This is a genomic window from Limnohabitans sp. (genome assembly GCF_036804465.1).
Taxonomy (GTDB): Bacteria; Pseudomonadota; Gammaproteobacteria; order Burkholderiales; family Burkholderiaceae_C; genus Limnohabitans.
On sequence record NZ_DAIRSK010000007.1, the window covers coordinates 1 to 51307 of the forward strand.

A 51307-nucleotide genomic window follows, 5' to 3' on the forward strand; every position below is an offset into this window, starting at 1 on the left:
ATTCGCGAAGGCGGTAAGACCGTTGGCGCGGGTGTGGTTGCCAAGATCATTGCCTAATCGAGGAATTTAAATGTCCTCTAAGCAAAAGATCCGCATCCGCCTGAAGGCGTTTGACTACAAATTGATCGACCAGTCTGCGGCTGAGATCGTTGACACTGCCAAGCGCACCGGCGCGATTGTCAAGGGCCCTGTGCCTTTGCCGACACGCATGAAGCGTTTTGACATCTTGCGTTCACCGCACGTCAACAAGACCAGCCGTGACCAGCTCGAAATCCGTACCCACCAGCGTTTGATGGACATCGTGGACCCTACTGACAAAACAGTGGATGCCTTGATGAAACTTGACCTGCCAGCGGGCGTGGACGTCGAAATCAAGTTGCAATAAATCAAACTTTAGTGTGACTTGCGAGTAGGTTCATAGCCTATTCAACCCCCGCGCCAAAGAGTAGTTGCTCTTGGCGCGGTTTTCCGCGGTATACTTGCGGGCTCTGTGCAAATTGCATGGGGATTTATCAACCGTCTTTCACGCAAAAACGTAACTGCCAATTGAAGTGGTTGCGGTGAGAGTTTTGGAGAAAACAATGAGTCAAAGCATCCGTTTGGGATTGCTGGGACGCAAGGTGGGCATGATGCGTCTGTTCACTGATGATGGGGATTCGATCCCTGTCACGGTGGTAGATGTGTCTAACAACCGTGTGACCCAAGTCAAAACCCAGGAAAACGACGGCTATGTGGCCTTGCAGGTCACATTCGGCGCACGCAAGGCATCTCGCGTGACCAAGCCAATGGCTGGACACCTTGCGAAAGCAGGCGTCGAAGCCGGTGAAATCATCAAAGAATTCCACGTGACTGCAGAAATCGCAGCAAAGTACGCCGCAGGCGCTACTGTGCCAGTGACTGATGTGTTTGCTGTGGGCCAAAAGGTGGACGTGCAAGGCACAACCATTGGTAAAGGCTTTGCTGGCACCATCAAGCGTCACCACTTCAAGTCACAGCGCGCGTCGCACGGTAACAGCCGTTCGCACAATGTGCCTGGCTCTATCGGTATGGCACAAGACCCAGGTCGCGTGTTCCCCGGTAAGCGCATGTCCGGCCATTTGGGCGCAGACATTGTGACCACACAAAACCTCGACGTGATTCGCATCGACGAAGCTCGCCAACTGTTGTTGATCCGTGGCGCTGTGCCTGGCTCAGCTGGTGGCTTCGTGACTGTGCATCCCGCCGTCAAAGCGAAGGGAGCGATCTGATGCAAGTCGAACTCCTAAACGACCAAGGCCAGGCTGCGTCGAAGTACGACGCGCCAGAAACCGTTTTCGGTCGCGAATACAACGAAGATCTGGTTCACCAGATCGTGGTGGCTTACCAAGCTAACGCACGTCAGGGCACCCGTGCCCAAAAAGACCGTGAGCAAGTCAAGCACTCCACCAAGAAGCCGTTCAAGCAAAAAGGCACTGGCCGCGCTCGCGCGGGTATGACGTCTTCGCCTTTGTGGCGTGGCGGTGGTCGCATTTTCCCGAACATGCCCAACGAGAACTTCACACAAAAGATCAACAAAAAGATGTACCGCGCAGGTATGGCTTCGATCTTGTCCCAGTTGGCCCGCGAAGGTCGTCTGGCTGTGGTCGAGTCTCTCAAAGTTGATGCTCCTAAAACCAAGCTGTTGGCAGCTAAATTCAAGGCCATGAACCTTGAGTCGGTGTTGGTGATTTCCGAAGAAGTTGATGACAACTTGTACTTGGCTTCACGCAACTTGCCCAACGTGTTGGTGGTTGAGCCTCGCTATGCAGATCCATTGTCATTGGTGCACTACCGCAAAGTCCTCGTGACCAAGGGTGCCATGGACCAACTCAAGGAGATGTTCGCATGAGCCACGGACACAAGCAAACCAAATTCGACGAAGGTCGTTTGATGCAATTGTTGGTCTCTCCTGTCGTGTCTGAAAAAGCCACGATGGTTGCAGAAAAGCAAAACGTCGTCACCTTCAAAGTGCTGCAAAACGCTGCTAAGCCTGAGATCAAAGCCGCTGTGGAATTGATGTTCAAGGTTGAAGTGCAAAGCGTGAACGTGGTCAACACAAAAGGCAAGTCCAAGCGCTTTGGTAAGTCCATGGGCCGACGCGACAACGTTCGCAAGGCTTATGTCACCCTCAAGCCTGGTCAAGAGCTCAACATCTCTGGGGAGGCCGCTTAATCATGGCAGTCATCAAGATGAAACCGACGTCGCCCGGACAGCGTGGCGTCGTCAAAGTTACCCGTGATCACCTTCACAAAGGTGAACCTTACGCGCCGTTGTTGGAACCCCAACACCAAAAATCGGGTCGTAACAACAACGGTCACATCACCACCCGTCACAAGGGTGGTGGTCACAAGCATCACTACCGCGTGGTGGATTTCAAGCGTAACAAAGACGCAATCCCTGCAAAAGTGGAACGCATTGAATACGATCCAAACCGTACGGCACACATCGCTTTGGTGTGTTACGCAGACGGCGAGCGTCGCTACATCATTGCACCACGTGGTTTGGAAATTGGCGCATCGTTGCTCAGCGGTTCGGAAGCTCCGATTCGTGCGGGTAACACCTTGCCAATTCGCAACATTCCGGTGGGTTCGACCATTCACTGTATCGAACTCAAGCCAGGTGCTGGTGCGCAAATCGCGCGTTCAGCGGGCACATCAGCGACGCTGTTGGCTCGTGAAGGCACTTACGCTCAAGTGCGTATGCGCTCTGGTGAAGTTCGCAAGATCCATATTGAATGCCGCGCCACCATTGGTGAAGTTGCAAACGAAGAACACAGCTTGCGTCAACTGGGCAAAGCCGGTGTCAAGCGCTGGATGGGCATTCGCCCAACCGTGCGTGGCGTCGCGATGAACCCAGTAGACCACCCTCACGGTGGTGGCGAAGGCCGCACCGGTGAAGGCCGTCATGCAGTTGACCCATGGGGTAACCTGACCAAAGGCTACCGTACCCGTAACAACAAACGCACACAAGTCATGATTGTGTCGCGTCGTAAAAAGTAAGGGGTAACAAATGACTCGCTCTCTCAAAAAGGGTCCGTTTGTTGACCATCATTTGGTTGCCAAGGTCGACAAGGCCATTGCAACCAAAGATAAAAAGCCAGTGAAAACTTGGTCACGTCGTTCCATGATCTTGCCCGATTTCATCGGCTTGACCATCGCTGTGCACAACGGCAAGCAACACGTGCCCGTGTATATCACTGACCAAATGGTGGGTCACAAGTTGGGCGAATTCGCTTTGACGCGTACCTTCAAAGGTCACCCCGCGGACAAAAAAGTCCAGAAGAAATAAGGAAAGACCATGGAAACACGTGCAGTCCTTAGGGGCGTCCGTTTGTCGGTCGACAAAGGCCGTTTGGTCGCGGACATGATCCGCGGCAAAAAAGTTGACCAGGCTCTGAATATCCTGACATTCACGCAGAAAAAAGCTGCGGGTATTGTCAAGAAAGTTTTGGAATCTGCGATTGCCAACGCTGAACACAACGACGGTGCAGACATCGACGAGTTGAAGGTGAAAACCATCTACGTTGAAAAAGGTGCCACGCTCAAGCGTTTCACTGCCCGCGCCAAAGGCCGCGGTAACAGTATCAGCAAGCCTACCTGCCACGTTTACGTGACAGTCGGCAACTGAAAGGTATAGGAAGATATGGGACAAAAAATCCACCCCACTGGTTTTCGCCTTGCAGTCAGCCGCAACTGGGCTAGCCGTTGGTACGCCAGCAACAAAGACTTCGCTGGCATGCTGGCTGAAGACATCAAAGTTCGCGAGTACTTGAAGGCCAAGCTGAAAAACGCTTCCGTCTCTCGTGTGCTCATCGAGCGTCCCGCTAAAAGCGCACGCATCACCATTTTCTCGGCTCGTCCTGGAGTGGTAATCGGCAAAAAAGGCGAAGACATCGAGAACTTGAAGAAAGAACTCGCAGCGCGTTTGGGCGTGCCCGTCGCAGTCAATATCGAAGAAGTGCGCAAGCCTGAAATCGATGCGCAATTGATCGCTGACAGCATCACCCAACAGCTCGAAAAACGCATCATGTTCCGTCGCGCGATGAAACGCGCGATGCAAAACGCCATGCGTCTGGGTGCCCAAGGCATCAAGATCATGTCGGCAGGTCGTTTGAACGGCATCGAGATCGCACGTACCGAGTGGTACCGTGAAGGTCGTGTGCCACTTCACACTCTGCGTGCAGACATCGATTACGCAACATCTGAAGCTAAAACCACTTACGGCATCATTGGTGTCAAAGTGTGGGTTTACAAAGGCGACACCTTAGGTCGTAATGACCTACCGGCAGCTGCTGAGCCCCGTACTGAAGATGAGCGTCGTCCTCGCGGTCCTCGTCGAGATGCTCGCCCCACAGGCGATCGTCCCGCACGGCCAGGCGCTCGTCGCCCAGCTGGGACCAATGCCGCACCAACAGATGGCAGCGATAAACCCGCTGAAGCTGCTGGTGCCCCTACAACTGCCGTCAAGCGCGTCCGCAAGGTTGTCGCGCCCGCATCCACTGGCACGGCTGCGGACGGAACAGGAGAATAAGCATGCTGCAACCAGCACGCCGTAAATACCGCAAAGAACAAAAAGGTCGCAACACCGGCATCGCAACACGTGGCAACACGGTTGCATTCGGTGACTTCGGCCTGAAATCCACTGACCGCGGCCGTCTGACGGCCCGCCAGATCGAAGCCGCACGACGTGCGATTTCCCGTCACGTCAAACGTGGCGGTCGTATCTGGATTCGTGTGTTCCCTGACAAGCCGATCTCCCAAAAGCCTGCTGAAGTGCGTATGGGTAACGGCAAAGGTAACCCCGAGTACTACGTGGCAGAGATCCAACCCGGTAAGGTACTCTACGAAATCGTAGGCGTGCCCGAAGAGTTGGCCCGTGAAGCATTCCGTCTGGCTGCTGCAAAGCTGCCCTTGCGCACCACGTTTGTGGCTCGCATGATCGGCCAGTAATTCAGGAGAAATAAGAAATGAAAGCTGCTGAACTGCGCCAAAAAGACGTTGCCGGCTTGGAAGTGGAAGTCAAAGAGTTGCAAAAAGCTCACTTTGGCTTGCGCATGCAAAAAGGTACGCAACAACTCAACAACACGTCACAGCTGCGTTCAACACGTCGCAGCATTGCACGTGCGAAAACCATTCTTGCTGAAAAGCAAGCCGCTGCAACCCCGAAAGCTTAAGGAGCAAACATGACGGAAGCTAAAAAATCCCTCAAGCGCACCTTGGTTGGCAAGGTCGTGAGCGACAAGCGCGCTAAAACAGTGACAGTGCTCGTGGAGCGTCGTGTGAAACACGCGCTTTACGGCAAAATTGTTGCGAAGTCGAGCAAGTATCACGCACATGACGAAACAGGTGAATACCACTTGGGCGACATGATCGAGATCACTGAAAGCAAGCCAATTTCGAAAACCAAAAACTGGGTTGCGACCCGTTTGGTCGAGAAAGCTGCTGAGGTTTAAAACCCAAAGGGCTTCGGCTCTGCAAGGCTAAGGAAAACGACCCACAATGTGGGTCGTTTTTGTTTTTTTAACGTCATTTTTTTGGAGACATCATGATCAAAGTTGGAGACACCTTGCCGCACACCACCCTGATGGAATATTCAGAAGTTGAAGGTGAAGGTTGCAGCATTGGGCCAAATGCCGTTGATGTGGCCAAAGCTACTGCAGGTAAAACAATCGCGTTGTTTGCGCTCCCTGGCGCTTTCACACCCACTTGCTCTGCCAAGCATGTGCCTGGCTATGTGGAGAATTACGAACATTTCAAAGCCGCTGGCGTCGATGAAATTTGGTGTCTGAGTGTGAACGACGCCTTTGTCATGGGCGCTTGGGCTCGCGAGCAACACACGCACGGTAAGGTGCGGATGTTGGGTGACGGCAGCGGCGATTTTGCGCAAGCCACAGGTTTGACACTCGATCTCACGGCCCGTGGCATGGGTTTGCGTAGCAACCGCTACTCCATGCTCGTCAAAGACGGCAAAGTGGTTCATCTGAACGTAGAAGGCCTTGGCAAATTCGAAGTCAGCGATGCGGCCACATTGCTGGGTCAACTCAAGTCTTAATTCAAGACCAATTCACCAGCCTGAAGACCACATAAGCACAGCCCAGCCAAACGCCTAATGCACAAATGCGTGAGGTGAGGCTGTCGCGCGATGGGGGGGTGTGGATTGGTAAGTCCTTGTCGCCATTGAGCATCGGCGTCAGCAAATCCTCATGTTTCACAAACTTGTAGTACAAAACTGCAAGTAAATGCAAAATCAGCAAAGAAATCAAAGCAGGTTTTCCAATCTCGGTGTGAAAGTTGGTCGCAAACCCTACCCACTCAGACGAAACCAAACTAGACCACGGGCCCGCATTGGCTATTTCATCATCACTCATCAAACCACTGAAGACTTGAAGCAATAAAGCCAACAACATCGCGAACACGGAAAGTGCACCCAGCGGGTTGTGACCAATGATTTGCTTGTGACGGCGATGTCGTAAATCACGCAAGTGGTTGAGGATATTGGAGGGTGTTGGAAAAAAGTTGACAAATCGCGACCAACGCCCCCCAACAACACCCCAAACCAAACGAAATAAGATCAAAGACAACACACCATACCCAAACCAAAAGTGGTAACGCATGAGGTCACCACCCAATTGACCCGTGATGATCAAGCCTGAGACAGCGGCGATGAGCATGATGTGAAAAACGCGAGTGGGTAGATCCCAGACCCGTATGGGACTTCGTTGTGAATTTGATGTCATGGCAGACTGTTCAATGGGTTGCAATAATCGCGACCAGAGATCGTAAACTCATTACCACCAATGTGGAATTTTTAACTTCAAAAAGGGAAAACGGATGATGAAAAAAATCATGCTTGCTGTGTTGGCTATCAGCGCCACAACCATCAGCTTGAGTGCTTCGGCGCAATTCGCCAAGCCAGAAGATGCGATCAAATACCGCAAAGCGGCATTCACCGTAGGAGGTGCGCATTTTGGACGTTTGGGTGCGATGGCCCAAGGGCGAGTTCCATTTGACAGCAAAGTTGCGACAGACAATGCGGAAATTGTGGCGACGATGGCCAAACTCCCTTGGGCAGCGTTTGGAGAAGGGACTGACACAGGGGATACGCGGGCCAAGAGTGAAATTTGGACACAAAACGCGAAGTTCAGAGAAAACTCTGAAAAGTTTCAAGCCGAATCTGCCAAACTGGTGGCCGCAGCCAAGGGAGGCAGAGAGGACGCATTCAAGTCCGCCTTCAACGCAACAGCGGCCACTTGCAAGACTTGCCACGATGACTTCCGTGGCAAGTAACTAAATCTTGAAGATTAATTCATGGGGCACCGCACAGTGTGTGGTGCCCCTTTTCATGTGAGCGCATACTTTGACCTTGTCTCGATTGACGCAATTATTTAAATACGGGATGTGCCTGGTCGGTGTGTCCTGCTTGCTTGGATGCACGCCTACTTTGAATTGGCGTCAGGTGCAGTCAAGCCAGAACCATGTCCAAGTGTTAATGCCTTGTAAACCCGAACAGGCCACACGTTCCGTGACACTGCGCGTCAATTCAAAAGACGTCTCGACACAGTTGCATATGCAGGCGTGCGAAGCGGGCAAGATGAATTTTGCTCTGGCGGAGTTGGCTGTGCCGCCCACAGCCTCAACCAAAGAGTTGCGCGATGCATGGCGATTGGCCAGCTTGGCTTCTATCCAAGCCGATGAATCACAAGTGGTCGCTGGGGCAGGCCAGATCCAAGGTGCGCGAGCCGCTGCCACGTTGGTAACCCGTGTGATCAACAACACGCATCAAGCCCAATTCGTCTGGTTCATCACCGATCAAACGATTTACCAAGCAGCGGTGTATGCCAAACCAAATGACAAAGCCTTTGCAGAAGCGGCCGAAACATACATGTCAGGAATCCAATGGCCTTGAACCCAGACATCTTGCCCAAGCGAACCGCAGTGTGGGTATTTGCGGCCTTTGCGGTGGCCTATTTTTTGTCTACTTTGCTGCGAGCCATCACAGCCACACTCTCACCGATATTGACCGATGAGTTTGGTTTGCAGGCCAGAGATTTGGGACTGTTGGCGGGTGCCTACTTTCTAGGCTTTTCCATCACACAACTCCCAATGGGGCATTGGCTGGATCGACATGGCCCAAAGCGGGTGGTGCTGAGCTTTTTATGCGTGGCAGTGCTTGGTTGTTTTGCCTTTGCATGGGCCCATGACTTCACAGGTTTGTTGTTGGCACGTGTGTTGATAGGCGTCGGTGTCAGCGCTTGTTTGATGGCGCCACTCACAGGCTATCGCCGTTGGTTGGTCTTGGAGCAGCAGCAGCGTGCCAACTCTTGGATGTTGATGACTGGCGCTTTGGGCATGTTGATGTCAACTTTGCCCGTGCAATGGTTGTTGCCATGGGCGGGGTGGCGCTGGATATTCGTGGCGCTGGCCTTGCTCGTGGCCTTGGCCATGGGTGTGATTTATTGGAAAGTACCCGGATGGCGTTTACAAGAGGAGCTGCCGAGGGAGAAAACAAGCGTATCCCCAGCCCCAGGAATCCTGGCCAGTTACAAACAGGTGTGGACGAACCCATATTTTCGACGGCTGGCACCCATCGGGTTTTTTAACTACGGCGGCATGATTGCCATGCAAACTTTGTGGGCCGGACCGTGGATGGTCAAGGTGGCGGGATACACCCCGCTAGAGGCCGCTACAGGACTCTTTTGGCTGAATGTGTGCATGTTGTTGACCTTTTGGCTTTGGGGGCTAGTGACGCCAAGCCTGACGGCGCGCGGTTATGACGCCAATCAATTACTCACTTACGGCGTACCCTTGAGTTTGTGCGCGCAAGTGGCCATCGTTTTTGGCGGACAAGAGGCGGGGGCGCTGCATTGGGTGTTGTTTTGCGTCTTCAGCTCATTCGTCTCTTTGGCGCAACCCGCGGTTGGGATGGCATTTCCATCAGCATTGGCTGGGCGCGCATTGTCAGCATACAACTTGGTGTTGTTCTTGGGCGTCTTTGTGGTGCAGTGGGGCATGGGCTTGATGATTGACGCATTTAAAGCGATGGCATGGGCCGAGGCGCACGCTTTTCAAGGCGCAATGGCAGTGTTTTTAGTTTGCTGCATCGTCTCGTACAGCTACTTTTTGAAGCACAAGCCACAAGGCTGATAATTCACAAAACACACTTTCCTTTTTATGAGCAATCGCATCCTGATCATTGCCCACGCGCCATTGGCCCAAGCTTTGCGCGATTGCGCCATGCATGTCTATGGCGAGTGTTCGGCTGATGTCATCGCCCTTGACGTCTGTGCAGACGCAGATCCCGAGGACACCCTCGCGCAAGCCATTCACGCTGCTGGCACAGCCTTGCACGAAGGCCTGCTTGTTTTGACCGATATCTTTGGCGCGACACCTGCTAATGTGGCGCAAAAATTAGTGGCTGGCAGCAGTGCCAAACTCATTGCAGGCGTCAATTTGCCAATGCTGTATCGCAGCGTGTGTTATCGCCATGAGCCCCTAGAAGCCTTGGTGGCGCGAGCCCTCACAGGCGGCACACAAGGTGTGATGCAAGTCGCCTTCACTGCACCTCAAGCTCAACATAATCCAATCCATGATCAAAAGTACCACGACCATCAGCAATAAATTAGGTTTGCACGCACGCGCATCGGCCAAACTCACCAAGCTCGCAGGAAGCTTTCCCTGTGAGGTTTGGATCAGCAAAGGCGATCGCCGCGTGAACGCCAAAAGCATCATGGGTGTGATGATGCTGGCCGCAGGCATCGGCAGCCAAGTCGAAGTTGAAACTGACGGCCCTCAAGAACAAGAAGCCATGGATGCCTTGATGGCTTTGATGGCTGACAAATTTGGCGAAGGGGAGTAAGCGCGCATGACCTTTTCTATTCACGGTCTTGCAGTTGCTCGCGGCATCGCCATTGGACGTGCGGTGTTGGTGGCGTCAAGTCGCGTGGATGTGGCGCATTACTTCGTTGAACCGGAGCAGGTTGACGCAGAGCTCATGCGATTGGTGACAGCGCGCGAGGCAGTGATCGTTGAATTGCAAGCCTTGCATGACCATCTTCCCAAAGATTCGCCCCCAGAGCTGTCTGCTATTTTGGAGGTCCATCTGATGTTGTTACAAGACACCATGCTAGCGGATGGCGTGAGTGCTTGGATCAAAGAACGTTTCTACAACGCAGAGTGGGCGCTGACCTCGCAGCTCGATGTGGTGGCAAGACAGTTTGACGACATGGACGATGCCTATTTGCGTGAGCGCAAAGGTGACTTAGAGCAAGTCGTTGAGCGCATGTTGCGTCACATGAAGGGAGTGGCTCATGTGATGCCGCATCCGTCGGCCAAGCGCAGCAACCCACCCCGTCAGCAAGACCTGCAACTCGACGACGAGATGGACGTGCCCTTGGTGTTGGTGGCGCACGATTTGTCACCTGCAGACATGTTGCAGTTCAAGCAAAGTGTGTTCACCGGCTTTGTCACCGATGTGGGGGGCAAAACATCACACACCGCCATCGTGGCGCGTAGCTTGGATATACCTGCGGTCGTGGGCGCCCGCACCGCAAGTCAATTGGTGCGACAAGACGACTGGATCATCATTGATGGGGATGCTGGCGTGGTCATTGTCAACCCGTCGCCTATTATTTTGGCCGAGTACGGCTTCAAACAGCGCCAAGCCGATTTAGAGCGTGAGCGCCTTTTGCGTTTGCGACACACCCCCTCGGTCACCCTGGATGGCCAACGAGTTGAGTTGTTAGCCAACATTGAAATGCCTGAGGACGCACCCGCTGCGATGGAGGTGAGTGCGGTGGGCGTGGGCTTGTTTCGCAGTGAGTTTTTGTTCATGGGACGCGCCGGATCTCTGCCCGATGAACAAGAGCAATACCTCGCCTACAAGCGTGCAGTTGACGGCATGAAGGGTTTGCCTGTCACCATCCGCACGGTGGACATTGGCGCAGATAAACCCCTAGACCGCACAGTGAAAGATGAAACGCACCTCAACCCCGCTTTGGGTTTGCGTGCCATCCGTTGGAGTTTGGCCGATCCGGCCATGTTCTTAACGCAGTTGCGGGCCATCTTGCGTGCTGCTGCACATGGACAAGTGCACTTGCTCATCCCCATGCTGGCCCATGCGCGTGAAATCACACAAACATTAGCCTTGCTCGACAAAGCACGCAAGCAACTCGATGCGCGTGGTGATGTATTTGGTCCCGTCAAAGTAGGCGCCATGATTGAGGTGCCTGCGGCCGCGCTGAGTGTGAAGATGTTCTTGCGCCACTTTGACTACCTGTCGATTGGCACCAACGACTTGATTCAATACACCTTGGCCATCGATCGCGCCGATGAGTTGGTGGCGCATTTGTACGACCCCTTGCACCCCGCCGTGTTGCGATTGTTGGCAGACACCATCTCTGAATGCCGAATCCAAGGCAAGGGCGTGAGTGTGTGCGGCGAAATGGCGGGCGACCCCGCCATGACCCGTTTGCTGCTGGGCTTAGGCTTGCGAAGTTTTTCGATGCACCCTACGCAAATCTTGGCGGTCAAGCAAGAGGTGATTCGTGCTGACACTTCCCGCCTCGAGGCTTGGGCACAAGAGGTGCTGGCCAGCGATGATCCAGCCGAATGGATGGCAACTAAGCGGTAGAAGCTTGTGATGCCGCGTGGGCCTGCTGGTCGGCGTGGTAGCTGCTTCGCACCATCGCGCCGACCGCTGCATGGATAAAGCCCATCTCGTAGGCTTTCTCCTCAAACATCTTAAAAGTGTCCGGATGCACATAGCGGCGAACCGGAAGATGGCTGGTGCTTGGCGCCAAATATTGGCCAATCGTGAGCATGTCGATGCCGTGATCGCGCATGTCTTGCATGACTTGCAAAATTTCTTCGTCAGTTTCGCCCAAGCCCACCATCAAGCCACTTTTGGTCGGCACATTGGGGTGGAGTGCTTTGAACTTCTTGAGCAGATTCAAACTGAACGCATAGTCGCTGCCGGGCCTTGCTTCTTTGTAGAGACGCGGCACTGTTTCCATGTTGTGGTTCAGCACGTCGGGGGGGGCGGCTTTGAGGATTTCCAAAGCGCGGTCATCGCGGCCGCGGAAGTCAGGCACCAAAATTTCAATTTGCGTTTGAGGTGACAGCGCGCGCGTGCGAAGAATACAGTCCACAAAATGTTGGCTGCCACCGTCGCGCAAATCGTCTCGGTCCACGCTGGTGATCACCACGTACTTGAGCTTCAACTCGGCAATGGTCTTGGCCAAGTTGTCTGGCTCGTTCACATCGAGTGGGTCAGGACGGCCATGGCCCACGTCACAAAATGGGCAGCGGCGGGTGCACTTGTCACCCATGATCATGAAGGTGGCCGTCCCTTTGCCAAAGCATTCGCCAATGTTGGGGCAGCTTGCCTCTTCACACACAGTTACCAATTGATTGGCGCGCAAGATATCTTTGATTTCATAAAAACGCGTGGACGGCGAGCCAGCTTTGACGCGAATCCAATCGGGCTTTTTGAGTACTTCAGCTTGTTCCACTTTGATGGGAATGCGGGACAGCTTGGCAGCCGCTTTTTGTTTGGCCGAAGCGTTGTAGTTCTCGACGGTTTGCGCTTCGCGCACCACTAAATTGTCTGGGGAGGACATAGCAATCAAGCCTGTGTTGGACGCCTTGGGGTCAGGGCGCTAAATAGGTAACGAGCTTTTGACTCAAAACATCAGCGGCTTCATGCCAACTGACCGATACGCCGATTGTAGAAAGGTCAACTGTTTGCAAACCTGGATAACCACAAGGGTTAATGCGTTGGTAGGGACTTAAGTCCATGGCGACATTCAGCGCCACGCCGTGATAAGTGCAGTGACGGCTCACTTTGATGCCGAGTGCCGCGATTTTTCCGAGGCCTGTAAATTCGGGTGTTTTGCTGGCGTCTTTTTGTGGGCGCTGTGCCAATATGGCATGGCTATGCGGATCGTCTAGGCGAACATAAATGCCGGGAGCGCCAGAGACGCGATGGCCCGTCACGCCAAAGTGGTCGAGTGTGCGAATCACCGCTTCTTCAATACGGTACACATACTCTTTGACGAAATAGCCCAAGCGTTTGAGGTCTATCAGAGGGTAGGCCAAGACTTGGCCAGGTCCATGAAAGGTGACTTGTCCTCCGCGGTTGGTGCGCACCACAGGGATGTCGCCAGGGGCTAGCAAGTGGTCTTCATGGCCAGCAAGGCCTTGTGTGAAAACAGGGGGGTGCTCGCAGATCCAAATCGCATCAGGTGTATCGGGCGTGCGAATCGCCGTGAAATCCTGCATCGCCTGATAAGTCGGCAGGTACGGCACAAGGCCGAGGTGCTGGATCACAGCACCACTTTCACCATTGGATGAGAGGTGAGGGTGCGATACAGTCCGTCGAGCTGCTCGCGGCTGGTTGCAGTCACGGTGATGGTGACACCCAAATACTTGCCGCCTGAACTTTCACGCAGCTCTATGGTGGTTGCATCAAATGTAGGGTCGAATTGTTCGGCAATGGATGTCACGGCGTGCACCATGCCATCAACCTTTAGCCCCATCACCTTGATTGGAAAAAGGCTCGGATACTCGATCAGCGAATCTGTGCGAGGATTTTCTGGGAGGGGGCTTGTGCTGGTCATGCCTGAAATTATCCTCTTGTTGGTTCGGGAAATTAAATACATATGGGTTATCACGTACAATACTGGGCTGTATACAGAACTAGCGGATGTAACCTGGGCGTAAACAAACATGACCAGAATACAGCCGCAAGATCAAGATAACGAACAAGAGGCGTTTGAGCCACTCACTGCCCAACAGGCAGCCGAATTGCGCAAACGTCAGCCCCTTCTGTCGGTGTGGCGGGTGGTGGGAGTCCAGGCGTTGCTAGGGCTTTTGGTGGCTTGGCTGGTCTGGTTGGTGTCAGGGCGCATGTCAGCTGTTTATTCTGCGGGATACGGCGCTTTGGCGGTGATTATTCCCGCGGCGTTGTTTGCACGAGGCTTAACCAGTCGGGTTGCCTCTGAAAATGTTGGCGCTGCAGTGTTTGGCTTTTTCCTCTGGGAGATGGTCAAGATAGGCCTGACGGTGGCCATGCTGCTTGCGGCGCCACGTTTGGTAATCGATTTGAGCTGGCCTGCCATGTTGGTAGGTCTGATTGTGACAATGAAGGTGTATTGGGTAGCGCTAGGCTTTCGCAAGGTGTTTTACCCGGTTAATCCAACTTAAAAAAGAGCGAACGAATGTCTGTTGAACATGGTCCGACCTCTGGTGAATATATCGTTCACCATCTGACGCATCTGCAAAACAAGCCGATGGCTGGCGTCATTGACTTCTCCGTTTACAACCTCGATTCCATTTTCTGGTCAGTGTTGTTGGGTGTGGTTGCTAGCTACTTTTTGTGGCGCGCTGCCCGTGGTGCAACTGCCCACGCGCCAGGCCGGTTCCAAGCTGCTGTGGAAATCTTGGTTGAAATGGTAGACAACCAAGCCAAGGGCATTATTCACAGCGCTGAAAGCCGCAAGTTGGTGGCGCCATTGGCTTTGACGGTGTTTGTCTGGATCTTCTTGATGAACGCCATGGACTTGTTCCCTGTTGATTTGTTTCCCAAAATTTGGGAATTGATCTACAGCGCCAATGGTGGTGATCCGCACCACGCCTACATGCGTGTGGTGCCCTCGGCTGACTTGTCGACCACCTTGGGCTTATCTACTTCTGTTTTGTTGATCTGTGTGTTCTACAACATCAAGATCAAAGGCGTCGGCGGTTGGGTGCATGAGTTGTTCTGCGCACCATTCGGTGCTCATCCCCTCTTGTGGCCAGTTAACTTCGTCATGCAAATGATTGAATTCGCGGCCAAGACAGTGTCACATGGCATGCGACTGTTCGGCAACATGTACGCTGGCGAACTGGTGTTCATGCTGATTGCCTTGATGGGTGGCGCTGCGGCTGCCACATTGCCAGGTGTCTTGCTGCCCATCGGTCACGTGATTGCTGGTTCTATTTGGGCTATTTTCCACATCATGATCATCACATTGCAAGCCTTCATCTTCATGATGTTGACGCTGGTGTATGTGGGTCAAGCACATGACGCCCATTAAGGCGCACTGATTTCGGTTTTTCTTAACTTTTCTTTCTCATCCATTCTTTAGGAGCAACAAATGGAACACGTCCTCGGTTATGTAGCACTCGCAGCTGGCCTCATCATTGGCTTGGGTGCTATCGGTGCTTGTATCGGTATCGGCATCATGGGTAGCAAGTACCTCGAAGCAGCTGCACGTCAGCCTGAGTTGATGAACGAGCTGCAAACAAAAATGTTCTTGTTGGCTGGTTTGATCGATGCTGCGTTCTTGATCGGCGTTGGTATCGCCATGATGTTCGCTTTCGCGAACCCCTTCGTCCTGAAGTAATTCTCGCAACTACCAAAAGAAAGGTGTTGCCGTGAGTATCAATGCAACCCTGTTCGTCCAGATGATCGTTTTTGCGGTCTTGGTGTGGTTCACGATGAAATTCGTGTGGCCACCCATCGCAAGCGCACTCGATGAACGTTCAGAAAAAATTGCCCATGGTTTGGCTGCTGCCGAACATGCCAAGATTGAACTGTCCAACGCGCACAAAGAAGTGGAATTGAAGCTGGCTGAAACCCGCAACGAATCTACCGCTTTGTTGGCTGATGCCGAACGCCGCGCCCAGCACTTGATCGACGAAGCCAAGGCGCACGCCTCGGATGAAGCGAAAAAGATTGTGGCCGCTGCTCACGCTGAAGCTGCGCAAGAAGTCGTGAAAGCACGTGAAGCCCTGCGCGAGCAAGTGGCTGCATTGGCTGTCAAAGGCGCAGAGCAGATTCTCCGCAAGGAAGTCAACGCCAGCGTTCACGCCGACTTGTTGGGTCGTCTGAAGACTGAGCTGTAAGAGGACAATATGGCCGAACTCGCCACCATTGCCCGCCCTTACGCAGAAGCTTTGTTCAAGGCTTCGGCCGCAGACCTAAGTGGTACCGCTGCATGGCTCGATGAGCTTGCAGCGATCGCTGGGAACGCCCAATTGCTGCAATTTGCAGAAGGCCCCAAAGTCACATCAAACCAAGTGTTTGATTTGATCGTGGGTGTTGCCAAATCCAAATTGTCAACTGCTGCGCAAAACTTTTTGCGAGCCGTGATTGACAACGGTCGCTTGAGTGCTTTGCCTGAAGTGGCATCGCAATTCCGCGCACACGTCAACGCGCAAAGCGGTACGGCAGATGCTGTGGTGTACAGCGCTTTTGACATCGACGCAGCAGCTTTGGCTGATGTGAAAGGTGCACTTGAAAAGCGTTTTGGCCGCAAACTCAATGTCTCTGTGGCCGTACAGCCCGAGCTGATTGGCGGTATTCGCGTGGTGGTGGGTGACGAAGTGTTAGACACTTCTGTCAAAGCCCGTTTAGATCAAATGAAAGTTGCGCTGACGGCTTAATGCCTGTCAGCCCTAACAAGAAAGAAGGAAAGAGTCATGCAACTCAATCCAGCAGAAATCTCTGAGCTGATCAAGAGCCGTATCGAAGGTTTGGGCACTGATGCCAACGTTCGTAATCAAGGCACCGTTTTGTCGGTGACCGACGGTATCGTTCGCGTGCACGGTCTGTCAGACGCGATGCAAGGCGAAATGTTGGAATTCCCCAACAACACATTCGGTCTGGCCCTGAACCTCGAGCGCGACTCGGTAGGCGCCGTGATCTTGGGTGAGTACGAGCACATCTCTGAAGGCGACATTGTCAAATGTACCGGTCGCATTTTGGAAGTGCCAGTTGGCCCAGAACTGATTGGTCGCGTGGTAAACGCTTTGGGTCAGCCGATTGACGGTAAAGGCCCCATCAACGCCAAGATGACTGACGTGATCGAAAAGGTCGCGCCTGGCGTGATCGCTCGCGAATCTGTGAGCCAACCCATGCAAACCGGTCTCAAGTCGGTTGACTCGATGGTGCCAGTCGGCCGTGGTCAACGTGAATTGATCATTGGTGACCGCCAAACGGGTAAGACGGCTGTCGCGATCGACGCCATCATTAACCAAAAGGGTCAGCACATGACCTGCGTTTACGTCGCGATTGGCCAAAAAGCCTCGTCGATCAAAAACGTGGTGCGCGCTTTGGAGCAAGCTGGCGCGATGGAATACACCATCGTTGTGGCAGCTTCTGCTTCTGAGTCTGCGGCGATGCAATACGTGTCAGCCTATTCAGGTTGCACCATGGGCGAATACTTCCGCGACCGTGGCGAAGACGCCTTGATCGTGTACGACGATTTGTCTAAGCAAGCTGTGGCTTATCGTCAAGTGTCTTTGCTGCTGCGTCGCCCACCAGGTCGCGAAGCCTACCCTGGCGACGTGTTCTATCTCCACAGCCGTTTGCTCGAGCGCGCTGCCCGCGTGAATGCCGACTACGTCGAGCACTTCACCAAAGGCGCCGTCAAAGGCAAAACTGGTTCATTGACGGCATTGCCCATCATTGAAACCCAAGCGGGTGACGTGTCCGCCTTCGTGCCAACCAACGTGATTTCAATCACGGACGGTCAAATCTTCTTGGAAACCTCGTTGTTCAACGCCGGCATCCGTCCTGCGATCAACGCGGGTATCTCAGTGTCTCGTGTGGGTGGTGCAGCGCAAACCAAGTTGATCAAGAACTTGTCCGGTGGTATCCGTACCGACTTGGCTCAGTACCGTGAATTGGCAGCGTTTGCTCAGTTCGCTTCTGATCTCGACGAAGCCACACGCAAGCAACTCGACCGCGGTGCTCGCGTGACAGAATTGCTCAAGCAAGCTCAGTACAGCCCTCAGTCCATCAGCATCATGGCTTCAACCTTGTTTGCGGTGAACAAAGGCTTTATGGATGACATCGAAGTCAAACAAGTCCTGCACTTTGAAAATGAAATGCACGCTTACCTCAAAGCTAAGCACGCTGCCTTGTTGGCCAAACTCGAAGCCGACAAAGCCATGGACAAAGACGCAGAGGCCGAAATGACCGCAGCACTGACTGCGTTCAAGAAAACCTTCGCTTAATCCGTACCTGACACAAGGAGCCTCACATGGCAGCAGGTAAGGAAATTCGCGGCAAGATCAAATCGGTGGAAAACACCAAGAAGATCACCAAAGCCATGGAAATGGTCGCTGCGTCAAAGATGCGTAAGGCGCAAGAGCGCATGCGTGCGGCTCGCCCTTACAGCGAGAAGATTCGTCACGTCGCGGCCAACCTCGGCAAGGCCAACCCTGAATATGTTCACCCCTTCATGGTGTTGAACGGTGCCAAGGATGTTGGTTTTATCGTGGTGACCACAGACAAAGGTTTGTGTGGCGGCCTCAACACCAACGTGTTGCGCATGTTGTCTGTCAAACTGCGTGACTTGCAAGCCCAGGGCCATAAAGCGCAAGCAGTGGCCATCGGCAACAAGGGTCTGGGTTTCTTGGGTCGTTCGGGCGTCAAAATTGTGTCGCATGCGACGCAGCTGGGTGACACCCCTCACCTCGACAAACTCATTGGCCCTGTCAAAGTGTTGTTGGATGCGTATGTGGCGGGCGAGATCCATTCGGTCCAGCTGTGTTACACAAGATTCATCAACACGATGAAGCAAGAGTCTGTGGTTGAGCAACTTCTGCCTTTGTCGGCAGATGCGCTGAAAACTCACGAAGGTCACGGCACTTGGGACTACATCTACGAACCGGATGCACAAACCGTCATCGACGAGTTGTTGCTTCGCTACGTAGAGGCGATGGTGTATCAAGCTGTGGCTGAAAGTATGGCATCCGAGCAATCGGCCCGTATGGTTGCGATGAAGTCTGCAACCGACAACGCTGGGAACGTGATCAACGAACTCAAACTGGTTTACAACAAGACGCGTCAAGCAGCGATCACGAAAGAACTTTCGGAAATCGTTGCTGGTGCGGCTGCTGTCTGATTTTAATTTTTGGAGCAAAAGTAATATGGCTCAAGAGCACACCCAAGTGAACGCAGGCGTTCAGGGCAAGATTGTTCAATGTATTGGCGCGGTGGTGGACGTCGAGTTTCCTCGCGACCAAATGCCCAAGGTCTACGACGCGCTCAAGCTCGAAGGCACTGCACTGACTCTGGAGGTTCAGCAACAGCTTGGTGATGGCATCGTCCGCACCATTGCGCTGGGTACTTCCGATGGTCTGCGTCGTGGTCTGATGCTGACAAACACGGGGGCTGGCATCACAGTACCCGTGGGCAAAGCCACACTGGGCCGCATCATGGACGTATTGGGTAACCCCATCGACGAACGTGGTCCTGTTGACCAAGCACAAACTGCAACGATTCACCGCAAGGCACCCGCCTATGACGAACTCAGCCCTTCGCAAGAATTGCTCGAGACCGGCATCAAGGTGATCGACTTGGTCTGTCCGTTCGCCAAAGGCGGTAAGGTCGGCTTGTTTGGTGGCGCCGGAGTTGGCAAGACCGTGAACATGATGGAACTCATCAACAACATCGCCAAAGCACACAGCGGCTTGTCCGTGTTTGCTGGTGTGGGTGAGCGTACCCGTGAAGGTAACGACTTCTATCACGAGATGGCCGACTCAGGCGTGGTGAACTTGAAAGACTTGAACGAGTCTAAAGTGGCCATGGTCTACGGTCAGATGAACGAGCCCCCAGGCAACCGTTTGCGCGTGGCGTTGACAGGTTTGACCATTGCTGAATCATTCCGTGACGAAGGCAAAGACGTGTTGTTCTTCGTGGATAACATTTATCGCTACACCTTGGCTGGTACCGAAGTGTCCGCCTTGTTGGGTCGTATGCCTTCTGCGGTGGGTTACCAACCTACGTTGGCCGAAGAAATGGGCCGTTTACAAGAGCGTATTACCTCTACCAAAGTGGGTTCTATCACTTCCATCCAAGCCGTTTACGTGCCTGCCGATGACTTGACCGACCCATCACCCGCAACCACCTTTGCTCACTTGGACTCCACTGTTGTGTTGTCTCGTGACATCGCTTCATTGGGTATCTACCCAGCGGTAGATCCACTCGACTCCACCAGCCGTCAGTTGGACCCGTTGGTGGTGGGCGAAGAGCACTACTCCACTGCGCGCGCTGTGCAGGGCACATTGCAACGCTACAAAGAATTGCGTGACATCATCGCGATTTTGGGCATGGACGAATTGGCGCCTGACGACAAGCTGGCTGTGGCCCGCGCTCGTAAGATCCAACGTTTCTTGTCTCAGCCTTTCCACGTCGCTGAAGTGTTCACGGGTTCACCCGGTAAATACGTGACCTTGGCTGAAACCATCCGTGGTTTCAAGATGATTGTGAACGGCGAGTGTGACCACCTGCCAGAACAAGCCTTCTACATGGTCGGCACCATTGACGAAGCATTCGAAAAAGCTAAGAAGATCTGAGAGATCCTATGAGTACCATCCACGTAGATGTTGTCAGCGCTGAAGAGTTGATCTTCTCAGGCGAAGCCACTTTTGTGGCTTTGCCAGGCGAGGCAGGCGAGCTCGGTATCTACCCGCGCCACACGCCGCTGATTTCACGCATCCGTCCCGGTTCGGTGCGCATTCACACAGCTGATGGTGGGGAAGAGTTTGTCTTTGTCGCAGGTGGCATTCTTGAAGTGCAACCAAACTGCGTCACGGTCATGTCGGATACCGCTGTGCGCGGCAAAGACATGGACGAAGAAAAAGCAAACGCGGCCAAACTCGCAGCAGAAGAAGCCGTGAAGAACGCGAAAACAGAAGTCGATTTGGCGCGTGCTCGTTCAGAGCTGCACATTTTGGCGGCTGAATTGTCGGCCTTGCGCCGCTACCGTGCCCACAAGTAATTGCTGTGCAAGTTGGCGTATTAAAAGCCCCCACCTCGCGGTCGGGGCTTTTTTATTGCGCTAAAAAAGTAGAAAATTTGCCTCATGCCTAAAGCCAAACTTCAAGCAGCCACCGTAGGCGGTTCTGCCGACATCATTGAAGCCCAGTTTTACGAAGCACTACAAACGGGGGACATCGAAAAACTCATGGGATGTTGGGCCGACGAAGACGACATCGTGTGCGTGCACCCCGGTGGCCCACGCCTGGTCGGAAGCGCGAGCATCCGAGCGGCGTTTGAGGCCATGTTCACCAACGGCGTCATCGCCGCACGGCCGGAACACATTTGCAAAGTCGAATCTCTCACCAGCGCGATGCACAATGTGATCGAGCGCGTTGCCTTGGTCACCACGGACGGAAAACAAGAAGCTGTGGTTGTTGCCACCAACGTCTATCAAAGAACAGCACAAGGTTGGCGCATGGTGGCGCACCATGCGAGCCCCGGCACTGCCCCAACGCATGCCCAAGCGCATCAAGCCCCACAGGTCTTGCATTGATTTGGAATTACCAAGCGCCCTGGTGGTTGCCAGGGGGAAATCTCCAAACGATTTATGCAGCAAAGCTGGCCCAGCGTTACTCTGGACCTGTGCCCAAATGGACGCGACAACGATTGAACACGCCAGATGGCGACTTTATTGATGTCGATTGGCGCAAAGACGAAATTGACTTGTCGCCAGAGCGGCCTTTGGTGATTTTGTTTCATGGCTTAGAAGGGTCGTCAAGCAGCCATTACGCACAAGCATTTGCTCATGAAACACACCAACGCGGGTGGCACATGGCGGTTCCCCACTTTCGTGGCTGTAGCGGTGAAATCAATTGGGCTCCGCGTGCCTACCATTCCGGCGATTTTGAAGAGGTCGGCTGGATACTCAGCCGCATTCGTGAACAGCACCGTGGCCCCTTGTACGCGGTAGGCATCTCCTTAGGCGGCAATGCTTTGATGCGCTGGGCAGGTGAAATGGGACAAACTGCCACAAAGTATGTTGACGCTATTGCCTCGGTATGTTCACCCATCGACTTAACGGCAAGCGGCAAAGCCATTGATGCAGGAATCAACAAATGGTTGTATGCACGCATGTTTTTAGGCACCATGAAGCCTCGTGCCATGGAAAAACTCAAGCAGTTCCCAGGATTGTTCAACCCTCACACATTGATGGCTGCGAAGTCTCTCTATGAATTTGACCAAGTATTCACCGCGCCCCTGCACGGTTTTAAAAACACCGATGACTACTGGGCACGTGCCAGTGCCAAACCTGGCTTATCTCGGGTGCAAGTCAGCGCACTGGTACTCAATGCCTGTAATGACCCATTTATCCCTGCAAGCAGTTTGCCCGCGCTGAATCAGGTGAGCGCTTGGGTCAAGTTGTGTCAACCTGAAGCAGGGGGACACGTGGGTTTTGCTTCAGGAACTTTCCCTGGAGACTTGCAAGAAATGCCTTGGGCAGTCACAGATTGGATGTCGCAACATGGATGACCTCGTTTTACAAGCCATGGCCAAGTGGCCCAATGTGCCTGACTGCTATGGTTGGCTAGGATTGGACGCGCGCGGCGATTGGTATATGCGGGATGAGCAAACGCAGCAACGGGGCAACTTTTCGCAAAGCAAAGGTTCGCGCTTGCTCCATGAGAAGCTGATCGACTTCATTGGCCGCAACTATGCCAGCGACAAACAAGGCAGGTGGTTTTTTCAAAACGGACCGCAGCGGGTATATGTTGAGCTAGAGGCCACGCCATGGGTTTGGCGCTTGCAACCGGATGGTTCCATTCAGTCTCATACGGGATCAGCCGCTCGTATGCAGCGCTGTATCGTGGATGAGCATGGTCGTTTGTATCTGGATACAGAGCAAGGCTTTGGCCTGCTTCATACACAAGATGTGTTGCACGCAGCCGACTTCATAGAAACAGGTTTGTGGGTGCCTCAAGCGGTAGCAAAGCGCGAACTGGCAAAAGTTTTTGGCTATGTACGAAGCCCACAACACACACAGACAAAAGAACAGATATAAAAAAACCGGCCGAGGCCGGTTTTCTGGCGAAACGAAGTATTACTTGGCCTCAGGCTTTTTAGGCTCGGCAAACTTTGCGCCAGCAGCGTTGGCCATGTAGACAACAGCGCGACCAATTTCAAAATCTTCAAAATCGCCCCCACCCTGAGCACCCATGGCACCCTTGCCTTTGAGGGCCGATGTCATCAGCGTGTCATAGCCTTTGGCCACACGTGCAGACCAAGCCCCAACATCACCAAACTTAGGGGCACCCGCAGCACCCGCGACGTGGCAAGCAGCACATTGAGCTTTATAAACGTCCTCACCAGTTCGAGCGGCGCGGTTGGCATCTTTGATTTCAACCGATCCAACTTTTTGGATACGCGCGGCAATCGCCTCTGGCTCGGTAGATGAACCTGCTTGTGGCTTGTTGGCAGAAGTGACATAGGCCACCAAACCAATGATGATGAAGACGGGCAAAACAAAAGAATACAAAACAGCAATCAAGAGCTGCTTAGGTGTTTTGATAGGGCCTGTGTGGGCTTCCTCGTGGTGCTGGTCACTCATTTTTATAAATCCTGATGGGTAGCTTTAGAACTCTTTCAATTATAGCGGTGGCCTACAATGCAAAAGCGATAGAAGTGCGGCTGTAGCTCAGTGGATAGAGTATTGGCCTCCGAAGCCAAGGGTCGTGGGTTCGATCCCCGCCAGCCGCACCAAGTTTGTCAGGCAGAGGCTTGTTTCAGCTCTAATGCGCGGTCGTACAGTGCATTTTTAGCTTCACCGCTGATTTCTGCAGCCACTTTGACTGCAGTTTTCAGAGGCAATTCTTGCATCAAGATTTTCAGCAGGCGGTCGGTGTCCGAGCCTTCAGTGCGCGCTTGAGGCTGCGCGTGCACCACCAACACAAACTCACCCCGTGTTCGTTGGGCATGACCACAAAGCCATGCGCATAAATCTTTGGCGGCCAGGGTGGCTATTTCTTCAAATTGCTTGGTCAACTCGCGACCCACAGTGACCGAGCGCTCACCCAAAACCTCCAACGCACTCGCGAGCGCTTCGATGCGATGAGGCGCTTCTAACAGCACCTGAGTGCGGGGTTCGTGGCGCATTTCCTCAATCGCATGGCCACGCTCGGTGGCCTTGGCCGGCAAGAAGCCCACAAACACAAAACCCGACGAGTCATGGGCAGGCGTGCCACAAGCACTCAAAAGTGCCGTCACGCTGCTCGCGCCAGGCAAGGGCATCACGCGCAAGCCTGCACTTTGCACCTGCCATACCAAGCGAGCGCCTGGGTCGCTCACAGCGGGCGTACCTGCATCGCTGACATAGGCGACGCGTTCGCCAGCTTGCAAACGGCGAATCACTTCGACAGCAGCTTCAGCCTCATTGTGTTGATGCACGGCTAACCAATGAGAATTTGATTTGTCGATGCCGTAGGCACGCAGCAAAGTTTGTGAGTGACGCGTGTCCTCACAAGCCAGTGTGTCGCAAACACTCAGCACATGCAGCGCACGCAAACTGATGTCGGCCAAATTGCCAATAGGTGTGGCCACCACATACAGCGTGCCAGCTGGATGCATTTGGTTGGCTGCGGCAGCGTGCGCGGCCGTCAAAGCGGAATCAAAGTTGACGTTCATCTGGGAGATGCTGTGAACAAACCTGAGAGTCAATTGCAAGTGCACTTGCCATCCACCACCAAGCAAAAAGGAGATGCGGCTGAAGACCGCGCGTTGCATCATTTAAAAGCACAGGGCTTGAAGCTGCTGCAGCGCAATTATCGGACGCCAGGCAGGGGCGGGGGCGAAATAGATTTGATCATGCGCGACAACGATGGCACGCTGGTATTTATCGAAGTGCGAAACCGAGCAAATACAAAGCATGGCGGGGCCATCGCTAGCGTGACGCTTGTCAAGCAACGGCGTATTGTGTTTGCGGCCCAGCATTACTTGTTAAAACTCAGACACATGCCCCCGTGCCGGTTTGATGTGGTCGCTGTTGAAGGTGACGCTATGCAGTGGTTCAAAGCCGCATTTGATGCTTAAAGGTATCATTGGCGGCATGCTTGAGCAAAGAATTGAACAACACTTCATCGACTCTGCGGACCTGAAATATCAGGCCGCGCAAGTCCTGTCTAAACCGATCGCCGCCGCCGTGTCTGCTGTGCTGGCCAGTGTCACCAGTGGTGGCAAAGTGCTGGCATGCGGCAATGGTGGCTCGGCCGCAGATGCACAGCACTTTGCGGCCGAATTTGTGGGCCGCTTTGAGCGTGAGCGACCCGAGCTAGGGGCCATTGCGCTGACCACCGACACCTCTATCATCACGGCCATCGCCAACGACTACAGCTTTGAGCAAATTTTCGCCAAACAGGTTCGTGCCTTAGGGCAGTCGGGCGACGTACTTCTGGCCATCACCACCAGTGGTAACTCGGCCAATGTGCTGGCAGCCATCGAGGCGGCTCATGAGCGCGACATGACTGTGGTCGCTCTAAGCGGCAAAGGCGGCGGCAAAATGAATCAAGCTCTGCGCGAAACGGATGTGCATATTTGTGTGCCGCACGACCGTACGGCCCGAATTCAAGAAGTGCATTTATTGGCTATTCACTGCATTTGCGACGGCGTAGACACGCAGTTGCTTGGCGAAACAGAAGGTAAAGAATGAAAATTTACGGCAAATCAACAGCCTCGATGCTGTCCACCTTGGTCATGTGCTTGGGGCTTGCCTCATGTGCTGCACCCCTGATGTTTGGAGGCGTCATTGGCGGTGCGATGGTGGCCAGTGACCGTCGTACAGCGGGCATTCAGCTCGAAGATGAAAGCATTGAGCAACGCAGTGGCACGGCCATGCGCGAAAACTTTGGTAGTAAAGAACACATCAACATTACCAGCTACAACCGCCAAGTGTTGCTCACGGGCGAGGTGTCCAACGACACTGTACGTCGACAAGTGGAGTCTTTGGTCAGCCGTGTCGAAAATGTGCGGGCGGTGGTCAACGAGCTGGCCATTGGCCCAGCGTCCAGCACCAGCGAACGAGCAAGCGATGTGTTGCTGGTGGCCAAAGTCAAGGCATCGATGGTGGACACCGAGGACGTGTTTGCCAACGTCTTCAAAGTGGTGAGCGAGCGTGGCACCGTCTACCTCATGGGTCGCGTCACGCAGCTCGAAGCCAAGCGAGCCACCGATGTGGTTCGAGGCATGAGTGGTGTCAAACGTGTGGTGCGGGTGTTTGAATACATCACCGACGACGAGCTGCGCGCCATGCAACCCAAGCGCAGCAATGCTGAATCGGTCAACCTCAACCCGCCCCCTGCCGTCAAGCCACCCCAGCCCGTGGTGACACCCATCAAGTAAAAGCACATCTCATCCCCAACCAACACAAAGCCCCGTCAGCTCTCGCTGCGGGGCTTTTGCGTAGGCGCTTTGGGTTTAACGCAAACGCTTGATCAGGCTAGACGTGTCCCAGCGGTTACCGCCCATTGTTTGCACATCGGCATAAAACTGGTCAACCTGCTGCGTCACAGGCAACACCGCACCGTTGCGCTTGGCTTCGTCAAACACCAGACCCAAGTCTTTGCGCATCCAGTCAACAGCAAAGCCGAAATCAAACTTGTCGGCCACCATGGTCTTGCCACGGTTGTCCATTTGCCAGCTTTGAGCCGCCCCTTTGCCAATCACGTCGAGCACCAGGTTCATGTCGAGGCCCGCTTTTTGACCAAAGGCGATGGCTTCGCTCAAGCCTTGCACCAAGCCAGCAATACAAATTTGGTTCACCATTTTGGTCAGCTGGCCCGCGCCAGGCTCACCCATCAGCGTGAACGCGCGTGAAAAAGCCATGGCCACAGGCTTGACTTGCTCAAACACCGCCGCATCGCCACCGCACATCACAGTCAGCAAACCGTTTTGAGCGCCACCTTGGCCGCCAGACACAGGTGCGTCGATGAAGTGAATGCCCAGGTTCTTGGCCGCAGCGTAAATCTCGCGTGCCACGTCAGCCGAGGCGGTGGTGTGGTCCACCAACACCGTCCCTGGCGCCATGCCTGCCAACATGCCGTCAGCGCCAAACACCACCGAGCGCAAATCGGCGTCATTGCCCACGCAGCAAAACACAATGCTCGCGCCTTTGGCGGCTTCGCGTGGGGTGGGTGCGCTTTGGGGGGCTTTGCTGTTGGCAAATTCTGTCACCCAAGCTTGCGCCTTGGCGGGTGAGCGGTTGTAAACCGTCACCGCGTGGCCTGCGCTGGCCAAGTGGCCGGCCATGGGATAACCCATCACGCCCATGCCAATGAAGGCAACGTGGGCAGAAGCGGCGGATTCGTAGGTTTTGGCGTTGATGCTGGACATGGTGTTTCTATAGAGGGTTGATTCGTATCAAATCATAGGGGCAGCGCAGCCACTCCGTATGTCGCACAGGTAACCCTATCAATGCCTTGTTAAAGTAGCCCCACATGAGCACCTTTGAACACGCCTCAACCCTCCTGCGCGACAAGCTGCACGCTTTGCAAGTGCGCATCCATGCAGCCTGTCTCGCCAGTGGCAGACCCGCTGGCAGCGTGCAGTTGTTGGCCGTGTCCAAAACTTTCAGCGCCGACGATGTGCGCCAAGTGGCAGCCTGTGGTCAACGCGACTTTGGTGAGAACTACATCCAAGAAGGCGTAGACAAAATCATCGCCTTGCAAGACAGCCAGCCTGCGCTGGTGTGGCATTGCATTGGCCCCATGCAGAGCAACAAAACCAAACTTGTTGCCGAGCATTTTGATTGGGCGCACACGGTGGACCGCCTCAAAATTGCGCAGCGCCTGAGTGACCAGCGCCCCGCGCACCTGGCGCCACTCAACGTATGTTTGCAAGTCAACATTGACGGCGGCGCAACCAAATCTGGCCTCGCCCCCGACGAGGTGCTGGCGCTGGCCACCGAAGTGGCCAAGCTGCCCCGCTTGGCGTTACGCGGCCTCATGACCATCCCCGACCCTGTGGATGGCTTTGAGGCTCAAGTGGCGGTGCATGCCAAAGCACGCGCGTTGTTTGATATGGTCAAAGCCGCCTTGAACCTGCCCCACTTCGACACCCTGTCCATGGGCATGACGGGCGATCTAGACGCCGCTGTGCAGGCGGGCAGCACGATGGTGCGGGTCGGGACGGCGATATTTGGTGGGCGCGCTTACGCCGCTTAAGTAACTATTTGACATTAGTCATGTGTCGCGTTATTATCTGGGCATGGCGATCAAGTCTTTCAAATGCTCGGATACACAAAAGCTGTTTGAGGGCAAACCTGTGGCGCGTTGGGTCAACATCGAACGCTCCGCTTTACGCAAGTTAGAGCAGCTGGATTGGTCAATTGTGTTGGATGACTTGCGAGCGCCGCCTGGAAATAGATTAGAAGCCCTCAAGGGCAAACGAAAAGGCCAATACAGCATTCGCATCAGCGACCAATGGCGCGTCTGTTTTAAATGGGGCCCAGAAGGCGCATTTGATGTGGAAATCGTGGACTACCACTGAGGTGAAATGACATGAGAAAAGTTGCTCCCGTTACCCCCGGCGAAATGCTGGAAGAAGAATTCCTCAAACCCTTAGGTTTGAGTAAATACCGACTCGCCAAAGAAATTGGCGTGCCCGCACAGCGTATTGGCGAAATCGTGGCGGGCAAACGGTCTATCACTGCCGACACCGATTTACGTTTATGTCGTTACTTTGGTTTGAGTGATGGTTGGTGGTTGCGCGGGCAAACCAACTACGACATGGCCATTGCACGTGAGTCGATGGGTGAAGCACTGGCAAAGATTCAGCGTTGCACGTTGTTGGCGGCTTGATTCCAGGAAATGTGATGTTTGATGACCTTGTCAAACAACAAATCAAGTCAAGTGTGCTTTGTTGGCTAGCGACCGTGGATGTGTTTGTACAGAAAGGTTTCAAGATACAAGGTTCAGCTCAGATAGTGAAATCCAATCACGTGGACTATTCAAAGTGGGCTGAGAGCAAAACCAAATTGAAGCAGCGATGAAGCGCTATGGTGTCAAGCCTCTTGATTGAGGCTCAGCTCAAAACCGCGGCAAATCCGGATGCTTGATCTGCCCGGCGCGCACCAACATCTTGCCGTACTCGGCACAGCGGTGCAGGGTGGGGATGACCTTGCCGGGGTTAAGTAGGCCCTTGGGGTCAAAGGCGCGCTTGACGCCAAACATCTGTTCGTTTTCTTCGCCACTGAACTGCACGCACATGCTGTTGACCTTCTCGATGCCCACACCGTGCTCGCCCGTCACCGTGCCGCCCATGGCGACACTGGTTTCCAAAATGTCTGCGCCAAATTGTTCGCAGCGGTGCATCTGGTCGGGGTCGTTGGCATCAAACAAAATCAGTGGATGCAGGTTGCCATCGCCCGCATGGAACACATTCAAGCAGCGCAGCTGGTATTTCTTTTCCATCTCTTGAATGGCTTCCAAGATGTCGGCCAAACGCTTGCGTGGGATGGTGCTGTCCATGCACATGTAGTCGGTGCTGATGCGGCCCGAGGCGGGGAACGCATTTTTGCGTCCGCTCCAAAACTTCAGGCGTTGTGCTTCGTCGCGGCTGACCGTGATGGCGGTGGCCCCGCAGTTGCGCAGCACGTCGCTCATGCGGCCAATTTCTTCTTCCACCTCTTCGGGCGTGCCGTCGCTCTCGCACAGCAAAATCGCGGCGGCGCTCAGGTCGTAGTCGGCATGCACAAAGTCTTCTACGGCGGCGGTCATGGGGCCATCCATCATCTCTAAACCTGCGGGAATGATGCCTGCGGCAATCACCGCGGCTACCGCATCGCCCGCTTTGCGCACATCGTCAAAGCTGGCCATGATGCAGCGCGCCAACTGGGGCTTGGGCACGAGCTTGACAGTCACCTCGGTGGTGACGGCCAACATGCCTTCGCTGCCCACGACCACGGGCAACAAATCGAAACCCGGTGTGTCAAGCGCATCGCTGCCAAACTCAATTGGATCGCCCTCGATGGTGAAACCCTTCACCTTCAGTACGTTGTGCACGGTCAGGCCGTATTTCAAACAATGCACGCCGCCCGAGTTTTCGGCCACGTTTCCGCCGATGGTGCAAGCAATTTGGCTGGACGGGTCGGGCGCGTAATACAGCCCGTATTGCGACACCGCTTCGCTGATGGCGAGGTTGCGCACGCCACATTGCACCAAGGCAGTGCGAGCGAAAGGGTCGATGTTGAGAATTTGGTTGAACTTGGCCAGCGACAGCGTCACACCCATGGTGTGCGGCATCGCACCACCCGACAGGCCCGTGCCAGCACCGCGTGCGACCACGGGCACATCCAAGGCATGACAAATTTTGAGCACGGCTTGGACTTGGTCTACTGTCTCGGGCAAGGCCACGCACATGGGGCGGGCGCGATAGGCGGTGAGGCCGTCGCATTCGTAAGGCACTGTGTCCTCAAGGGTGTAGAGCAGGGCGTGCTGTGGCAGCACTTTCAGCAGGGCTTGCACCACTTGTGACTGGCGCTCGGCGCGGGCAAGGGTGGTGTGCTGATCGGAGGTGAGGGGTGCGTTCATGCATTGCACTTTACGGCAAAACTGGGGTTTGGCGTGTGAAGAAAGTTACAGCTCGCGTTGAAATGGTTTTGTTGCCTCACTTCGGTCGCGTCAAGTAGACAGTGGAGCACGCCCTGCGGCTTACATCGCTTCGCGACGAATGGCGCCGCATGACGTACCCCACTGCCCACTTGACGGTTGCTTGGATTCGCAAGGTCGGCATAAAAGGGTATTTCGTGACGTTTCTTCGGGTGTCGTGAATGGGAGGGGCCGGTACCGTCATACGGCGCCATTCGTCGCGCAGCGATGTAAGCCGTGTGGCGGTACTGGCCACTCCCGTTCACAGCGAACGAAATTGCAACGACAGACAAAGACTTAAGGAACAGCCTTCTTCAACCAATCCGCAAACGCCGCACATTCCCATCGCTCCATCGCGCCCGTGCGCCAACACAAGTAATGCCCATGGGGGCTAGGCGCTTGGCGCGGGAAGATGCGCACCAATGTGCCGTTTTCTAGCCAAGGCGCACCTAGCTTCAAGCGCACCAAGCCAATACCCAAGCCCTGGGCAGCCGCGTCGCACATCAGACCAATGTCGTTAAAGCTTGACCCATCCATCGGTTCGGGCCAGTCCAAGTCGTGCGCGGCAAACCAAGTGCGCCAAGGCTCTAGCGGGCTGCGCAGCAAGGTGGCGGTTTCTAGATCTTGTGGCGTTTCAAACGGACCATGTTCGCGGATGTAGGCAGGTGAGGCCAAGGGCGTCACGTCGTCTTTCATGAGGCAGATGTGCTCCACGTCGGCGTAGCGTCCTGTGCCAAAGCGGATGGTGAGGTCAGCGTCTTCAGCCACCACATCCAAGAGCGGAATGCTCACTTGCAGGGTGATGTCAATCTCGGGGTACGCGTCTGCAAACTGGCGCAAGCGCGGCATCAGGATGGAGCGGGCAAACGTCGGTGTGACGGCCAAGCGCAATTTGCGTTTGCCGGTTGTGGCGTTGCCGTCTTTGCCAGGAAAGCGTTCCAAAATGGCCAAGCCCTCGCGCACATGCGCCAGGTATTCGCTTCCTTCGGTGGTGAGCGAGAAGTCAGCACGGCCAAACAGTTTGACGCCCAGCAACTGCTCGAGTTGCTTGACGCGGTGGCTGACTGCGCTTGGCGTGACGCATTGTTCTTCTGCCGCTTGTGTGACTGAGCGCAAACGCGCCAACGCTTCAAAAGTGAGCAAACACTGAATGGGCGGAATGCGGCTGGCGCTCATTTAAAAATAACGGTCTTGTGGCCATTGAGCAGCACACGGTGCTCGCTATGCCACTTCACAGCACGAGCCAGGACTTGGCTCTCGGTATCACGGCCTTGGGCGGTGAAGTCTTCCACGGTTTTGCTGTGGTCCACGCGGGCCACGTCTTGCTCAATGATGGGGCCTTCGTCCAAGTCGGCGGTCACGTAGTGGGCGGTGGCACCAATGAGCTTGACGCCACGGTCGTGCGCTTGGTAGTAGGGCTTGGCACCTTTGAAGCTGGGCAAGAAGCTGTGGTGAATGTTGATGGCCCGGCCCGACAATTTTTGGCACAGATCGTCGCTCAAAATTTGCATGTAGCGGGCCAGCACCACCAGCTCTGCAGCTTCGGCTTCAATCACCTCAAAGGCTTTGGCCTCGGCCTGAGCTTTGGTGGCAGACGTCACGGGAATGTGGTGAAACGGCACGTTGTAGCTGGCCGCCAGTTGGTAAAACTCGCGGTGGTTGCTGACGATGGCGCGAATGTCCAAAGGCAGCAGGCCGCTTTTGACGCGGAACAACAAGTCGTTCAAGCAGTGGCCTTCTTTGCTGACCATCAACACCGTGCGCATGGGTTGCGTGGTGTCGTGCAGGGTCCACTTCATGCCGAAGGTGTCAGCAAAGCTGGCGAGTTGCGCACGCAAGTCGTCTGGCACCACGGCATCGCAGGCAAATTGCACGCGCATGAAAAACAGGCCCGTGTCGGGGTCGTTGTATTGGGCGGCTTCTTCGATGTTGCCTTTGCGCTCCAGCAAAAAACCAGACACGGCGTGCACGATGCCCTGACGATCGGGGCAAGACAAATTAAGGATGTAGGCAGTCATGGGTGCAATTGTAGGGAGGACTGGGTAAGAAAAAGGGCGCCGAGGCGCCCTGGACGTCTTGCGCAAAGCAGGCTCAGTGCACCACCACCGGGTTTTGGGCCAGCTCGGCATAGCCGGCCAAGGTGTCTTCCACTTCTTCTTGGCTGGGGGCGTTTTCTTGCCAAGCGCGCAAATGGGCTTGGAACTGCTCGGCCCACGAGCCCTCTAGATAAATCTCTTTGCCCGAGCGCTTGTCCACAATTTCAAAGCCGTGGCGTGCCAAAGCCGGCACATCGGGGCGCACAGGCACACACGCATCATCCACCTGCAGATGCATGACCGAATACGTGTCGGAGTTGTAGAGCATGTCCATGGGAAACTTTCGGCGAAAAACGAATTGCATCTAAGCATATCGGATTCAAACGGCCAAATTCAAGGGCTGGGCTTTTCAGCCCTGCTCAACAGTTGGTCTACAAAATCGCCGTTGGCGTTGGTGATGCGCAAACGCACGGGCAAGTAGCCCAAGGTGGGGGCAAACCAGAGTTCAATTTGTTGGTCAAATTCGCGGCGCGGCTTGCGGTTGACTTTAATGGCGTTGATCTCCCCAAAAGGCAGATCTTGCAGCTCTTCCTTTTCCACCAAAAAATGCCACACCTCGGCCTCGCGCTGCGACACGGTTTGGAAAGACAACATCGTGCCGGCAGGAAAGCGGGTGGGGTCGGCCGCCAGCAGGCTGCTGATCTGAAGCACCACACTCAGCCGGTCTTGTGCGCCTTTGAGCAGCGGCGCATCGGGCGAGTTGGCACTGAAGCTGATGATGCCTTTGTCGCGCTGAAAGTGAGCCGCCAGCTCACTGCGGCTTTTGTCGCCAAAGCGGGTTGGCATGAGCCCTTCTGCGCCTAAAGTGCCTTTGCTGACTTGCACCCGAGAGCCGAGTAAAAACGCGCTCACCTCAAGGCGCGCCTCGTAATTCTGGCCGTCTTGCTGCCAATTGAGTTCAGCGCCGGCCCAGTAATTCAAGCCCTTCGCTTGGCCTTGAACCTTGTATTTCAGCAGGGCCGATTCAGGTGCAATGAAGCGGGTGGCTTCGGTCAGGCCTTCGGTGCCTGCGCGTTTGAAGGGCGGCAAGTCCACCGCTTCTGCGCTGCGCACCGGCAGAGCCAACGGCGTGGCCAGGTCATGGCCGAATTCGTCAAACTTCAAAGGTTTGACGCTTTCGCTGGCCATGGCGGGAGCGTCGGTCGTCTGTGTGGGGAGGGCTTGCGCAATTGGCGGCGCCTTCGGGGCGGGCAATTGCGGGGCGCGTGGCGAAGCCACTTTAATTTGTCTCGTCACCATGGCCTGCGGGCGCAGTGGCTCGCCCGGTGCGGAATTGACCCACAGAGGCGTGCCTGCAAGTAGCCACAGATGAAGCACCAGCACGACACCCACCAAGAGCACCGCCTGTTTGGGCTGCAAATGCGGCGCACGCATGGGGCGAGAAGGCAGGGCACGGGCGTGCATGGCGGGCGAGTGTTCTTTCATAGAATCGTGGCATGAAATTAGCCACATACAAAGACGGGACGCGCGACGGCCAACTGCTGGTCGTGTCGCGTGACCTCAGCACCGCGCATTATGCGACGGGCATTGCCAGCCGCATGCAGCAAGCGCTTGATGACTGGGGGTTCATCGCCCCGCAGCTGCAAGACCTCTATGAAACCCTGAACAACGGCAAAGCGCGCCATGCCTTTGCGTTCAACCCCGCCATGTGCATGGCCCCATTGCCTCGCGCCTACCAGCGTCTGACGGGCACGGCCTACGCCAGCCACGCCGCCTGGTTGGGTGAGGGCGGTGGCGACTTGGTGGTGCACCAAGCAGCAAGCGACGTGTTGCTGGGCGCACACGACCCCGTGCTGTGCGCCGATCAAAACTCAGGTGCAGACTTCTCGGCAGAAATCGCGGTCATCACAGGCGATGTGTCCCCTGGCCTATCGCCTGACGATGCGCTTGAATGCATCCGCTTGGTGATGCTGTCAAACTGCACCACCTTGCGTCACGTGGCCGACCGCCTGCAAAGCCAACCCGCAGCATCATTCAGCCCCGTTGCAGTCACGCTCGATGAATTGGGCGACGCGTGGGACAACGGCGGCGTGCACCTGACCATGCAAGTGGCGTGGAACGGCCGCAAAGTTGGCATGTGCGATGCAGGCACTGACATGACGTATCACTTTGGCCAGATCGTGGCGCATGCCAGCAAGACCCGCGCTCTGCGAGCGGGGACGGTGGTCAGCAGCGGCACAGTCAGCCATGCAGGCTTCGAGCAAAACGGCAAAACCGAATGGCCCAAGGGCTACAGCTGCATCGCCGACAAACGCGCCATGGAAACCGCGCTCGATGGCAAAGCCACCACCGACTTCATGCAGTTTGCCGACACCGTGCGCATCGAAGCCAAGGGCAAAGACGGCCAAAGCGTGTTTGGCGCCATTGAGCAAGAGCTGGCGCCGCTGAGCCTTATTTAACGAGCGCGGGGTCAGCGCCCATGCTGTCAAACTTCATAAAGTAATGACGGGCCATCGCCACCACTTGTGCATCGGTGGGGTGATCACTGGGCACGCTGTCCACCACGTGCACATGGGCGTGGTGTTGTTTGCACCAATCGCGAAACTCGTCGCGAGCCATGCCTGGACCGGTGACCAACACTTCGTGCGTGCCTTCAAGCGCTTTGGCAATGTCGGCATACAGGTGTGCAACTTCATTGGGCTTGCCTTGGTGTTTGTGGTGGCTGCGTGATTTGACGCGTTGGCTCTCCACATGCTCGCGGTCAAACATCAACACATGGGCTTCTTGGTGGTCCATCCAAACCACGGCGTGAAAAGTAGTCATCTGTTTTTCTTTCTTAGTGAGGGTGGCGTTCGGCTTTTTCTTGGCAGCCAATGCAGCGGGCGGCTTCGGGCGCTGCGCTCAGACGGGCGTCGGGAATCGTGGCATCGCAGTCAGTGCATTGCCCATAAGTGCCTGCGGTGACGCGGGCCAATGCTTCATCGATCGCGGCCAGCTCGGCAGTCTCGTGTTCGTTGAGGGCGAACTCAAGGTCACGTGCGGTGTTGACCTGTGCGTCTGAGTCTTCGTTGTGCGAAAAGTGCTCGGCAGCCACTTCAGCACGACTGGCAATGCCGCCGCGTTGTTGCGCAATCTGTGCCAGTAAGTCGGCGCGTTGGGTTTCAAGCTGGCGCTTGAAAGCGTTGGTGTGTGGTGCGTCCATCAAAGTTCCTCTTGGTATGCACCTCATCCTGCGCGCAAGTGGCTGGGATGTCGTTGATGGACATCAATAAAAAGCGGTATCACGCGATTTGACCGGATGGTCATGATCCGTTGTTGGCTTGCGCCATAATGCAAGCCATGCAACAGCGACGCAACGCCATTCAAATCACCCGCCTCGTGCTGGTGTGGTTCGCGTTGTCTGTGGGCGTGGCCATTGCATCACCCGTGATCAATCCCAAGGGCATGGACATGGTGTGTACCGGCACTGGCGCCATGAAGCTGGTGGTGCAAGGCGACGACGATGCGTCAGCCTCCAGCCTCACGCTGGATTGCCCCTTGTGCGCGTCGATTTGCGCACCGCCTCCCGCGCTCAACACCGCGTTGACGCAAGCTTCCCCTCTGGCCCATGCCCTGCAGCCCGTGGCTTCAGCGCACATTGCGGCCCTCACGGCACCCCCGCTCCCATCGCGCGGGCCGCCTGCACTTTTCCTCTGATCGTTAAAGCGGGTGTGCGGCCTTTTGCCGCGGCCTTTGTTTGGCTTTTTTGCTGCTTGAACGCGCAAATACAAGCCGTCTAGATTTCAGGAAAAGTTGTATGAAAAAAATCAAACCTAATTCAATATCTATTTTGACGCTCACGCTTATTGCGTCTGCTGTGCAAGCACAAAATATCAAAGATGCAGAGTCCTTTTTGGACGTCGTTACAGTCACGTCCACCAAAGAGAAGAGCACGCTCAAGGAAACTCCCGCGTCAATTGGTGTGATTTCAGAAGAGTCGATTCGCCTGACTGGTCCAACTCACCCTCAACAACTACTTGGACAAATACCTGGAGTAGCAGTGGGGGTCACCAACGGTGAAGGTCACAACATGGCCATCCGCCAACCGTTCTCCACGAATCCCGTATATCTTTACCTTGAAGACGGTATTCCAACGCGTGCAACTGGATTCTTTAACCATAACGCACTTTACGAGGTCAATATTCCTCAAGCAGCTGCTGTTGAAGTCATCCGCGGTCCTGGGTCAGCGCTTTATGGCTCCGATGCTATTGCAGGGACTGTGAATATCATCACACGAGCACCTGAAAAAACAAATGGTGTGAGTACAACGGTTGAGGTTGGGAGTTTTGGATGGAAGCGAGTATTGGCTGATGGGACCTTTGGCGCTGATCAAGACGGAGGTCTTCGAATTAGTGTCAATCGCTCGCATACCGATGGATGGCGTGACAAGACAGGCTATGACCGAACCAGTGCGAATTTTCGCTGGGACAAAGTCATAGATAACAAGACGTTTGTTAAGACCATATTGGGTTATACAAACATTGATCAGCAAACGGGTGCGAATTCAGCGCTGACCCGCGCCGATTACGAAAACAACCCGACTAAAAATAATTTTTCAATAGCCTACCGTAAGGTGGAGGCGTTGAGACTTTCTAGTGAAATTACCCATTACCAAGGCGACGATGTGTTTACTGTCACGCCGTATGCCCGATACAACAAAATGGATCTGAACGGTTCCTACAACCTGAGTTCAGACCCTCGCATTGAGAACACCGCTTTGACTTCACTAGGTATTTTGACGAAGTGGAGAAAGGACTTGGGCGGAGCTTGGAAGCCGAGATTGATCATGGGCTTTGATGCAGAGAGAAGCCCAGGATCCCGCACAGAGGACGCATTGACGTTGACCAAAACAGGGACAGGAGCCAACACGAATTACACGGGATACACGGTTGGTTCCCGCATATACGATTACAAGGTTGATTTCCAATCAGAATCACTTTACTCGCACTTGCAAATCCAACCGACTGACAAAACTTCGGTAACGCTGGGCCTACGTTATGACCACATTACTTTTAACTTAGATAATCATCTTTCTAGCCATGTCTTGGCCGGAAATAAGTATTACGGGCAAATTGCTGATACCCAAAAATCATTCAGCCGTGCTTCACCAAAGCTTGGGTTGACACATTTGCTAGATTCCAAAACAAGCTTGTATGCGTCGCACAATCAGGGTTTCAGGGTGCCCTCCGAATCGCAATTGTTCAGGGCTGGAAACGACAATACTTCATCCCTTGCCAGTGCCAAGGCACTACTGGCTTTGAGTTTGAAGCCAATCCTCGCCAAGCAGTCTGAATTTGGTGTGCGTGGTTCTTCTTCAGGTATCGACTACGACATCGTGGCCTATCGTTTGGAGAAATACGATGACTTGGTGTCACAAAGGGATTTAGCTACCAACGTGACAACTTCAGTGAACGCCGGTAAGACCCAACATCAAGGCATTGAGTTTGCTTTGGGGGCCAATTTGGATAGGACTTGGCGACTAGACAGTGCATTGAGTTTTGCCAGCCATAAGTACATTGATTGGGTCACTTCCAGCGCCAACAACTCTGGAAATACGATGGAGGCGGCACCTAAAACCATCGCTAACACACGCCTAACTTGGCGTCCCAATAGCCAAAACCTCGCGCAATTAGAGTGGGTTCATCTCGGCTCTTACTGGCTTGAGGCAACCAACAGCCCAAACTTTGGTAAGTACGAAGGGCACGAAGTTTTCAACCTAAGGGTAAGCCATGCGTTGAGCAAGGATGTCAACCTCTTTGGGCGTATCACTAATTTGACAGATAAGCGCTATGCCGATAGCGCATCTGTTTCTTCTAGTACCCGTGTGTTCTCGCCTGCTTTGCCCAGAGCTGTTTATACGGGTGTAGATGTTCGCTGGTAATACAGATAATTCAAAAATGAAAATGTCTCCCTGGTTTTGCAAATTAATCGCACTCGCTGTTGTCTTGTGCACCTCGGTGCATAGCTTGGCGCAACATACCCATGTTGCATCCAGCCGCCGACCACAGCTTTCCATGGGGGCAGCTTTCAGTCCAGATGGACGGCTTTGGGTTTTAGGGCTCGATTCGGGTGGAAAAATGTTCGTGCAGCACACGACATTTCCAGGCCCGATTGAGTTCTCTCCGCCTCAGATTCTTGATATTGGATCAGATGAAGTCTCCGCTGATGGTGAGAATCGACCAAAAATCGCCTTTGGTCCAAATGGCTGGGTTGTCATCAGTTATACCCAGCCACTTGCTAAACCCTATACGGGTTTCATTCGAATGATGCGAAGTGCCGATGGCGGCAAGACCTTTTCCGCACCTTTTACGGTTCATCAAGACCAGCAAGAAATCACGCATCGATTTGAGTCCATCGCGTTTGATGCCAAAGGTGATTTGCACACGCTCTGGATAGATAAGCGTGATCAGCCGCCCCGCAATTCAGGCAAAAGTTATGTGGGTGCCGCTATTTACAGAAATGTGTCGCGAGATGGGGGCGATACGTTTGAGCCTGATACCAAAGTGGCAGATCATTCGTGCGAATGTTGTCGTATTGCATTGACTCATAACCAAGCGGGTGAGTTGCAGGCCATGTGGCGCCATGTTTTTGGACAGCAAACGCGCGACCATGCATTTTCGAGCGTTGAGACCAAACAGCCTAACCAAATCACACGCGCTAGCTATGACGATTGGAAAATTAATGCATGCCCTCACCATGGACCAGGCCTCGCATTGAATGCCTTAGAGAAAAAGGGTGGCTACCATGCTGTTTGGTTTGGTCTGAGGCAAGAAAAAGATCAGACGATTGCAGGTGTGAGGTATGCAAGACTGAGCGCCGATGGCGAGCCTTTAGCCAACACCTTAAAGATGCTGCCTGATCCGCGGGCTGAACATGCTGATGTGATGTCACACAAGGAAAAAGTAGCCATCGTCTGGCGAAGCTCTGAGGGTAAAAAAACTAGCTTGAAAGCCTGGTTGTCGCGCGATGGCGGCAATACATTTGAACTAAAAAATCTTGGTGATACGGTTGGAAATAACGATCATCCGCGTTTGGCGCAAATTGGCTCTCGTATGGCGGTTGTTTGGCGCTTGTCAGAAGAAATCAAGACTTATGAAATTAGCTTTTAAACAGGTCGTCGCATATTTGATTTTTTTGCAACTCGGCGTGCCTCTGGTTTCGTTTGCGCAACATCACCACGCCAATGGTGTGTCCGTAAAAACTTCTTTCCTGGCTGTTCGAGCATTTGATGAGACAACTTGGACAAATCTTGTGAAGCAAGGTCCTCGACCAATGGCCTATATGTTCACCACTTCTTATTGCAGTACATGTCCTGAAGCCTTTGAGGTTCTGAACAATGCCGTGAAAAAAAATGGCAAAAAAATTGAGTTGGCTGCCGTCATGATGGATGTGAGTGGTGCTCAGGCCGTCAGGCATGCCAGTCATTTCAGTGGCCTCACGCAGTTGTATTCTTTTGACGGATTTGAACCAGCGATTCGTCAAAGTGTCGATCCGCAATGGCCCAATGTAACCCCCTACATTGTGTTGATTGATCGCAATGGTGGTTTGCAAAAAACAATCGGTCCACCTTCGCCTAGTATGCTCAAGCGTTGGCTTTCATAAGTTTTCTTTTTGGAGATAAGCATGACATTTAACAAACACCTCATTTCCGCTGCACTCACTACCGTGTGCGCTGTTAGCGCGTTTGCACAAAACGTGACTGTCACCGACGCATGGGCACGCGCCACGGTGCAGGGCCAAAAGGCCACGGGCGCGTTCATGAAGATCACCGCCAAAGACAACGCCAAGTTGGTGTCGGCCAGCAGCCCTGCGGCTGGCGTGGTGGAAATCCACGAAATGAAGATGGAAAAAGACATCATGAAGATGGCAGCTCTGCCCAATGGTCTTGACCTGCCCGCAGGCAAAGCGGTCGAGCTCAAGCCCGGCGGCTATCACGTCATGTTGATGGACCTGAAGGCCCCTTTGGCCAAAGACACCACCGTGCCCGTGACGCTGACGTTTCAAGACGCCAAAGGTGTCAAGTCCAACGTGGAGCTGAAAGTGCAAGTGGGCATGCAAGCGCCCATGCTGCAGCAGCAAAAACAGATGGACCACAACCACGGCGATCACAAACACTGAGTGAGGTTTGGTTTAATGTGTCTTCTACACAGGAGACAAACATGACCCAATCCGCTGGCTTTGATTTCACCAAGTTCGTTCCGGGCTTTGATTTCTTAAAAAATCTCACCCCCGGTGGCGGGGCCGGCGCATCTGCTGCGCCTGGTTGGGTTGCGCCCACGCTGGACCCCGAAGAGCTAGACAAGCGCATTCAAGAACTCAAGACGGTTCAGTTCTGGCTAGAGCAAAACACCAAAGCAGTGGGCGCCACCATTCAAGCCCTAGAGGTGCAGCGCATGACGCTCAACACCTTGAAGGGCATGAACATGAGCTTCAACGACTTGGCCGACTCCCTGAAAGCCAAGCCGCAACCAGCGGCACCTGCTCAACCCATGTACTCGTTCACACAAGCGGCCCCTGCGCAGCCTGACCCTGTCGTGCACGACGAACCCGAAGCGCCCCAAGCCAAGCCAAGCCAAGCGCGAAACAAAAAAGCCCCTGCGAGTGGCGTAGACCCCTCGCACTGGTGGGGTGCATTGACCGACCAGTTTCAACACATCGCCACACACGCCATGAACGACATGGCGCATCGCGCGCACGCCCATGCGTCTGCACAAGCTGCCCAGCCGACTGCCAAACAACCAGTGGCCAAAGCCACACCGCGAAAAACTGCAGCCAAATCCTCTGCAGCAAAAACCCCTGCGGCTCGCAAGACAGTTGCCCGAAAAAAATGAAGCTCTTCCCTTACGGTCACGCCACCCACCCGCATTGGGAAATGGCCGCTGGCTTGGTGCTGGCCCAGTTACGCGCGCACATGGCTTTACCCGACTATGCGAATGCGCCGCACCTTGGACTGCTCTACATCACCGACCACTACGCCACCCATGCACAAGACATCTTGTCGCACCTGAGTGCCGAGTTGCCCGAAATCACCGACTGGGCTGGCACGGTTGGCGTGGGGATTGCGGCCAATAACGTGGAGTACTTTGACGAGCCTGCGCTGAGCGTGATGCTGTGCGACATTGCGCCCGAGCATTACCGTGTGTTCAGCGGCGTGGCCCCTTTGGCGCAAGCGGGCATGGGCAACTTGCGTGGCAGCAGCTTTGTGCCACACACCGCGCTGTTGCATGCCGATGCGCAAACCCCCGATGTGCCCGAGCTGATTGCCGAGCTAGCCCAGCGCACGGCCAGTGGCTATGTGTTTGGCGGCCTGTCGGCCAGTCGAACCGACGTGGTGCAGTTTGCACTCAGCGGCGACGGCAACATCGCGGGGCAGGGCAAAGCCACTGGGGTGTTTCATGGTGGCTTGAGTGGCGTTGCCTTTGATGCCCAGGTGGCTTTGGTGTCGCGCGTCACACAAGGCTGTTTGCCCGTGGCCAAGGTGCACACCATCACCGGCGCCGATAACCATGTGGTGCTCTCCCTTGACGGCGAGCCTGCACTGCATGTGCTGGAGCGCGACCTGCAAATCAGCCTGACCAACACACAACCCGCCATTGCCAAAGTGCGTGCCACCTTGGTGGGCTTGTCTGCCGAGCATGACCCGACCATCAAGCGCACTGGTGAGTTTGATGATGCCGTGCTGGTGCGCCACATCATCGGCATCGACCCCGCACGCGAGGCGGTGGCCGTGGCGAAAGCTGTGGATGTGGGCATGCGCCTCACGTTTTGCCAACGCAATGCAGCGGCCGCGCGTGCCGACCTGACACGCATCTGTGCCGAAATTCGCGAGGCCCTCGAGCCCGAAGAAATGACGGCCGATTTGGCTGGCGCTCTGAGTGCTGACACCCACACCAACCCACACCCTGCACGCCGCATGGCAGGTGCGATTTATGTGAGCTGCGCCGGGCGAGGCGGCCCCCACTTTGGTGGGCCAAGTGCCGAGATGCACATCGTGCGTCGCGCATTGGGCGATGTGCCCTTGGTGGGCTTTTTTGCCAGTGGCGAAATTGCCCACCAAGAATTGCATGGCTACACCGGCGTGTTGACAGTGTTCACCACCGAGGCGTAATTTGCCGCTGTCTCGCGGCAGGGTTAAACCCCCCGCGCCCGATCTTCTTTGAACTTGGCGCGGAATGCGCCGAACTGACCCGCCTCTAAAGACTCGCGCACCTCGCGCATGAGGTTCAGGTAGTAATGCAGGTTGTGCACGGTGGTCAGCATGGGGCCGAGCATTTCACCGCAGCGGTCGAGGTGGTGCAAGTAGGCACGGCTAAAGCCGCCACTGGTCGTCCCATCCGCACGCGTGTGGCCCGCGCAGGTGTAGCAAGAGCAAGTGCTGTCGAGCGGGCCGTGGTCGGCCTTGTGGCGGGCGTTGCGAATTTTCAAATCGCCAAACCGGGTGAACAGCGTGCCGTTGCGCGCATTGCGGGTGGGCATGACGCAGTCAAACATGTCCACGCCGTCGGCCACGCCTTGCACCAAGTCTTCTGGGGTACCCACGCCCATCAGGTAGCGCGGTTTGTGCTCGGGCAAACGGTGCGGCGTGTGCGCCATGATTTCTAGCATTTCGTCTTTGGGCTCGCCCACGCTCACGCCGCCCACGGCGTAGCCGGGAAAATTCATCTCCACCAACGCGTCCAGCGACTCTTGGCGCAAGTGGGTGAACATGCCGCCTTGCACGATGCCAAACAGCGCGTTGGGATTTTCCAAGCGTGCAAATTCATCTTTGCTGCGCACCGCCCAGCGGCGGCTCATCTCCATTGACTGGCGGGCTTCGGCTTCGGTGGTGAGGTGGCCTTTGGTTTCATAGGGCGTGCATTCGTCGAGCTGCATCACGATGTCGCTGTTGAGTGTGGTTTGAATTTGCATGCTCACCTCGGGCGACATGAACAGCTTGTCGCCATTCACGGGCGAGGCAAATGTCACCCCTTCTTCGGTGATCTTGCGCATCGCGCCCAGGGACCACACTTGAAAACCGCCACTGTCAGTCAAGATGGGTTTGTGCCAGCGCTCAAAGTCGTGCAGGCCGCCAAAGCTTTGCATCACATCAAGGCCGGGGCGCATCCACAGGTGAAAGGTGTTGCCCAAAATGATTTGCGCGCCCATTTCTTCCAGGCTGCGCGGCATCACGCCTTTGACTGTGCCGTAGGTGCCCACAGGCATGAAGATGGGGGTTTGCACCTCGCCGTGGTTCAGCGTCAGCTTGCCGCGGCGGGCGTGGCTGGATGAATCTTTGGTGAGAACGTCAAACTTCAACATGGTCGGTCTTTCAAACAAATTTTTTCTCAAGCAGCATGGCATCGCCGTAGCTGAAGAATCGGTATTGGTGGGCAATCGCGTGGCGGTAGAGCGCGTGCATGTGCTCAAAGCCCGCAAACGCGCTGACCAACATGAGCAAGGTGCTCTTGGGTAAATGAAAGTTGGTGATCAGCACATCCACCACCTTGAATTCAAAGCCGGGGGTGATAAAAATGTGCGTGTCGCCACTCGTCAGCCCGCTTTGCGCCCAACTCTCCAAGGTGCGCACGCTGGTCGTGCCCACCGCCACCACGCGGCCACCGCGGGCGCGGCAGTCGGCAATGGCTTGGATGGTTTCGGGCGGGATGTTGTACCACTCGCTGTGCATGCGGTGCTCGGCCAAGTTCTCGGTCTTGACCGGCTGAAACGTGCCCGCGCCCACATGCAAGGTGACGCTGGCGCGCGCCACGCCTTGGGCCTCCAGCCCTTGCAGCACACCTTCGTCAAAGTGCAGCGCGGCAGTGGGTGCGGCGGCAGCGCCTGGGTGTTTGGCAAACACAGTTTGGTAACGGCGCTCGTCCTCGGCTTTGGCCGCGGGGGTTTCATGCTGTGCGTCAGCGGTGTTTTGGTGGCGCTCAATATAGGGCGGCAGCGGCATGTGGCCGTGCGCTTGCATCAGCGTGTGCGGCTCGTCACTGAACTTGAAGCGAAACAGCTGCCCGTCAAGGTTTGGCCAGCGGCCCAACAGCGTGGCGGTGAATCCGCCTTCTTCAGGGCCGCCACGCATCAACAGCGCGGTGCCAATGGGTGGCTTTTTGCTCACCTTCATGTGGGCTACCACTTCGTGGTCGCACAGCACGCGTTCGACCAAGAGTTCGAGCTTGCCGCCGGTGGGCTTTTCGCCAAACAAACGGGCTTTCACCACTTGGGTGTCGTTGAACACCAGCAAGTCGCCTGCTTTGAGCAGAGATGGCAGGTCTTTGAAGGTGCGGTTGGCAAACGCAGCCTGGCGGCCATCGAGCAAGCGCGAGGCGCTGCGTTCAGAGGCGGGATGCTGGGCAATCAGGGACTCAGGCAGTTCGAAATCAAAATCGCTGAGCGTGTAAGTGTGTGACATGCGCTTGAGGGCTGGACGAGCCCGTTCCAAGTAAAAACAGCCGTGATTTTGGCACGGCTGTTTGGGCTTTTCAGATTTGCTCAATTACCGCAATAGTATGACCTTGTAGAAGTTAAGTTGTTGTATGTACTCTGGTTTCAACAATCCTTCCAACCCCACGCTGAACGCGATGGAGGTCATCGCCGTAGGGCTAGGTCTGACTGTGTTTGAGTTGTTTGAGCGGGTGTGCGAGCAAGCGCAAGACCCGAAGTCTCAGTGAAAGTCTTCCTCGCGCTGGTGCCTGAGGGCCAGCACGGTCAGCGTTTGGGCATCGTCAATTTCAAACAACGCCACATAGCCTGTGGAGCCAAATGAGATGACAAGTTCTCTTAGGCGAGGCCCGTGTGCGCCATTTGCAGCCTTGCGGCAGGTGAAGGGGAATTGTTCTAGCAGCTTGAGGCTGTCTTCGATGGTCTGTCGGGCGCGCAAGGCTACGTCAAGGTCAAACTGCAGCAAGAAGTCGAACAGGCGAATCAGGTCTTCACGCGCTTCTTCGGTGAAGCGAACTTCAAAGCGGTTCATTTGCGCTTGGCTGCGGCGATGCGTTGGTCGAGTTGTGTCAGCACGTCTTGGACGCTGACGTAGGCGTTGTCTTGGCGTGCAGTTTGTGCGGCGCGTAAGCCGCGGCTGATGAATTCATCTTCAGCCGCACGGTGTGAAATAAAGCTTTCCAGCGACGATTCCATGAGTTTGGACAAGGTCTCTTTCGGGCGCAAAGCCCGCTCGGCGGCTTCGCGCAGTTCGGGTTTGACGCGAATGGCTGGCAGTGTGGAAGTTTTCATAAATCCGCCCTTAAAAATGCATGTGATGCAATTGTAATGCTGAGGGTGCGCAGCCAGCAGGCGGGCACAATTGGCCGCAATGCCAGCCAAGCCAGAAACCAAACCCCTCTCCGCACCGCAAAAAGCGTTGCGCAAGCTCGGGCTGGACCGCGACATTGATTTGGCGCTGCATTTGCCCCTGCGCTACGAAGACGAAACGCGCATCGTGCGGCTGGCCGACACGCGCGAGGGCGACGTGGCGCAGATCGAAGCCACGGTGGTCTCGTGCGACATCACCTACAAGCCGCGTCGCCAATTGTTGGTGGTGGTGGACGATGGTTCTGACACATGCACCTTGCGCTTTTTCAGTTTTTATCCTTCCCAACAAAAGGCACTGGCTGTGGGCGCCCGCTTGCGTTTACGCGGCGAGGTGAAGGGCGGGTTCATGGGCCGCACCATGATGCACCCCAGCTTTCATATGGCGGGTGGCGAGTTGCCCCATGCGCTCACACCCGTGTACCCCACGTCAGCAGGTTTGCCGCAGGTGTATTTGCGCAAGGCGGTGCACAGCGGGCTGGTGCATGCGGCACGGCATGGCGCATTTGTAGACACGATTCCGCCCGAGCACATGCCGCACTCAGCCATGAGCGCTGGCGCGAAGGCTTGGGGCTTAGAGCAGTCCTTGCATTTTTTGCATCACCCCGCTGCCGATGTGTCGATGGCGCAGCTGGAAGACCGCACGCACCCCGCGTGGCAGCGGTTGAAAGCCGAAGAGCTGTTGGCGCAGCAGCTGTCGCAGTTGCAGTCCAAGCGCGCGCGTGACGCGCTGCGCGCGCCTGCCTTGGTGCTGAACAAAGGCGGCTTGCAGGAGCAACTGCTGGGGGTATTGCCCTTTGGTTTGACGGGCGCGCAGCGCCGCGTGGGCGAGGAAATTGCACAAGACTTGATGCGCCAAGTGCCCATGCACCGCTTGCTACAAGGCGATGTGGGCTCGGGCAAAACCGTGGTGGCTGCGCTGGCCGCTGCGGTGGCGATGGACGGTGGCTGGCAATGCGCGTTGATGGCGCCCACCGAAATTTTGGCCGAGCAGCACTTTCGCAAGCTCATCGCTTGGCTTGAGCCCTTGCTCACGCCATTGGGCAAACGCGTGGCATGGCTCACGGGTAGCCAAAAGAAAAAAGAACGCACCGAAATGCTGGGCCTCATTGCCAGCGGCGAAGCTGCGTTGGTGGTGGGCACGCACGCGGTGATTCAAGAGCAGGTGGTCTTCAAAAACTTGGCCTTGGCCATCATTGATGAGCAGCACCGCTTTGGTGTCGCGCAGCGCTTGGCCCTGCGCGAGAAGATGCTCACGCACGACGGCATGCCCGAACAAGAGCCGCACATGCTGATGATGAGTGCCACGCCCATTCCGCGCACCTTGGCCATGAGCTATTACGCCGACCTTGATGTGTCCACACTCGACGAGCTGCCACCAGGCCGCACGCCTGTGGTGACCAAACTGGTGTCCGAGTCGCGACGTGATGAGTTGATCGAGCGCATCCGCCACCAGCTCGATGAAGGCCGTCAGGTGTATTGGGTGTGCCCGCTGATTGAAGAAAGTGAAGCGCTCGATCTGACCAATGCCACCGAAACACACGCCTTGTTGATGGATGCGCTCAACGCGCCGGGTACAAAGCCCGTGCTGGTGGGCTTGTTGCATTCACGCATGCCACCCGCCGATAAAAAGGCGGTGATGGCCCAGTTTGAAAGCGGTGCGATGGGCGTGCTGGTCAGCACCACGGTGATTGAAGTGGGCGTGGATGTGCCCAATGCATCGCTGATGGTGATTGAGCATGCCGAGCGCTTTGGCTTGAGCCAGCTGCACCAGCTGCGGGGGCGCGTGGGGCGCGGGGCGGCGGCTTCTGCTTGTGTGCTGATGTATGCCACCGCAGAGAGTGGCCGCGTGAGTGAGACAGCCCGCGAGAGGCTGCGGGCAATGGTGGAGACCTCGGACGGGTTTGAAATTGCGCGCCGCGATTTAGAAATTCGCGGGCCCGGGGAGTTTTTGGGGGCACGCCAATCGGGCGCTGCGCTGCTGCGCTTTGCGGATTTGGCTGAAGATGGTGAGTTGCTTCAATGGGCCAGAGAATTGGCCCCGCGGATGCTAGACATCTACCCTGAGTTGGCCGAGCGGCATGTGAGCCGCTGGTTGGGTGGAAAATCAGACTTCTTGAAGGCCTAACCTTAGAAACGAACATGACCCTCACCGAACTCAAATACATCGTGGCCGTGGCCCGCGAGAAGCACTTTGGCCGTGCGGCTGAGGCTTGCTTTGTGTCGCAGCCCACGTTGTCTGTGGCGATCAAAAAACTCGAAGAAGAGCTGGACGTCAAGTTGTTTGAGCGCAGTGCCAACGAAGTGGCCGTCACGTCCTTGGGCGAGGAAATCATTCGCCAAGCCCAAAGTGTGTTGGAGCAAGCGGCCAACATCAAAGAAATTGCCAAGCGCGGCAAAGACCCGCTGGCGGGTCCGCTGAAGTTGGGTGTGATCTACACGATTGGCCCTTATTTGTTGCCAAGCTTGGTGCGCCAAGCCATCTCTAAAACGCCGCAAATGCCGCTGATGTTGCAAGAAAACTTCACCGTCAAGTTGCTGGAAATGTTGCGCACCGGCGAGATTGACTGCGCCATCTTGGCGGAACCCTTTCCAGACACAGGCCTCGCGACTGCGCCTTTGTACGACGAGCCGTTCATGGCCGCGGTACCTAGCAACCATCGCTTGGCTGCTTTGCAGCAAGTGAGTGCGGATGAGCTCAAAAACGAAACCATGTTGCTGCTGGGTAATGGTCATTGTTTTCGCGACCATGTGCTGGAGGTGTGCCCCGAGTTCGCGCGTTTTTCCAGCAATGCCGAGGGGATTCAAAAAAGCTTTGAGGGCTCGTCCCTAGAGACCATCAAGCACATGGTGGCCGCCGGCATGGGGGTGACCTTGGTGCCGCGTTTGAGTGTGCCCAAAGAGGCGCTCAACACCCAGGCCAAGCGCAAGAAAAGCGAAGAAACCTACGTGCGCTACTTGCCCATCGCCGACGACAAAGGCGGTGAGCCACCCACGCGGCGTGTGGTGTTGGCATGGCGCCGCAGTTTCACGCGCTACGAGGCAATTGCTGCGTTGCGCAACGCCATTTATGGTTGTGAGTTGCCTGGCGTGAAACGTTTGTCTTGAGGGGCCTTGCATGCGCGAACGCTTGACACTTTATTTAGACCTCATCCGCTGGAATCGACCCGCAGGTTGGCTGTTGTTGCTGTGGCCATCGCTCTCGGCGCTTTGGGTGGCTGCGCAAGGCTGGCCAGGGTGGCATTTGCTGACAGTGTTTGTGTTGGGCACCATCCTCATGCGCAGCGCAGGCTGCTGCATCAACGATGTGGCTGATCGTGAGTTTGACCGTCACGTCAAACGCACGGCAGAGCGTCCTGTGACGCGCGGTGCGGTGTCTGTACGCGAGGCCTTGTTGGTGGGCGCTGTGCTGGCCTTGGCCGCGTTTGGCTTGGTGCTCACCACCAACCCCGCCACCATGGTGTGGTCGATTGCGGGTTTGGCAATGACCTTGATCTATCCCTATGCCAAACGCCATGTGTCGATGCCGCAAGCGGTGCTGGGCGTGGCATTTAGCTTTGGCATCCCCTTGGCGTTTGTGGCCGTGGGGAGTGCCGACACATCCTGGCAAGCACTGAGCCTGCAAGCCTTGAGTGACGCAGTGCCCATGCAGGCATGGGGCTTGATGTTGTTCAATTTGTTTTGGGTGCTGGCCTATGACACCGAGTACGCGATGGTGGATCGCGACGACGATTTGCGCATTGGCATGAAGACCTCAGCCATCACCTTGGGCCGCCATGATGTGTCGGCCATCATGGCGTTTTACGCGGTTTATTTGTGCGGTTGGTACGGGTTGCTAGAGCCAGAAAAATTAGGTTGGCATTGGACCTTGGCCTTGTGCTTGGCGGGATTGCAAGCGGTGTGGCATTTTTTGCTGATCATGGACCGTTCGCGCGACGGCTGCTTCAGGGCTTTTCGCTCAAACCATTGGCTGGGTGCCACGGTGTTTGCTGGCATTGCCTTGGGTTACGCCGCGCGTTGACATGGGGCGCTCAGCGCGCGGCTGACTGAGTTTTGGCCTTTTTAGGTTTTTTCTTTTTCAGTTTCTTTTTCTTGGCCTTGGTGGACTTTTTGTCTGCCTTGGCAGGGGTGGCTTTGTCGGCGTTTGCGGGATTGGTCGCGCCTTGATCCGGTTGCGCGGCGGGGGCAACGGGCATGGCAGGCGCTTGCGCACTCGCGGTCAATGGCAAGTTCAGCGCGGTGACACACAAAAGAGAAATCAGAAGTTGGTTCATGGATTCAAAGGTATTCAATTTCAACTCGGCTATTGTCGCACTAGTTGTGGGGATTTAAGCCCCAAACTCATCACCTAGCGCTTGCGCTCGGTGTTGCGCGGCTTGCAAAGCGGATTGAAAAAGCTCGGCCAGATGTGCGTTTTGCATGGAAGTGATTGCCGCGTAAGTGGTGCCGCCTTTGGAGGTCACGCGTTCGCGCAGCACAGACGGCGACTCGTTGGCAGCTTTAGCCAGTTGCGATGCGCCTTCAAACGTGCCAATGGCCAGTTGCGTGGCTTGCTCGGGCGTCAAACCCATCTTCACGCCCGCTTCCACCATGGCCTCTATAAAGTAAAACACATAGGCGGGACCAGAGCCAGACAGCGCAGTGACTGCGTCAAGCAGGGGTTCTTCTTGCACCCACAGCAACGCACCTGTGGTGGTCACCACTTGTTCAACCCATGCTTTGTCCATTGCTGTGACGCTGGCGCGTGCAAACAAGCCCGTTTGACCTAAACCCACAAGCGCGGGCGTGTTGGGCATGGCGCGCACCACGCGGTCCGTGCCCAGCCAATTGGCGATGCTGTCACTGCGAATGCCCGCAGCCACACTCAGGTGCAGTGCGTTGGGGCAAAAAGCACGGGTGTGGAGGGCGGCTTCTTTGAAAGTTTGGGGTTTGACCGCCCAAATAACCAGTCCGGCCGAAGCCAACGAGGCGTCGGCTGTGGGCAAAACACGCACGGCAAACTGGGACTGCAGGCGCTGGCGGGCCTCTTCAAAAGGCTCGACCACACAAATGTCATGGAATGGGGTGCCTTGCTTGATTAAGCCGCCAATGATGGCACTCGCCATGTTGCCGCCACCAATGAAGGCAAGGGTTTGAGAGGGGTTGGAGGGGTGAGACATGCCCGAATTGTCGGTGAATCTCAAAAGAATCGGAAAAATAGTTTGACGCAGCCTAAAAAGGTATGGCATAATTTGCGGCTCCGCTAAAAAAGCGGGGTTTATCTGCCCCAAGTTGAAGCATTGCGAGTGGTTTGCGATGTGGATGACGGGCCCAAGACTGATTGGTTGGATGCATGGCTTGCCTACAAGGGTGAGTGATGCCAAGACTGATGCAAGTTGGGAAATATTGAAATGATCCAAACTGAAACACGGTTAGATGTCGCTGACAACACCGGTGCGAAGTCCGTTTTGTGCATCAAGGTGCTCGGCGGTTCTAAGCGTCGCTATGCAAGCGTGGGCGACATCATCAAAGTGAGCATCAAAGAAGCCGCTCCGCGTGGCC

The 51307-nt window shown here is 55.2% G+C and carries 69 protein-coding genes and 1 tRNA gene (1 of these 70 cut by a window edge); 50 read left to right on the forward strand and 20 right to left on the reverse strand.

Annotated elements, in window-relative coordinates:
• Window positions 1-70 precede the first annotated feature (70 nt).
• From rpsJ to V7Q41_RS04940, 12 genes are all read left to right on the forward strand, one after another.
• Entirely contained in the window at window positions 71-385 is a 315-nt protein-coding gene (rpsJ, locus tag V7Q41_RS04885; RefSeq protein WP_019426908.1) for a 30S ribosomal protein S10, read from the forward strand.
• Window positions 386-581: 196 nt separating this feature from the next.
• Window positions 582-1247, forward strand: a complete 666-nt coding sequence (gene rplC / locus V7Q41_RS04890) for a 50S ribosomal protein L3 (protein WP_333843588.1) — start codon at window positions 582-584, stop codon at window positions 1245-1247.
• Window positions 1247-1867: a 50S ribosomal protein L4 gene (rplD, locus tag V7Q41_RS04895; RefSeq protein WP_104796795.1), complete on the forward strand. Its 621-nt coding sequence runs from the start codon at window positions 1247-1249 to the stop codon at window positions 1865-1867. The genes rplC and rplD overlap by 1 nt, the downstream gene beginning before the upstream one ends.
• A complete protein-coding gene (gene rplW / locus V7Q41_RS04900) occupies window positions 1864-2190 on the forward strand; it encodes a 50S ribosomal protein L23 (RefSeq protein ID WP_333843596.1) in 327 nt (108 codons plus the stop codon). Before rplD ends, rplW begins: the two co-directional genes overlap by 4 nt.
• Window positions 2191-2192: 2 nt before the next feature.
• A complete protein-coding gene (gene rplB / locus V7Q41_RS04905) occupies window positions 2193-3017 on the forward strand; it encodes a 50S ribosomal protein L2 (RefSeq protein ID WP_333843599.1) in 825 nt (274 codons plus the stop codon).
• Between the two features lie 10 nt (window positions 3018-3027).
• Window positions 3028-3306, forward strand: coding sequence for a 30S ribosomal protein S19 (rpsS, locus tag V7Q41_RS04910; RefSeq protein ID WP_108283480.1), 279 nt, complete (start codon window positions 3028-3030; stop codon window positions 3304-3306).
• Between the two features lie 9 nt (window positions 3307-3315).
• A complete protein-coding gene (gene rplV, locus V7Q41_RS04915; RefSeq protein ID WP_100133886.1) occupies window positions 3316-3645 on the forward strand; it encodes a 50S ribosomal protein L22 in 330 nt (109 codons plus the stop codon).
• Window positions 3646-3660: 15 nt separating this feature from the next.
• Entirely contained in the window at window positions 3661-4548 is an 888-nt protein-coding gene (gene rpsC, locus V7Q41_RS04920) for a 30S ribosomal protein S3 (protein WP_333843614.1), read from the forward strand.
• Window positions 4549-4550: 2 nt separating this feature from the next.
• Window positions 4551-4967 (forward strand): 50S ribosomal protein L16, encoded by a 417-nt coding sequence (gene rplP / locus V7Q41_RS04925; RefSeq protein WP_100133884.1) that lies wholly within the window; start codon window positions 4551-4553, stop codon window positions 4965-4967.
• A gap of 17 nt (window positions 4968-4984) precedes the next feature.
• Complete coding sequence (rpmC, locus tag V7Q41_RS04930) at window positions 4985-5191, forward strand: 50S ribosomal protein L29 (RefSeq protein ID WP_333843619.1); 207 nt, start codon at window positions 4985-4987, stop codon at window positions 5189-5191.
• A gap of 9 nt (window positions 5192-5200) precedes the next feature.
• A complete protein-coding gene (rpsQ, locus tag V7Q41_RS04935; protein WP_333843621.1) occupies window positions 5201-5470 on the forward strand; it encodes a 30S ribosomal protein S17 in 270 nt (89 codons plus the stop codon).
• 92 nt (window positions 5471-5562) lie between these two features.
• Window positions 5563-6069, forward strand: a complete 507-nt coding sequence (locus tag V7Q41_RS04940) for a peroxiredoxin (protein WP_333843623.1) — start codon at window positions 5563-5565, stop codon at window positions 6067-6069.
• 1 nt (window position 6070) lies between these two features.
• Here V7Q41_RS04940 and V7Q41_RS04945 read toward each other — a convergent pair whose 3' ends face one another.
• On the reverse strand, window positions 6071-6688 hold the full coding sequence (locus tag V7Q41_RS04945) for a cytochrome b/b6 domain-containing protein (protein WP_442918804.1): 618 nt from the start codon (window positions 6686-6688) through the stop codon (window positions 6071-6073).
• 163 nt (window positions 6689-6851) lie between these two features.
• Between V7Q41_RS04945 and V7Q41_RS04950 the strand changes: the two genes are divergently transcribed.
• From V7Q41_RS04950 to ptsP, 6 genes are all read left to right on the forward strand, one after another.
• The gene (locus V7Q41_RS04950; RefSeq protein ID WP_333844017.1) at window positions 6852-7304 is read left to right on the forward strand and encodes a c-type cytochrome; all 453 of its coding nucleotides are present in this window, start codon (window positions 6852-6854) and stop codon (window positions 7302-7304) included.
• Window positions 7305-7608: 304 nt separating this feature from the next.
• Window positions 7609-7923 (forward strand): hypothetical protein, encoded by a 315-nt coding sequence (locus V7Q41_RS04955; protein ID WP_333843628.1) that lies wholly within the window; start codon window positions 7609-7611, stop codon window positions 7921-7923.
• Entirely contained in the window at window positions 7914-9161 is a 1248-nt protein-coding gene (locus tag V7Q41_RS04960) for an MFS transporter (RefSeq protein ID WP_333843631.1), read from the forward strand. The genes V7Q41_RS04955 and V7Q41_RS04960 overlap by 10 nt, the downstream gene beginning before the upstream one ends.
• A gap of 27 nt (window positions 9162-9188) precedes the next feature.
• On the forward strand, window positions 9189-9635 hold the full coding sequence (locus V7Q41_RS04965) for a PTS sugar transporter subunit IIA (RefSeq protein WP_333843634.1): 447 nt from the start codon (window positions 9189-9191) through the stop codon (window positions 9633-9635).
• On the forward strand, window positions 9604-9873 hold the full coding sequence (locus V7Q41_RS04970; protein WP_333843637.1) for an HPr family phosphocarrier protein: 270 nt from the start codon (window positions 9604-9606) through the stop codon (window positions 9871-9873). The genes V7Q41_RS04965 and V7Q41_RS04970 overlap by 32 nt, the downstream gene beginning before the upstream one ends.
• A gap of 6 nt (window positions 9874-9879) precedes the next feature.
• Window positions 9880-11646, forward strand: a complete 1767-nt coding sequence (gene ptsP, locus V7Q41_RS04975) for a phosphoenolpyruvate--protein phosphotransferase (protein WP_333843640.1) — start codon at window positions 9880-9882, stop codon at window positions 11644-11646.
• On the opposite strand, the gene lipA is transcribed toward ptsP, so the two are convergent.
• The 3 genes from lipA to V7Q41_RS04990 are packed head-to-tail and all read right to left on the reverse strand — an operon-like array spanning window position 11636 to window position 13633.
• Complete coding sequence (gene lipA, locus V7Q41_RS04980) at window positions 11636-12634, reverse strand: lipoyl synthase (protein ID WP_333843642.1); 999 nt, start codon at window positions 12632-12634, stop codon at window positions 11636-11638. The two genes, ptsP and lipA, sit on opposite strands and share 11 nt — an antisense overlap.
• A 31-nt stretch (window positions 12635-12665) precedes the next feature.
• On the reverse strand, window positions 12666-13295 hold the full coding sequence (lipB, locus tag V7Q41_RS04985) for a lipoyl(octanoyl) transferase LipB (RefSeq protein WP_333843644.1): 630 nt from the start codon (window positions 13293-13295) through the stop codon (window positions 12666-12668).
• Between the two features lie 44 nt (window positions 13296-13339).
• The gene (locus V7Q41_RS04990; protein ID WP_333843646.1) at window positions 13340-13633 is read right to left on the reverse strand and encodes a YbeD family protein; all 294 of its coding nucleotides are present in this window, start codon (window positions 13631-13633) and stop codon (window positions 13340-13342) included.
• 109 nt (window positions 13634-13742) lie between these two features.
• On the opposite strand from V7Q41_RS04990, the gene V7Q41_RS04995 reads away from it, so the two are divergent.
• The 12 genes from V7Q41_RS04995 to V7Q41_RS05050 all read left to right on the forward strand — a co-directional run bounded on the left by V7Q41_RS04995 (window position 13743) and on the right by V7Q41_RS05050 (window position 22828).
• On the forward strand, window positions 13743-14219 hold the full coding sequence (locus V7Q41_RS04995) for an ATP synthase subunit I (protein WP_333843648.1): 477 nt from the start codon (window positions 13743-13745) through the stop codon (window positions 14217-14219).
• 14 nt (window positions 14220-14233) lie between these two features.
• On the forward strand, window positions 14234-15091 hold the full coding sequence (gene atpB, locus V7Q41_RS05000; RefSeq protein ID WP_333843651.1) for a F0F1 ATP synthase subunit A: 858 nt from the start codon (window positions 14234-14236) through the stop codon (window positions 15089-15091).
• 60 nt (window positions 15092-15151) lie between these two features.
• Window positions 15152-15400 (forward strand): F0F1 ATP synthase subunit C, encoded by a 249-nt coding sequence (atpE, locus tag V7Q41_RS05005; RefSeq protein WP_100147432.1) that lies wholly within the window; start codon window positions 15152-15154, stop codon window positions 15398-15400.
• A gap of 31 nt (window positions 15401-15431) precedes the next feature.
• Window positions 15432-15902, forward strand: a complete 471-nt coding sequence (locus tag V7Q41_RS05010) for a F0F1 ATP synthase subunit B (RefSeq protein WP_333843656.1) — start codon at window positions 15432-15434, stop codon at window positions 15900-15902.
• A 9-nt stretch (window positions 15903-15911) separates the two neighbouring features.
• On the forward strand, window positions 15912-16442 hold the full coding sequence (locus V7Q41_RS05015; RefSeq protein WP_333843659.1) for a F0F1 ATP synthase subunit delta: 531 nt from the start codon (window positions 15912-15914) through the stop codon (window positions 16440-16442).
• Between the two features lie 36 nt (window positions 16443-16478).
• The gene (gene atpA / locus V7Q41_RS05020; RefSeq protein WP_333843662.1) at window positions 16479-18017 is read left to right on the forward strand and encodes a F0F1 ATP synthase subunit alpha; all 1539 of its coding nucleotides are present in this window, start codon (window positions 16479-16481) and stop codon (window positions 18015-18017) included.
• Window positions 18018-18043: 26 nt separating this feature from the next.
• Window positions 18044-18910, forward strand: coding sequence for a F0F1 ATP synthase subunit gamma (atpG, locus tag V7Q41_RS05025; protein ID WP_333843665.1), 867 nt, complete (start codon window positions 18044-18046; stop codon window positions 18908-18910).
• 25 nt (window positions 18911-18935) lie between these two features.
• Window positions 18936-20363, forward strand: coding sequence for a F0F1 ATP synthase subunit beta (atpD, locus tag V7Q41_RS05030; protein ID WP_333843667.1), 1428 nt, complete (start codon window positions 18936-18938; stop codon window positions 20361-20363).
• 8 nt (window positions 20364-20371) lie between these two features.
• Window positions 20372-20788 carry a F0F1 ATP synthase subunit epsilon gene (locus V7Q41_RS05035; protein ID WP_333843670.1) on the forward strand — a complete coding sequence of 139 codons (417 nt, stop codon included), beginning with the start codon at window positions 20372-20374 and terminating at the stop codon, window positions 20786-20788.
• A gap of 84 nt (window positions 20789-20872) precedes the next feature.
• Window positions 20873-21322, forward strand: a complete 450-nt coding sequence (locus tag V7Q41_RS05040; protein WP_333843673.1) for a YybH family protein — start codon at window positions 20873-20875, stop codon at window positions 21320-21322.
• A gap of 89 nt (window positions 21323-21411) precedes the next feature.
• The gene (locus tag V7Q41_RS05045; protein WP_333843676.1) at window positions 21412-22299 is read left to right on the forward strand and encodes a YheT family hydrolase; all 888 of its coding nucleotides are present in this window, start codon (window positions 21412-21414) and stop codon (window positions 22297-22299) included.
• Window positions 22292-22828: a DUF2946 family protein gene (locus V7Q41_RS05050; RefSeq protein ID WP_333843678.1), complete on the forward strand. Its 537-nt coding sequence runs from the start codon at window positions 22292-22294 to the stop codon at window positions 22826-22828. The genes V7Q41_RS05045 and V7Q41_RS05050 overlap by 8 nt, the downstream gene beginning before the upstream one ends.
• Window positions 22829-22867: 39 nt before the next feature.
• On the opposite strand, the gene V7Q41_RS05055 is transcribed toward V7Q41_RS05050, so the two are convergent.
• Entirely contained in the window at window positions 22868-23374 is a 507-nt protein-coding gene (locus V7Q41_RS05055) for a c-type cytochrome (RefSeq protein WP_333843680.1), read from the reverse strand.
• Window positions 23375-23450: 76 nt separating this feature from the next.
• On the opposite strand from V7Q41_RS05055, the gene V7Q41_RS05060 reads away from it, so the two are divergent.
• Window positions 23451-23526: transfer RNA gene (locus V7Q41_RS05060), tRNA-Arg, on the forward strand.
• A gap of 6 nt (window positions 23527-23532) precedes the next feature.
• On the opposite strand, the gene rsmI is transcribed toward V7Q41_RS05060, so the two are convergent.
• Complete coding sequence (gene rsmI / locus V7Q41_RS05065) at window positions 23533-24447, reverse strand: 16S rRNA (cytidine(1402)-2'-O)-methyltransferase (RefSeq protein WP_333843683.1); 915 nt, start codon at window positions 24445-24447, stop codon at window positions 23533-23535.
• Between the two features lie 12 nt (window positions 24448-24459).
• On the opposite strand from rsmI, the gene V7Q41_RS05070 reads away from it, so the two are divergent.
• From V7Q41_RS05070 to V7Q41_RS05080, 3 genes are read left to right on the forward strand one after another with little or no spacing between them, the layout of a single operon-like run.
• Complete coding sequence (locus tag V7Q41_RS05070; protein ID WP_333843686.1) at window positions 24460-24852, forward strand: YraN family protein; 393 nt, start codon at window positions 24460-24462, stop codon at window positions 24850-24852.
• A 16-nt stretch (window positions 24853-24868) separates the two neighbouring features.
• A complete protein-coding gene (locus V7Q41_RS05075) occupies window positions 24869-25468 on the forward strand; it encodes a phosphoheptose isomerase (protein ID WP_333844019.1) in 600 nt (199 codons plus the stop codon).
• Window positions 25465-26157 (forward strand): BON domain-containing protein, encoded by a 693-nt coding sequence (locus V7Q41_RS05080; protein ID WP_333843689.1) that lies wholly within the window; start codon window positions 25465-25467, stop codon window positions 26155-26157. Before V7Q41_RS05075 ends, V7Q41_RS05080 begins: the two co-directional genes overlap by 4 nt.
• A 75-nt stretch (window positions 26158-26232) precedes the next feature.
• Here V7Q41_RS05080 and V7Q41_RS05085 read toward each other — a convergent pair whose 3' ends face one another.
• Window positions 26233-27147: an NAD(P)-dependent oxidoreductase gene (locus V7Q41_RS05085; RefSeq protein WP_333843691.1), complete on the reverse strand. Its 915-nt coding sequence runs from the start codon at window positions 27145-27147 to the stop codon at window positions 26233-26235.
• A gap of 104 nt (window positions 27148-27251) precedes the next feature.
• Here V7Q41_RS05085 and V7Q41_RS05090 point away from each other — a divergent pair, with 104 nt between their 5' ends.
• Genes V7Q41_RS05090 through V7Q41_RS05100 form a run of 3 tightly spaced genes read left to right on the forward strand, consistent with a single transcriptional unit; the run spans window position 27252 to window position 28613 of the window.
• On the forward strand, window positions 27252-27977 hold the full coding sequence (locus tag V7Q41_RS05090) for a YggS family pyridoxal phosphate-dependent enzyme (protein WP_333843693.1): 726 nt from the start codon (window positions 27252-27254) through the stop codon (window positions 27975-27977).
• Between the two features lie 43 nt (window positions 27978-28020).
• Window positions 28021-28302, forward strand: coding sequence for a type II toxin-antitoxin system RelE/ParE family toxin (locus V7Q41_RS05095; protein ID WP_333843695.1), 282 nt, complete (start codon window positions 28021-28023; stop codon window positions 28300-28302).
• Window positions 28303-28313: 11 nt separating this feature from the next.
• Window positions 28314-28613: a HigA family addiction module antitoxin gene (locus V7Q41_RS05100; RefSeq protein WP_324500229.1), complete on the forward strand. Its 300-nt coding sequence runs from the start codon at window positions 28314-28316 to the stop codon at window positions 28611-28613.
• Window positions 28614-28841: 228 nt separating this feature from the next.
• Here V7Q41_RS05100 and V7Q41_RS05105 read toward each other — a convergent pair whose 3' ends face one another.
• From V7Q41_RS05105 to V7Q41_RS05125, 5 genes are all read right to left on the reverse strand, one after another.
• On the reverse strand, window positions 28842-30344 hold the full coding sequence (locus V7Q41_RS05105; protein WP_333843703.1) for an FAD-linked oxidase C-terminal domain-containing protein: 1503 nt from the start codon (window positions 30342-30344) through the stop codon (window positions 28842-28844).
• A gap of 354 nt (window positions 30345-30698) precedes the next feature.
• Window positions 30699-31577: a LysR substrate-binding domain-containing protein gene (locus V7Q41_RS05110; RefSeq protein ID WP_333843706.1), complete on the reverse strand. Its 879-nt coding sequence runs from the start codon at window positions 31575-31577 to the stop codon at window positions 30699-30701.
• On the reverse strand, window positions 31574-32419 hold the full coding sequence (purU, locus tag V7Q41_RS05115; RefSeq protein WP_333843709.1) for a formyltetrahydrofolate deformylase: 846 nt from the start codon (window positions 32417-32419) through the stop codon (window positions 31574-31576). Before purU ends, V7Q41_RS05110 begins: the two co-directional genes overlap by 4 nt.
• A 73-nt stretch (window positions 32420-32492) precedes the next feature.
• Complete coding sequence (locus V7Q41_RS05120) at window positions 32493-32771, reverse strand: BTH_I0359 family protein (protein WP_333844021.1); 279 nt, start codon at window positions 32769-32771, stop codon at window positions 32493-32495.
• A gap of 59 nt (window positions 32772-32830) precedes the next feature.
• Window positions 32831-33922 (reverse strand): DUF3108 domain-containing protein, encoded by a 1092-nt coding sequence (locus V7Q41_RS05125; RefSeq protein WP_333843711.1) that lies wholly within the window; start codon window positions 33920-33922, stop codon window positions 32831-32833.
• A gap of 11 nt (window positions 33923-33933) precedes the next feature.
• Between V7Q41_RS05125 and V7Q41_RS05130 the strand changes: the two genes are divergently transcribed.
• Window positions 33934-34896 carry a fumarylacetoacetate hydrolase family protein gene (locus V7Q41_RS05130; protein WP_333843714.1) on the forward strand — a complete coding sequence of 321 codons (963 nt, stop codon included), beginning with the start codon at window positions 33934-33936 and terminating at the stop codon, window positions 34894-34896.
• Here the strand turns inward: V7Q41_RS05130 and V7Q41_RS05135 are convergent.
• Both V7Q41_RS05135 and V7Q41_RS05140 read right to left on the reverse strand, forming a co-directional pair.
• On the reverse strand, window positions 34889-35260 hold the full coding sequence (locus V7Q41_RS05135) for a hypothetical protein (RefSeq protein WP_333843717.1): 372 nt from the start codon (window positions 35258-35260) through the stop codon (window positions 34889-34891). The two genes, V7Q41_RS05130 and V7Q41_RS05135, sit on opposite strands and share 8 nt — an antisense overlap.
• A 13-nt stretch (window positions 35261-35273) precedes the next feature.
• A complete protein-coding gene (locus tag V7Q41_RS05140) occupies window positions 35274-35639 on the reverse strand; it encodes a TraR/DksA family transcriptional regulator (RefSeq protein ID WP_333843720.1) in 366 nt (121 codons plus the stop codon).
• A 137-nt stretch (window positions 35640-35776) separates the two neighbouring features.
• Here V7Q41_RS05140 and V7Q41_RS05145 point away from each other — a divergent pair, with 137 nt between their 5' ends.
• The 7 genes from V7Q41_RS05145 (at window position 35777) to V7Q41_RS05175 (ending at window position 42584) form a co-directional block, all read left to right on the forward strand.
• Window positions 35777-36133: a DUF2946 family protein gene (locus tag V7Q41_RS05145; protein WP_333843723.1), complete on the forward strand. Its 357-nt coding sequence runs from the start codon at window positions 35777-35779 to the stop codon at window positions 36131-36133.
• A gap of 100 nt (window positions 36134-36233) precedes the next feature.
• Entirely contained in the window at window positions 36234-38357 is a 2124-nt protein-coding gene (locus V7Q41_RS05150) for a TonB-dependent receptor (RefSeq protein ID WP_333843726.1), read from the forward strand.
• Window positions 38358-38373: 16 nt separating this feature from the next.
• Window positions 38374-39585, forward strand: a complete 1212-nt coding sequence (locus V7Q41_RS05155; protein WP_333843728.1) for a hypothetical protein — start codon at window positions 38374-38376, stop codon at window positions 39583-39585.
• The gene (locus V7Q41_RS05160; RefSeq protein WP_333843730.1) at window positions 39569-40078 is read left to right on the forward strand and encodes a hypothetical protein; all 510 of its coding nucleotides are present in this window, start codon (window positions 39569-39571) and stop codon (window positions 40076-40078) included. The genes V7Q41_RS05155 and V7Q41_RS05160 overlap by 17 nt, the downstream gene beginning before the upstream one ends.
• A gap of 21 nt (window positions 40079-40099) precedes the next feature.
• On the forward strand, window positions 40100-40594 hold the full coding sequence (locus tag V7Q41_RS05165) for a copper chaperone PCu(A)C (RefSeq protein ID WP_333843732.1): 495 nt from the start codon (window positions 40100-40102) through the stop codon (window positions 40592-40594).
• A gap of 41 nt (window positions 40595-40635) precedes the next feature.
• Entirely contained in the window at window positions 40636-41307 is a 672-nt protein-coding gene (locus V7Q41_RS05170; protein WP_333843734.1) for a PhaM family polyhydroxyalkanoate granule multifunctional regulatory protein, read from the forward strand.
• Complete coding sequence (locus V7Q41_RS05175; protein ID WP_333843736.1) at window positions 41304-42584, forward strand: FIST signal transduction protein; 1281 nt, start codon at window positions 41304-41306, stop codon at window positions 42582-42584. Before V7Q41_RS05170 ends, V7Q41_RS05175 begins: the two co-directional genes overlap by 4 nt.
• A 23-nt stretch (window positions 42585-42607) precedes the next feature.
• Here the strand turns inward: V7Q41_RS05175 and tgt are convergent, their stop codons facing one another.
• A complete protein-coding gene (gene tgt, locus V7Q41_RS05180; protein ID WP_333843739.1) occupies window positions 42608-43774 on the reverse strand; it encodes a tRNA guanosine(34) transglycosylase Tgt in 1167 nt (388 codons plus the stop codon).
• Window positions 43775-43784: 10 nt separating this feature from the next.
• A complete protein-coding gene (gene queA, locus V7Q41_RS05185; protein ID WP_333843742.1) occupies window positions 43785-44870 on the reverse strand; it encodes a tRNA preQ1(34) S-adenosylmethionine ribosyltransferase-isomerase QueA in 1086 nt (361 codons plus the stop codon).
• 124 nt (window positions 44871-44994) lie between these two features.
• Here queA and V7Q41_RS05190 point away from each other — a divergent pair, with 124 nt between their 5' ends.
• The gene (locus V7Q41_RS05190; protein ID WP_333843745.1) at window positions 44995-45129 is read left to right on the forward strand and encodes a hypothetical protein; all 135 of its coding nucleotides are present in this window, start codon (window positions 44995-44997) and stop codon (window positions 45127-45129) included.
• On the opposite strand, the gene V7Q41_RS05195 is transcribed toward V7Q41_RS05190, so the two are convergent.
• Both V7Q41_RS05195 and V7Q41_RS05200 read right to left on the reverse strand, forming a co-directional pair.
• Entirely contained in the window at window positions 45123-45431 is a 309-nt protein-coding gene (locus tag V7Q41_RS05195) for a type II toxin-antitoxin system RelE/ParE family toxin (RefSeq protein ID WP_333843748.1), read from the reverse strand. The two genes, V7Q41_RS05190 and V7Q41_RS05195, sit on opposite strands and share 7 nt — an antisense overlap.
• Complete coding sequence (locus tag V7Q41_RS05200) at window positions 45428-45691, reverse strand: YlcI/YnfO family protein (protein ID WP_333843751.1); 264 nt, start codon at window positions 45689-45691, stop codon at window positions 45428-45430. Before V7Q41_RS05200 ends, V7Q41_RS05195 begins: the two co-directional genes overlap by 4 nt.
• Before the next feature lie 79 nt (window positions 45692-45770).
• Between V7Q41_RS05200 and recG the strand changes: the two genes are divergently transcribed.
• Genes recG through V7Q41_RS05215 form a run of 3 tightly spaced genes read left to right on the forward strand, consistent with a single transcriptional unit; the run spans window position 45771 to window position 49787 of the window.
• Window positions 45771-47894 carry an ATP-dependent DNA helicase RecG gene (recG, locus tag V7Q41_RS05205; RefSeq protein WP_333844024.1) on the forward strand — a complete coding sequence of 708 codons (2124 nt, stop codon included), beginning with the start codon at window positions 45771-45773 and terminating at the stop codon, window positions 47892-47894.
• A gap of 14 nt (window positions 47895-47908) precedes the next feature.
• Window positions 47909-48874 (forward strand): LysR substrate-binding domain-containing protein, encoded by a 966-nt coding sequence (locus V7Q41_RS05210; RefSeq protein ID WP_333843754.1) that lies wholly within the window; start codon window positions 47909-47911, stop codon window positions 48872-48874.
• 10 nt (window positions 48875-48884) lie between these two features.
• Window positions 48885-49787 (forward strand): 4-hydroxybenzoate octaprenyltransferase, encoded by a 903-nt coding sequence (locus V7Q41_RS05215; RefSeq protein ID WP_333843757.1) that lies wholly within the window; start codon window positions 48885-48887, stop codon window positions 49785-49787.
• Window positions 49788-49797: 10 nt separating this feature from the next.
• Here V7Q41_RS05215 and V7Q41_RS05220 read toward each other — a convergent pair whose 3' ends face one another.
• Together V7Q41_RS05220 and proC are read right to left on the reverse strand one after the other, a co-directional pair.
• Window positions 49798-50040: a signal peptidase gene (locus V7Q41_RS05220; protein ID WP_333843760.1), complete on the reverse strand. Its 243-nt coding sequence runs from the start codon at window positions 50038-50040 to the stop codon at window positions 49798-49800.
• Between the two features lie 54 nt (window positions 50041-50094).
• A complete protein-coding gene (gene proC / locus V7Q41_RS05225; protein ID WP_333843763.1) occupies window positions 50095-50925 on the reverse strand; it encodes a pyrroline-5-carboxylate reductase in 831 nt (276 codons plus the stop codon).
• 231 nt (window positions 50926-51156) lie between these two features.
• Here proC and rplN point away from each other — a divergent pair, with 231 nt between their 5' ends.
• Window positions 51157-51307 carry the 5' end (the start) of a 50S ribosomal protein L14 gene (rplN, locus tag V7Q41_RS05230; protein ID WP_053172537.1) on the forward strand. The gene runs 218 nt beyond the window's last position, so 151 of the gene's 369 nt are visible here — the first part of the coding sequence; it begins with the start codon at window positions 51157-51159; the stop codon falls past the right edge of the window.

Bases quoted from the DNA above. Each gene is read 5' to 3' on its own strand.
- rpsJ (WP_019426908.1), top strand. From the start codon at position 71: ATGTCCTCTAAGCAAAAGATCCGCATCCGCCTGAAGGCGTTTGACTAC.
- rplC (WP_333843588.1), top strand. From the start codon at position 582: ATGAGTCAAAGCATCCGTTTGGGATTGCTGGGACGCAAGGTGGGCATG.
- rplD (WP_104796795.1), top strand. From the start codon at position 1,247: ATGCAAGTCGAACTCCTAAACGACCAAGGCCAGGCTGCGTCGAAGTAC.
- rplW (WP_333843596.1), top strand. From the start codon at position 1,864: ATGAGCCACGGACACAAGCAAACCAAATTCGACGAAGGTCGTTTGATG.
- rplB (WP_333843599.1), top strand. From the start codon at position 2,193: ATGGCAGTCATCAAGATGAAACCGACGTCGCCCGGACAGCGTGGCGTC.
- rpsS (WP_108283480.1), top strand. From the start codon at position 3,028: ATGACTCGCTCTCTCAAAAAGGGTCCGTTTGTTGACCATCATTTGGTT.
- rplV (WP_100133886.1), top strand. From the start codon at position 3,316: ATGGAAACACGTGCAGTCCTTAGGGGCGTCCGTTTGTCGGTCGACAAA.
- rpsC (WP_333843614.1), top strand. From the start codon at position 3,661: ATGGGACAAAAAATCCACCCCACTGGTTTTCGCCTTGCAGTCAGCCGC.
- rplP (WP_100133884.1), top strand. From the start codon at position 4,551: ATGCTGCAACCAGCACGCCGTAAATACCGCAAAGAACAAAAAGGTCGC.
- rpmC (WP_333843619.1), top strand. From the start codon at position 4,985: ATGAAAGCTGCTGAACTGCGCCAAAAAGACGTTGCCGGCTTGGAAGTG.
- rpsQ (WP_333843621.1), top strand. From the start codon at position 5,201: ATGACGGAAGCTAAAAAATCCCTCAAGCGCACCTTGGTTGGCAAGGTC.
- V7Q41_RS04940 (WP_333843623.1), top strand. From the start codon at position 5,563: ATGATCAAAGTTGGAGACACCTTGCCGCACACCACCCTGATGGAATAT.
- V7Q41_RS04945 (WP_442918804.1), bottom strand. From the start codon at position 6,688: ATGCTCATCGCCGCTGTCTCAGGCTTGATCATCACGGGTCAATTGGGT.
- V7Q41_RS04950 (WP_333844017.1), top strand. From the start codon at position 6,852: ATGAAAAAAATCATGCTTGCTGTGTTGGCTATCAGCGCCACAACCATC.
- V7Q41_RS04955 (WP_333843628.1), top strand. From the start codon at position 7,609: ATGAATTTTGCTCTGGCGGAGTTGGCTGTGCCGCCCACAGCCTCAACC.
- V7Q41_RS04960 (WP_333843631.1), top strand. From the start codon at position 7,914: ATGGCCTTGAACCCAGACATCTTGCCCAAGCGAACCGCAGTGTGGGTA.
- V7Q41_RS04965 (WP_333843634.1), top strand. From the start codon at position 9,189: ATGAGCAATCGCATCCTGATCATTGCCCACGCGCCATTGGCCCAAGCT.
- V7Q41_RS04970 (WP_333843637.1), top strand. From the start codon at position 9,604: ATGATCAAAAGTACCACGACCATCAGCAATAAATTAGGTTTGCACGCA.
- ptsP (WP_333843640.1), top strand. From the start codon at position 9,880: ATGACCTTTTCTATTCACGGTCTTGCAGTTGCTCGCGGCATCGCCATT.
- lipA (WP_333843642.1), bottom strand. From the start codon at position 12,634: ATGTCCTCCCCAGACAATTTAGTGGTGCGCGAAGCGCAAACCGTCGAG.
- lipB (WP_333843644.1), bottom strand. From the start codon at position 13,295: ATGCAGGATTTCACGGCGATTCGCACGCCCGATACACCTGATGCGATT.
- V7Q41_RS04990 (WP_333843646.1), bottom strand. From the start codon at position 13,633: ATGACCAGCACAAGCCCCCTCCCAGAAAATCCTCGCACAGATTCGCTG.
- V7Q41_RS04995 (WP_333843648.1), top strand. From the start codon at position 13,743: ATGACCAGAATACAGCCGCAAGATCAAGATAACGAACAAGAGGCGTTT.
- atpB (WP_333843651.1), top strand. From the start codon at position 14,234: ATGTCTGTTGAACATGGTCCGACCTCTGGTGAATATATCGTTCACCAT.
- atpE (WP_100147432.1), top strand. From the start codon at position 15,152: ATGGAACACGTCCTCGGTTATGTAGCACTCGCAGCTGGCCTCATCATT.
- V7Q41_RS05015 (WP_333843659.1), top strand. From the start codon at position 15,912: ATGGCCGAACTCGCCACCATTGCCCGCCCTTACGCAGAAGCTTTGTTC.
- atpA (WP_333843662.1), top strand. From the start codon at position 16,479: ATGCAACTCAATCCAGCAGAAATCTCTGAGCTGATCAAGAGCCGTATC.
- atpG (WP_333843665.1), top strand. From the start codon at position 18,044: ATGGCAGCAGGTAAGGAAATTCGCGGCAAGATCAAATCGGTGGAAAAC.
- atpD (WP_333843667.1), top strand. From the start codon at position 18,936: ATGGCTCAAGAGCACACCCAAGTGAACGCAGGCGTTCAGGGCAAGATT.
- V7Q41_RS05035 (WP_333843670.1), top strand. From the start codon at position 20,372: ATGAGTACCATCCACGTAGATGTTGTCAGCGCTGAAGAGTTGATCTTC.
- V7Q41_RS05040 (WP_333843673.1), top strand. From the start codon at position 20,873: ATGCCTAAAGCCAAACTTCAAGCAGCCACCGTAGGCGGTTCTGCCGAC.
- V7Q41_RS05050 (WP_333843678.1), top strand. From the start codon at position 22,292: ATGGATGACCTCGTTTTACAAGCCATGGCCAAGTGGCCCAATGTGCCT.
- V7Q41_RS05055 (WP_333843680.1), bottom strand. From the start codon at position 23,374: ATGAGTGACCAGCACCACGAGGAAGCCCACACAGGCCCTATCAAAACA.
- rsmI (WP_333843683.1), bottom strand. From the start codon at position 24,447: ATGAACGTCAACTTTGATTCCGCTTTGACGGCCGCGCACGCTGCCGCA.
- V7Q41_RS05075 (WP_333844019.1), top strand. From the start codon at position 24,869: ATGCTTGAGCAAAGAATTGAACAACACTTCATCGACTCTGCGGACCTG.
- V7Q41_RS05080 (WP_333843689.1), top strand. From the start codon at position 25,465: ATGAAAATTTACGGCAAATCAACAGCCTCGATGCTGTCCACCTTGGTC.
- V7Q41_RS05085 (WP_333843691.1), bottom strand. From the start codon at position 27,147: ATGTCCAGCATCAACGCCAAAACCTACGAATCCGCCGCTTCTGCCCAC.
- V7Q41_RS05090 (WP_333843693.1), top strand. From the start codon at position 27,252: ATGAGCACCTTTGAACACGCCTCAACCCTCCTGCGCGACAAGCTGCAC.
- V7Q41_RS05095 (WP_333843695.1), top strand. From the start codon at position 28,021: ATGGCGATCAAGTCTTTCAAATGCTCGGATACACAAAAGCTGTTTGAG.
- V7Q41_RS05100 (WP_324500229.1), top strand. From the start codon at position 28,314: ATGAGAAAAGTTGCTCCCGTTACCCCCGGCGAAATGCTGGAAGAAGAA.
- V7Q41_RS05105 (WP_333843703.1), bottom strand. From the start codon at position 30,344: ATGAACGCACCCCTCACCTCCGATCAGCACACCACCCTTGCCCGCGCC.
- V7Q41_RS05110 (WP_333843706.1), bottom strand. From the start codon at position 31,577: ATGAGCGCCAGCCGCATTCCGCCCATTCAGTGTTTGCTCACTTTTGAA.
- purU (WP_333843709.1), bottom strand. From the start codon at position 32,419: ATGACTGCCTACATCCTTAATTTGTCTTGCCCCGATCGTCAGGGCATC.
- V7Q41_RS05120 (WP_333844021.1), bottom strand. From the start codon at position 32,771: ATGGACATGCTCTACAACTCCGACACGTATTCGGTCATGCATCTGCAG.
- V7Q41_RS05125 (WP_333843711.1), bottom strand. From the start codon at position 33,922: ATGAAAGAACACTCGCCCGCCATGCACGCCCGTGCCCTGCCTTCTCGC.
- V7Q41_RS05130 (WP_333843714.1), top strand. From the start codon at position 33,934: ATGAAATTAGCCACATACAAAGACGGGACGCGCGACGGCCAACTGCTG.
- V7Q41_RS05135 (WP_333843717.1), bottom strand. From the start codon at position 35,260: ATGACTACTTTTCACGCCGTGGTTTGGATGGACCACCAAGAAGCCCAT.
- V7Q41_RS05140 (WP_333843720.1), bottom strand. From the start codon at position 35,639: ATGGACGCACCACACACCAACGCTTTCAAGCGCCAGCTTGAAACCCAA.
- V7Q41_RS05145 (WP_333843723.1), top strand. From the start codon at position 35,777: ATGCAACAGCGACGCAACGCCATTCAAATCACCCGCCTCGTGCTGGTG.
- V7Q41_RS05150 (WP_333843726.1), top strand. From the start codon at position 36,234: ATGAAAAAAATCAAACCTAATTCAATATCTATTTTGACGCTCACGCTT.
- V7Q41_RS05155 (WP_333843728.1), top strand. From the start codon at position 38,374: ATGAAAATGTCTCCCTGGTTTTGCAAATTAATCGCACTCGCTGTTGTC.
- V7Q41_RS05160 (WP_333843730.1), top strand. From the start codon at position 39,569: ATGAAATTAGCTTTTAAACAGGTCGTCGCATATTTGATTTTTTTGCAA.
- V7Q41_RS05165 (WP_333843732.1), top strand. From the start codon at position 40,100: ATGACATTTAACAAACACCTCATTTCCGCTGCACTCACTACCGTGTGC.
- V7Q41_RS05170 (WP_333843734.1), top strand. From the start codon at position 40,636: ATGACCCAATCCGCTGGCTTTGATTTCACCAAGTTCGTTCCGGGCTTT.
- V7Q41_RS05175 (WP_333843736.1), top strand. From the start codon at position 41,304: ATGAAGCTCTTCCCTTACGGTCACGCCACCCACCCGCATTGGGAAATG.
- tgt (WP_333843739.1), bottom strand. From the start codon at position 43,774: ATGTTGAAGTTTGACGTTCTCACCAAAGATTCATCCAGCCACGCCCGC.
- queA (WP_333843742.1), bottom strand. From the start codon at position 44,870: ATGTCACACACTTACACGCTCAGCGATTTTGATTTCGAACTGCCTGAG.
- V7Q41_RS05190 (WP_333843745.1), top strand. From the start codon at position 44,995: ATGTACTCTGGTTTCAACAATCCTTCCAACCCCACGCTGAACGCGATG.
- V7Q41_RS05195 (WP_333843748.1), bottom strand. From the start codon at position 45,431: ATGAACCGCTTTGAAGTTCGCTTCACCGAAGAAGCGCGTGAAGACCTG.
- V7Q41_RS05200 (WP_333843751.1), bottom strand. From the start codon at position 45,691: ATGAAAACTTCCACACTGCCAGCCATTCGCGTCAAACCCGAACTGCGC.
- recG (WP_333844024.1), top strand. From the start codon at position 45,771: ATGCCAGCCAAGCCAGAAACCAAACCCCTCTCCGCACCGCAAAAAGCG.
- V7Q41_RS05210 (WP_333843754.1), top strand. From the start codon at position 47,909: ATGACCCTCACCGAACTCAAATACATCGTGGCCGTGGCCCGCGAGAAG.
- V7Q41_RS05215 (WP_333843757.1), top strand. From the start codon at position 48,885: ATGCGCGAACGCTTGACACTTTATTTAGACCTCATCCGCTGGAATCGA.
- V7Q41_RS05220 (WP_333843760.1), bottom strand. From the start codon at position 50,040: ATGAACCAACTTCTGATTTCTCTTTTGTGTGTCACCGCGCTGAACTTG.
- proC (WP_333843763.1), bottom strand. From the start codon at position 50,925: ATGTCTCACCCCTCCAACCCCTCTCAAACCCTTGCCTTCATTGGTGGC.